The organism is Pseudoalteromonas sp. EB27, assembly GCF_001974875.1.
Lineage (GTDB): Bacteria > Pseudomonadota > Gammaproteobacteria > Enterobacterales > Alteromonadaceae > Pseudoalteromonas.
The window spans coordinates 173,015-230,685 of the sequence record NZ_MTQD01000006.1; the positions used below are offsets into that span (position 1 = coordinate 173,015).

The 57,671-nt window shown below is 39.0% G+C and carries 53 protein-coding genes and 1 pseudogene (2 of these 54 running past the window's edge); 31 read left to right on the top strand and 23 right to left on the bottom strand.

The features are described from left to right. Together BW142_RS08775 and BW142_RS08780 are read left to right on the top strand one after the other, a co-directional pair. Positions 1-144, top strand: the end of a protein-coding gene (locus BW142_RS08775; protein ID WP_076924607.1) for an electron transfer flavoprotein subunit beta/FixA family protein. The gene continues 606 nt to the left of window position 1, outside the view; only the last 144 of its 750 coding nucleotides appear in the window; its start codon lies off the left edge, out of view; the stop codon is at positions 142-144. Further along, positions 145-1,071, top strand: coding sequence for an FAD-binding protein (locus BW142_RS08780; RefSeq protein ID WP_076924608.1), 927 nt, complete (start codon positions 145-147; stop codon positions 1,069-1,071). A 140-nt stretch (positions 1,072-1,211) separates the two neighbouring features. Here the strand turns inward: BW142_RS08780 and asnS are convergent, their stop codons facing one another. After that, a complete protein-coding gene (asnS, locus tag BW142_RS08785) occupies positions 1,212-2,609 on the bottom strand; it encodes an asparagine--tRNA ligase (RefSeq protein WP_007586801.1) in 1,398 nt (465 codons plus the stop codon). Between the two features lie 297 nt (positions 2,610-2,906). On the opposite strand from asnS, the gene BW142_RS08790 reads away from it, so the two are divergent. Continuing rightward, positions 2,907-3,341, top strand: a complete 435-nt coding sequence (locus tag BW142_RS08790) for an ATP-binding protein (protein ID WP_024599550.1) — start codon at positions 2,907-2,909, stop codon at positions 3,339-3,341. A 2-nt stretch (positions 3,342-3,343) separates the two neighbouring features. On the opposite strand, the gene BW142_RS08795 is transcribed toward BW142_RS08790, so the two are convergent. The 11 genes from BW142_RS08795 to BW142_RS08845 form a co-directional block, all read right to left on the bottom strand. Further along, the gene (locus BW142_RS08795) at positions 3,344-3,973 is read right to left on the bottom strand and encodes a Vat family streptogramin A O-acetyltransferase (RefSeq protein ID WP_076924609.1); all 630 of its coding nucleotides are present in this window, start codon (positions 3,971-3,973) and stop codon (positions 3,344-3,346) included. Between the two features lie 29 nt (positions 3,974-4,002). Next, positions 4,003-5,067 carry an HD domain-containing phosphohydrolase gene (locus BW142_RS08800; RefSeq protein WP_024599548.1) on the bottom strand — a complete coding sequence of 355 codons (1,065 nt, stop codon included), beginning with the start codon at positions 5,065-5,067 and terminating at the stop codon, positions 4,003-4,005. A gap of 42 nt (positions 5,068-5,109) precedes the next feature. Further along, on the bottom strand, positions 5,110-5,475 hold the full coding sequence (locus BW142_RS08805) for a response regulator (RefSeq protein ID WP_076924610.1): 366 nt from the start codon (positions 5,473-5,475) through the stop codon (positions 5,110-5,112). Continuing rightward, a complete protein-coding gene (locus BW142_RS08810) occupies positions 5,450-6,640 on the bottom strand; it encodes a PAS domain-containing sensor histidine kinase (RefSeq protein ID WP_076924611.1) in 1,191 nt (396 codons plus the stop codon). The genes BW142_RS08805 and BW142_RS08810 overlap by 26 nt, the downstream gene beginning before the upstream one ends. A 442-nt stretch (positions 6,641-7,082) precedes the next feature. Continuing rightward, a complete protein-coding gene (locus BW142_RS08815) occupies positions 7,083-8,099 on the bottom strand; it encodes an ABC transporter ATP-binding protein (protein WP_076924612.1) in 1,017 nt (338 codons plus the stop codon). A gap of 14 nt (positions 8,100-8,113) precedes the next feature. After that, the gene (locus tag BW142_RS08820) at positions 8,114-9,613 is read right to left on the bottom strand and encodes an iron ABC transporter permease (protein WP_076924613.1); all 1,500 of its coding nucleotides are present in this window, start codon (positions 9,611-9,613) and stop codon (positions 8,114-8,116) included. Beyond that, complete coding sequence (locus BW142_RS08825; RefSeq protein WP_076924614.1) at positions 9,613-10,653, bottom strand: extracellular solute-binding protein; 1,041 nt, start codon at positions 10,651-10,653, stop codon at positions 9,613-9,615. The genes BW142_RS08820 and BW142_RS08825 overlap by 1 nt, the downstream gene beginning before the upstream one ends. Next, positions 10,654-11,466 (bottom strand): hypothetical protein, encoded by an 813-nt coding sequence (locus BW142_RS08830; RefSeq protein WP_076924656.1) that lies wholly within the window; start codon positions 11,464-11,466, stop codon positions 10,654-10,656. A gap of 243 nt (positions 11,467-11,709) precedes the next feature. Continuing rightward, the gene (locus BW142_RS08835; RefSeq protein WP_076924615.1) at positions 11,710-14,172 is read right to left on the bottom strand and encodes a hypothetical protein; all 2,463 of its coding nucleotides are present in this window, start codon (positions 14,170-14,172) and stop codon (positions 11,710-11,712) included. 314 nt (positions 14,173-14,486) lie between these two features. Further along, a complete protein-coding gene (locus BW142_RS08840; RefSeq protein ID WP_076924616.1) occupies positions 14,487-15,707 on the bottom strand; it encodes a Xaa-Pro peptidase family protein in 1,221 nt (406 codons plus the stop codon). Positions 15,708-15,729: 22 nt separating this feature from the next. Then, positions 15,730-17,019, bottom strand: coding sequence for an FAD-dependent oxidoreductase (locus BW142_RS08845; protein WP_024599539.1), 1,290 nt, complete (start codon positions 17,017-17,019; stop codon positions 15,730-15,732). A gap of 253 nt (positions 17,020-17,272) precedes the next feature. On the opposite strand from BW142_RS08845, the gene BW142_RS08850 reads away from it, so the two are divergent. The 4 genes from BW142_RS08850 to BW142_RS08865 all read left to right on the top strand — a co-directional run bounded on the left by BW142_RS08850 (position 17,273) and on the right by BW142_RS08865 (position 20,808). Further along, positions 17,273-17,491 (top strand): hypothetical protein, encoded by a 219-nt coding sequence (locus BW142_RS08850; protein WP_076924617.1) that lies wholly within the window; start codon positions 17,273-17,275, stop codon positions 17,489-17,491. 3 nt (positions 17,492-17,494) lie between these two features. Beyond that, on the top strand, positions 17,495-18,496 hold the full coding sequence (locus tag BW142_RS08855) for a 4-hydroxyproline epimerase (RefSeq protein ID WP_024597910.1): 1,002 nt from the start codon (positions 17,495-17,497) through the stop codon (positions 18,494-18,496). A 13-nt stretch (positions 18,497-18,509) separates the two neighbouring features. Continuing rightward, positions 18,510-20,006: an aldehyde dehydrogenase (NADP(+)) gene (locus tag BW142_RS08860; protein ID WP_076924618.1), complete on the top strand. Its 1,497-nt coding sequence runs from the start codon at positions 18,510-18,512 to the stop codon at positions 20,004-20,006. A 133-nt stretch (positions 20,007-20,139) separates the two neighbouring features. Continuing rightward, on the top strand, positions 20,140-20,808 hold the full coding sequence (locus tag BW142_RS08865) for a GntR family transcriptional regulator (protein WP_024597912.1): 669 nt from the start codon (positions 20,140-20,142) through the stop codon (positions 20,806-20,808). A gap of 330 nt (positions 20,809-21,138) precedes the next feature. Here the strand turns inward: BW142_RS08865 and BW142_RS08870 are convergent, their stop codons facing one another. Then, positions 21,139-22,107, bottom strand: coding sequence for a dihydrodipicolinate synthase family protein (locus tag BW142_RS08870; RefSeq protein ID WP_006793005.1), 969 nt, complete (start codon positions 22,105-22,107; stop codon positions 21,139-21,141). 416 nt (positions 22,108-22,523) lie between these two features. Here BW142_RS08870 and BW142_RS08875 point away from each other — a divergent pair, with 416 nt between their 5' ends. The 3 genes from BW142_RS08875 (at position 22,524) to BW142_RS08885 (ending at position 27,109) form a co-directional block, all read left to right on the top strand. Then, a complete protein-coding gene (locus tag BW142_RS08875) occupies positions 22,524-25,517 on the top strand; it encodes a TonB-dependent receptor (protein WP_076924619.1) in 2,994 nt (997 codons plus the stop codon). Positions 25,518-25,759: 242 nt separating this feature from the next. Then, entirely contained in the window at positions 25,760-26,704 is a 945-nt protein-coding gene (locus BW142_RS08880; protein ID WP_006793003.1) for an ornithine cyclodeaminase family protein, read from the top strand. 6 nt (positions 26,705-26,710) lie between these two features. Beyond that, positions 26,711-27,109, top strand: coding sequence for a hypothetical protein (locus BW142_RS08885; RefSeq protein ID WP_076924620.1), 399 nt, complete (start codon positions 26,711-26,713; stop codon positions 27,107-27,109). Positions 27,110-27,506: 397 nt separating this feature from the next. Here the strand turns inward: BW142_RS08885 and bioA are convergent, their stop codons facing one another. Beyond that, positions 27,507-28,805 carry an adenosylmethionine--8-amino-7-oxononanoate transaminase gene (bioA, locus tag BW142_RS08890; protein WP_076924621.1) on the bottom strand — a complete coding sequence of 433 codons (1,299 nt, stop codon included), beginning with the start codon at positions 28,803-28,805 and terminating at the stop codon, positions 27,507-27,509. Between the two features lie 94 nt (positions 28,806-28,899). Here bioA and bioB point away from each other — a divergent pair, with 94 nt between their 5' ends. The 7 genes from bioB (at position 28,900) to BW142_RS08925 (ending at position 36,206) form a co-directional block, all read left to right on the top strand. Further along, positions 28,900-29,940, top strand: coding sequence for a biotin synthase BioB (gene bioB / locus BW142_RS08895; protein WP_002961242.1), 1,041 nt, complete (start codon positions 28,900-28,902; stop codon positions 29,938-29,940). Positions 29,941-29,952: 12 nt separating this feature from the next. Then, positions 29,953-31,110, top strand: a complete 1,158-nt coding sequence (locus tag BW142_RS08900) for an 8-amino-7-oxononanoate synthase (protein WP_076924622.1) — start codon at positions 29,953-29,955, stop codon at positions 31,108-31,110. After that, positions 31,107-31,994 carry a methyltransferase domain-containing protein gene (locus BW142_RS08905; protein ID WP_076924623.1) on the top strand — a complete coding sequence of 296 codons (888 nt, stop codon included), beginning with the start codon at positions 31,107-31,109 and terminating at the stop codon, positions 31,992-31,994. Before BW142_RS08900 ends, BW142_RS08905 begins: the two co-directional genes overlap by 4 nt. Positions 31,995-32,022: 28 nt before the next feature. Next, positions 32,023-32,706: a dethiobiotin synthase gene (gene bioD / locus BW142_RS08910; protein ID WP_076924624.1), complete on the top strand. Its 684-nt coding sequence runs from the start codon at positions 32,023-32,025 to the stop codon at positions 32,704-32,706. A gap of 123 nt (positions 32,707-32,829) precedes the next feature. Next, positions 32,830-34,377 (top strand): FAD-dependent oxidoreductase, encoded by a 1,548-nt coding sequence (locus BW142_RS08915; protein WP_076924625.1) that lies wholly within the window; start codon positions 32,830-32,832, stop codon positions 34,375-34,377. 213 nt (positions 34,378-34,590) lie between these two features. Continuing rightward, entirely contained in the window at positions 34,591-35,454 is an 864-nt protein-coding gene (gene htpX / locus BW142_RS08920) for a protease HtpX (RefSeq protein WP_076924626.1), read from the top strand. A gap of 242 nt (positions 35,455-35,696) precedes the next feature. Further along, positions 35,697-36,206 carry a hypothetical protein gene (locus BW142_RS08925; RefSeq protein ID WP_253188811.1) on the top strand — a complete coding sequence of 170 codons (510 nt, stop codon included), beginning with the start codon at positions 35,697-35,699 and terminating at the stop codon, positions 36,204-36,206. Positions 36,207-36,270: 64 nt separating this feature from the next. On the opposite strand, the gene gloA is transcribed toward BW142_RS08925, so the two are convergent. Further along, positions 36,271-36,798, bottom strand: coding sequence for a lactoylglutathione lyase (gloA, locus tag BW142_RS08930; RefSeq protein WP_076924627.1), 528 nt, complete (start codon positions 36,796-36,798; stop codon positions 36,271-36,273). A gap of 256 nt (positions 36,799-37,054) precedes the next feature. On the opposite strand from gloA, the gene BW142_RS08935 reads away from it, so the two are divergent. Next, the gene (locus tag BW142_RS08935; RefSeq protein ID WP_076924628.1) at positions 37,055-37,597 is read left to right on the top strand and encodes a hypothetical protein; all 543 of its coding nucleotides are present in this window, start codon (positions 37,055-37,057) and stop codon (positions 37,595-37,597) included. 5 nt (positions 37,598-37,602) lie between these two features. On the opposite strand, the gene BW142_RS08940 is transcribed toward BW142_RS08935, so the two are convergent. After that, positions 37,603-39,192, bottom strand: a complete 1,590-nt coding sequence (locus BW142_RS08940) for an MASE1 domain-containing protein (RefSeq protein WP_076924629.1) — start codon at positions 39,190-39,192, stop codon at positions 37,603-37,605. Then, positions 39,179-39,808, bottom strand: coding sequence for a response regulator transcription factor (locus tag BW142_RS08945; protein WP_024599605.1), 630 nt, complete (start codon positions 39,806-39,808; stop codon positions 39,179-39,181). The genes BW142_RS08940 and BW142_RS08945 overlap by 14 nt, the downstream gene beginning before the upstream one ends. Before the next feature lie 148 nt (positions 39,809-39,956). Between BW142_RS08945 and BW142_RS08950 the strand changes: the two genes are divergently transcribed. Genes BW142_RS08950 through BW142_RS08960 form a run of 3 tightly spaced genes read left to right on the top strand, consistent with a single transcriptional unit; the run spans position 39,957 to position 41,357 of the window. Next, entirely contained in the window at positions 39,957-40,409 is a 453-nt protein-coding gene (locus BW142_RS08950; RefSeq protein ID WP_076924630.1) for a DUF302 domain-containing protein, read from the top strand. Between the two features lie 41 nt (positions 40,410-40,450). Further along, complete coding sequence (locus BW142_RS08955) at positions 40,451-40,807, top strand: hypothetical protein (protein ID WP_253188812.1); 357 nt, start codon at positions 40,451-40,453, stop codon at positions 40,805-40,807. Positions 40,808-40,841: 34 nt separating this feature from the next. After that, complete coding sequence (locus BW142_RS08960) at positions 40,842-41,357, top strand: YetF domain-containing protein (protein WP_076924632.1); 516 nt, start codon at positions 40,842-40,844, stop codon at positions 41,355-41,357. A gap of 83 nt (positions 41,358-41,440) precedes the next feature. On the opposite strand, the gene BW142_RS08965 is transcribed toward BW142_RS08960, so the two are convergent. After that, positions 41,441-42,058 carry a trimeric intracellular cation channel family protein gene (locus BW142_RS08965; protein WP_076924633.1) on the bottom strand — a complete coding sequence of 206 codons (618 nt, stop codon included), beginning with the start codon at positions 42,056-42,058 and terminating at the stop codon, positions 41,441-41,443. Positions 42,059-42,450: 392 nt separating this feature from the next. On the opposite strand from BW142_RS08965, the pseudogene BW142_RS08970 reads away from it, so the two are divergent. From BW142_RS08970 to BW142_RS08995, 6 genes and pseudogenes are all read left to right on the top strand, one after another. Beyond that, positions 42,451-43,039: pseudogene (locus BW142_RS08970) on the top strand (cold shock domain-containing protein). Positions 43,040-43,316: 277 nt separating this feature from the next. After that, positions 43,317-44,294 (top strand): PIN domain-containing protein, encoded by a 978-nt coding sequence (locus tag BW142_RS08975; protein WP_076924634.1) that lies wholly within the window; start codon positions 43,317-43,319, stop codon positions 44,292-44,294. Positions 44,295-44,403: 109 nt separating this feature from the next. After that, positions 44,404-44,886 carry a hypothetical protein gene (locus BW142_RS08980; protein ID WP_143475923.1) on the top strand — a complete coding sequence of 161 codons (483 nt, stop codon included), beginning with the start codon at positions 44,404-44,406 and terminating at the stop codon, positions 44,884-44,886. Between the two features lie 362 nt (positions 44,887-45,248). Beyond that, positions 45,249-46,199 carry a DUF4062 domain-containing protein gene (locus BW142_RS08985; RefSeq protein WP_076924658.1) on the top strand — a complete coding sequence of 317 codons (951 nt, stop codon included), beginning with the start codon at positions 45,249-45,251 and terminating at the stop codon, positions 46,197-46,199. 135 nt (positions 46,200-46,334) lie between these two features. Next, positions 46,335-46,778: a hypothetical protein gene (locus BW142_RS08990; RefSeq protein ID WP_024598369.1), complete on the top strand. Its 444-nt coding sequence runs from the start codon at positions 46,335-46,337 to the stop codon at positions 46,776-46,778. A 100-nt stretch (positions 46,779-46,878) separates the two neighbouring features. Further along, on the top strand, positions 46,879-47,853 hold the full coding sequence (locus BW142_RS08995; RefSeq protein WP_076924636.1) for a transposase: 975 nt from the start codon (positions 46,879-46,881) through the stop codon (positions 47,851-47,853). A gap of 429 nt (positions 47,854-48,282) precedes the next feature. On the opposite strand, the gene BW142_RS09000 is transcribed toward BW142_RS08995, so the two are convergent. From BW142_RS09000 to BW142_RS09020, 5 genes are all read right to left on the bottom strand, one after another. Beyond that, a complete protein-coding gene (locus BW142_RS09000) occupies positions 48,283-48,885 on the bottom strand; it encodes a thiamine biosynthesis protein ThiC (protein WP_076924637.1) in 603 nt (200 codons plus the stop codon). 351 nt (positions 48,886-49,236) lie between these two features. Next, positions 49,237-49,938, bottom strand: coding sequence for a metal-dependent hydrolase (locus BW142_RS09005; RefSeq protein WP_024589399.1), 702 nt, complete (start codon positions 49,936-49,938; stop codon positions 49,237-49,239). Positions 49,939-50,103: 165 nt separating this feature from the next. After that, complete coding sequence (locus tag BW142_RS09010) at positions 50,104-51,732, bottom strand: sensor domain-containing diguanylate cyclase (protein WP_076924638.1); 1,629 nt, start codon at positions 51,730-51,732, stop codon at positions 50,104-50,106. Continuing rightward, the gene (locus BW142_RS09015) at positions 51,719-52,165 is read right to left on the bottom strand and encodes a hypothetical protein (RefSeq protein WP_076924639.1); all 447 of its coding nucleotides are present in this window, start codon (positions 52,163-52,165) and stop codon (positions 51,719-51,721) included. The genes BW142_RS09010 and BW142_RS09015 overlap by 14 nt, the downstream gene beginning before the upstream one ends. A 2-nt stretch (positions 52,166-52,167) precedes the next feature. Further along, on the bottom strand, positions 52,168-53,430 hold the full coding sequence (locus BW142_RS09020; protein ID WP_076924640.1) for a hypothetical protein: 1,263 nt from the start codon (positions 53,428-53,430) through the stop codon (positions 52,168-52,170). 359 nt (positions 53,431-53,789) lie between these two features. Between BW142_RS09020 and BW142_RS09025 the strand changes: the two genes are divergently transcribed. The 4 genes in view from BW142_RS09025 to BW142_RS09040 are tightly spaced (at most 15 nt apart) and all read left to right on the top strand, a layout consistent with a single transcriptional unit that may run on beyond the window. After that, a complete protein-coding gene (locus BW142_RS09025; protein ID WP_171972320.1) occupies positions 53,790-54,602 on the top strand; it encodes an ATP-binding cassette domain-containing protein in 813 nt (270 codons plus the stop codon). Further along, entirely contained in the window at positions 54,602-56,050 is a 1,449-nt protein-coding gene (locus BW142_RS09030; RefSeq protein ID WP_076924641.1) for a DUF3526 domain-containing protein, read from the top strand. Before BW142_RS09025 ends, BW142_RS09030 begins: the two co-directional genes overlap by 1 nt. Continuing rightward, a complete protein-coding gene (locus BW142_RS09035; protein ID WP_076924642.1) occupies positions 56,047-57,369 on the top strand; it encodes a DUF3526 domain-containing protein in 1,323 nt (440 codons plus the stop codon). The genes BW142_RS09030 and BW142_RS09035 overlap by 4 nt, the downstream gene beginning before the upstream one ends. 15 nt (positions 57,370-57,384) lie before the next feature. Then, positions 57,385-57,671: the start of a TonB-dependent siderophore receptor gene (locus tag BW142_RS09040; RefSeq protein WP_076924643.1), read on the top strand. It continues 1,825 nt past the right edge of the window; only the first 287 of its 2,112 coding nucleotides appear in the window; it begins with the start codon at positions 57,385-57,387; the stop codon falls past the right edge of the window.

The window sequence follows — 57,671 nt, forward strand, 5'->3', positions numbered from 1 at the left end:
GCAGCTGATTCGCTTGGTGTTGATTTAACACCGCGAATTCAATTAATAAGCGTAGAAGAGCCAGCTAAACGCACCGCAGGAATTATTGTTGAAGACGTTGCACAGCTTGTAGAAAAATTAAAAACAGAGGCAAAGGTGATTTAAATGAAAACACTCGTAATTGCAGAGCACGACAACGGTGCCTTAAAACCAGAAACCTCAAAAACTATTAACGCTGCAGTAAAAATGGGTTTTCCTGTTGATGTACTTATTGCAGGTAACAACTTAAGTGCAATGAGCTCACACGTTGCTAGCATTGATGGCGTAGATAATGTTTTAGTTGCCGATAATAGCGTTTATGAACATCAGTTAGCTGAGAGCATGGCCGATTTAGTTTTATCGCTTAGCGATGACTACAGCCACATTGTTGCAAGTGCAACGACAACAGGCAAAAACTTTATGCCACGTGTTGCCGCGCTTTTAGATGTTGCGCAAATTTCTGAAATTATCGCAGTAGTGGACGCAGATACATTTAAACGACCTATTTATGCAGGTAATGCAATCGCCACGGTTAAATCACTCGATAGTAAAAAAGTAATTACCGTACGTGCCAGTAGCTTTGATTTACAAGGTGAGCAATCAGCTGTTGCTATAACAAATGTAGATACAGTATCAGATTCGCAATTAAGCAGCTTTGTAAGTGTTGAGCAAACAGAATCAGAACGCCCTGAGCTTACAGCTGCTAGTGTGGTCATATCGGGTGGTCGCGGTATGCAAAACGGCGAAAACTTTGCATTACTTAATGGTATTGCCGATAAACTAGGTGCAGCTATTGGCGCATCGCGTGCAGCAGTTGATGCAGGCTTTGTACCTAACGACATGCAAGTAGGGCAAACAGGTAAAATTGTAGCGCCTAACTTATATATTGCAGTAGGTATCAGCGGTGCTATTCAGCATTTAGCGGGCATGAAAGACTCAAAAGTAATCGTTGCGATTAATAAAGATCCTGACGCACCTATTTTTCAAGTTGCAGATTACGGTCTAGTGGCTGATTTATTTGAAGTGCTACCTCAGCTTGAAGGCGCTTTATAACGCTTAATTAAGCAAAATTTATTCTGGTTGAAAGCCGTGGTGCTCTTAGAGTGCTGCGGCTTTTTTATACGGTAAATTAAAAACACAAAAAAACCAGCCAATTGGCTGGTTTTTAGTATTTATAAACGGCTAACTTAGTATTAGTAAGTTGCGCTGCCTTTAGTACGAGGGAAGGCAATAACATCACGTACGTTGCCCATACCTGTTACATAAGCAACCAAGCGTTCAAAGCCTAAACCAAAGCCTGAATGTGGCACGCTACCGTATTTACGTAAATCGCGGTACCAGCTGTAATCTTCTTTGTTTAAGCCCATTTCTTCTAGGCGTGCATCAAGTACATCAAGGCGCTCTTCACGTTGTGAACCACCAATGATCTCACCAATACCTGGTGCTACTACGTCCATTGCAGCAACGGTTTTTCCGTCTTCGTTTTGGCGCATGTAAAATGCTTTAATATCGCGCGGGTAGTTTTTAATAACTACCGGTGCTTTAAAGTGTTCTTCAGCTAAGTAACGTTCGTGCTCAGACTGTAAATCAACACCCCATTCAACAGCGTACTCAAACTTTTTACCACACGTTTTAAGGATTTCTACAGCGTCTGTGTAATCAACTTGTGCGAAGTCTTTATCTACAAATTCTTCTAAGCGAGTAATTGCGGTTTTTTCTACACGTTGTGCAAAAAATTCCATGTCATCACGGCGCTCTTCAAGTACAGCTTTAAATACATACTTAAGCATGTTTTCAGCAAGTTTTGCGATGTCTTCTAAATCAGCAAACGCAACTTCAGGTTCTACCATCCAAAATTCTGCAAGGTGGCGAGATGTATTTGAATTTTCTGCACGGAATGTTGGGCCAAACGTGTAAATTTTTGACATTGCAGACGCGTAAGTTTCGCCGTTTAATTGGCCAGATACAGTAAGGAATGCTTCTTTACCGAAGAAATCTTCGCTGTAATCAACTTCGCCTTTATCTGTAAGCGGTAAGTTTTGCATATCAAGCGTAGACACACGGAACATTTCGCCAGCACCTTCACAGTCACTTGCCGTAATGATTGGCGTGCTGATCCAGTAAAAGCCTTGCTCGTGGTAAAAACGGTGAATAGCTTGTGCTAAACAGTTACGTACACGTGTTACTGCGCCAATCATGTTTGTACGAGGGCGAAGGTGAGCATGCTCACGTAAGTACTCAATGCTGTGGCGCTTTGCCGACATTGGGTATGAATCTGGATTCTCTACCCAACCTAATACAGTCACAGTGTTAGCTTGAATTTCGTAAGATTGACCTTGGCCAGCAGATTGTACTAAAACACCAGTAACCGACACAGAACAACCGGCTGTTAAGCTAGTAACTTCATCATAATTATTCAGTGAATTAGGAACTACCGCTTGAATAGGATCAAAACACGAACCGTCATGAACGGCTAAAAATGAAATTCCTGCTTTTGAATCGCGGCGAGTACGGATCCAGCCCTTAATTGTTACTTGGCTGTCTACCGCAACATTGCCTTTTAATAGCTCTGAAATCGCTAAATGGCTCATCTTCACTCCAATGATATAAGTTGCCTAACTATTTTATTTTAACTGTGCGCAACACTCGGGCATAAATTGCACATAAACGGCGCTGCACTTGAACCCTGTATCTTACCTAGTAAAGTTGAATAAAAAAACTATTGTGGGCAACTCTTTAAAAGTTTTTATGCATGCGGTTTATTTTTAAACAGTTTTTAGAGTTTAATTGCCACTATTATGATTTGTTGCTCTTAAATTTAATGATTTTGTGGCATTATTAACAAACAAATCAAATTAATATTTATTCACACTTAAAAAATCGATGCTATGAAACAAGTTTTTATTTTACGAGGACTACCAGGAAGCGGTAAGTCTTATTATGCGCAAAGCCTTGCTGACGAATTAGGTGGAGTTGACGAAAGCCAATACCTAATCTGCTCAACTGATGATTACTTTATTAATGAGCAGGGCGAATATCATTTCGATAAATTTAAATTGTCGCAATTTCATAATTTAAATTTAGCGCGTTTTATAAATGCACTTGCTCAAGGTATGCCATTGGTAATTGTAGATAACACCAATATTAAAAAGTGGGAATTTATAGCTTACTCTCAAGCTGCTGTTGCTCTAGGTTATCAAGTAAAAGAAGTGATAGTGGGTGAAGTGAAAGACAAGTCAATGCAGCACTTATATGCTAAGCGTAATTCTCATAATGTCCCGCTTAAAACAATAAGTAAAATGGCTTACATGTTTGAGTGGTAGTGCTAAATTTTAGACAGCACGTCTAAATCATTTTGAGTTATAGCATCTAAATGAGCAGTGATTTTTTCATTGCTCCAATCCCACCAAGCTATATCTAGCAGCGTATTTATTGTTTTATCGTCAAATCTGTTTTTTATCACTTTAGCGGGGTTTCCACCCACAACGCTATAAGCAGGTACATCGCAGGTGACAACTGATTTACTGGCAATAATAGCGCCGCTGCCAATTTTTACCCCGGGCATAATTGTAGCGTTATAACCAATCCAAACATCATGACCAATTTCTGTATTACCTTTAAAGGGTAAATCATTTGATTTTGGTGCAGATTTTTCCCAGCCATTACCAAATATAAAAAAGGGATAGGTAGAAAAGCCAGAAGTTTGATGGTTAGCACCATTCATTATAAAATTAACGTCTTTAGCAATGGCGCAAAATTTCCCGATAATGAGACGGTCACCTATAAAATCGAAATGGTAAAGCACATTTTTTTCAAAGTTCTCAGGCCCATCAGGATCGTCATAATAAGTATAATCGCCTACTTCAATATTGGCGGAAGTAATAAAGTTTTTTAAAAAACCTACTTGAGGAAAACCTTCCATTGGTGAAGGATTATTTGGGTTTGGTCCATTCATGGGGTTTCCTCTAATTAATTATGGACGTGTTATTTTTCAGCATACTTTTGTTTAATCGCTAGAATCTCTTCTTGAACTGCAAAAAAAGCATCCACTACTGCGGGATCAAAGTGATTACCACTACCATCTTTAATAATGGCAAATGTTTTTTCTTGTGAAAATGATTTTTTATAAGGACGCTTTGATGAGAGAGCATCAAATACATCGGCAATAGCAACTACGCGTGCTGAAATTGGAATTTCATTACCTTTTAAGCCATCAGGATAACCTGAGCCGTCCCATTTTTCGTGATGTGAACGGGCAATAATTTCACCTAGTTTAATAACTTCTGAATCAGAACCTGAAAGTATATTAGCGCCTACAACGGTATGCTGTTTCATTATTTCCCATTCTGCAGCATCTAATTGACCGGCTTTTAGCAAGATATGGTCAGGTGTAGATATTTTTCCGAGATCATGCATAGATGCCGAAAATAAAATATTTTCAACTGTTGTCTCATCTAATCCAAAGCTGCGTGCAACGGCTTCCGAATATAAGCTCATGCGTTTAATATGCGCTCCGGTCTCTTCATCTTTATATTCAGCAGCTTTAGTTAGCCTATTAATTGTTTCGAGTGAAGCTTCTTTTAGGCTTAGCATTGCTTGCTTTAATGATTCTGTTCTTTGGGCAACTTCCGCTTCTAGTTGTTTCTGATAATTTGTTCTTAAATCATTATAGTCTTTAATCTTTAGAAGAGACTTAACGCGTGATAACAGCTCATTTTTATCAACAGGCTTTGTAATAAAGTCATCGCAACCAGCATCAATGCCTTTAACTCGCTCTTTTGTCTCTCTTAAAGCGGTAATAAGGACGATAGGCAATAGCTTTAATAAAGCGTCTCCACGTACACGACGTGTTACTTCAAAGCCGTTCATACCCGGCATCATAATATCGAGTAAAATAAGATCAATAGGCTGATTTGCTAAAATGTCTAATGCTTGTTGACCACCAGTAGCTGTTACCGTTTTATATCCTTTTGGTTCTAGATACGCTTGCATGAGTTCTATATTTTGAAGGTTATCATCTACAATCAAAATTACTGGGTGATCTTTCATTAACTTTTCCTTGTGCATTGAAGCTTAAATTTAAAATTATTATTACTTTATATATGAGCTAATTTCTTTTGCGAATGTACGCGTATTTATAGGTTTAGAAATATATGCGCTGTTAGGAATACACAGTAATTGGTCTATATCTGCGGGTAAAACAGAAGCCGTAACAAAAATGATAGGAATATTTGCCGTTTCTATTTCATCTCGCAAAATTTTAGCAATTTCTGTCCCAGACATATCTGGGAGTTGAACATCTAATATAATTACTTCCGGGATTTCACGTCTTATTGTTAAAAGTGCATCCTTTGCATTCATAGCAGTAAACACTTTAAAATTTGCCATGAGTAAGAGATCTTTCTCTAACAATAAATTATTGGCATTATCGTCAACTACAACTATTTTGGTTTTCATTATTCTTTACCATCTGCTTTTGTTTAATAGGCAAAGTGATACGAACCGATGTGCCCTTGTTGACACCTTCAGATTCAATAACAAATTCGCCCCCATGCAACTTAACTAGACTTTTTGCAATAGGCAGTCCTAGCCCTGTACCTTCTGTTAATCTAGAGTAGGGAGTTTCAATGCGAAAAAAACCTTCAAATATTTTTTCCATATTTTCAGCAGCTATACCTATACCCGTATCCCAAATTGTTATCTCTATTTCAGTATCTGTATGTCGTGTTTTGACACCAATTTGACCCTCATCGGGTGTAAACTTCACTGCATTTGAAAGCAAATTATAAAGTATCTGTTTAACCTTAAGGGAGTCTGCTTCAATTGGTGGCAAGTCATCAGCAATTTCAAGGCACATATCCAGTTGCTTCTGATTAGCTGTATCTGCTGTAAGGCCTGTAATTTCGTATAATACTTGGCGTATCGGTAGGTGAGAAATAGTAAGGGTCATTTTACCGGCTTCAATTTTAGCCATGTCCAATATTTCGTTAATAAGTAACAACAAATGTTTGCCGCTCACCAATACATTTTTGACATATTGTTTTTGTTTGTCGTTTAAAGTGCCGAATGTTTCATCGTAAAGCACTTCAGAAAATCCATTAATAGAATTAAGTGGGGTTCTAAGTTCATGCGACATATTAGCTAAAAACTCAGACTTTACTCGTGCAGCACTTTCTAAATCGTTTGTTAATACCTCAAGTTCTTTATTTGCTTTTACTAACCCTTCTTGAATCGCATTACGTTCGGTAATATCTTCGATAGACAATAAAATTATGCGATCTTTTGACTGAGTGCGTTTAATTTGCCTTGCGTTGAGCAGCATTGTACGCCAACCAATTGTTTTAAAATTGTGCTCAACTTTATAATCATCAAAACTCGTTTTTTGAGGCAATATCGTTTCTAGTAATTCACGCAGCTTGGGAATGTTCCATTGATTATTACCAAGGTTGTATATTAACTTTCCAACGGTGTCTTTGTGATTAGCGCGAAAAAACTCATAAAATGAGCGACTCGCTGTTACTACTCTTAAGTGCTGGTCTAAAACAATTAGTGGCTCACGAACTGTATTTACAATACTTTCAGAGTATTCTAATAGTTCTTTCTTGGTACTTATTTTATTCACTATCTAGTTCCTTTGTACCATTAAGGGCTGAACAACTTTATAAACGTTTAAAGGATAATTAAGGTTCAGGAATGCTGTGATTATAGCTTTATTTTTATAATACGTTCGCTAAAAGCAATGCTTAATAATGTGTTTTGATGTGTGTGTGTGGTTTCAACTAATATAAAAGGCGTAACTTGATAAGCGATATCTGAGAGGAACTATTTGAACATTAATCTTTGTTCAGTAAACAGCAACAGCTGATTAATAGCAAGAGGTTCATAAATTAACCTGCATATTATTGTTGTTTATTGACTATGGTGAGTTTTTTAAAGGCAAAAGGTATTAGTTTTAAGCGCAACAGGCTTTTACGGGGAGCGTATTTAAACTGAATTTTGGGTCTAAATAGCAAGTATTGATGTAGGTATTAGTGTTTAAATTAATACCTACATCAATATTTCTATCAGTCTGTAGATTTATAAACCGCTAGTGGGTGGGATGTACTTAGTGATACATGTACTTCATCGCCAGGGTTTACCACAACTTCATGGCTTACTCGACTAGTTACAACAGTAGAGCACGCAAGTTTTACAGCGCACAAGCGGCTGCCACCTTCAAAGCGTACCCAAATAACTTCGCCGTTACTGCCAACACTGCTTTGAACGAGTAATACATCGTCTGGTCGAAGTAGTACATCAACGTCGCCACTTTCACAGTCAACGCCATGAGCGGGAGCATTACCAATTGAAGTAGTGGCTTGTCCTTGGCTAAATTGGCCGCTAATAAAGCTCGCCTCACCTAAAAAACGTGCCACAAAGCGATTGTTTGGGGTACTAAAGCAGCGCTCTGGCGTATCAATTTGTTGAATTTCACCGCCTTTTAAAACGCCAACACGATCGCCAACAGAAAGTGCCTCTTCTTGGTCATGTGTTACCCAAATAGCAGGTACGCCAGCGGCTTTAAGTGCGTTTCTAATATCCCAGCGAAGCATGTCTTTAAGGGCAGCATCTAAGTTAGAAAGCGGCTCATCAAGTAATACAAAGTCAGGCTGGTGGGCAAGGGTGCGTGCAAGTGCGACGCGCTGCTTTTGGCCGCCAGAAAGCGTTGCTGGTTTTTTATCTCTAAAATCGCTCAGTCCAAGTAGGTTTATCCAATACTCAGCAGGGGCTGTATCTTTTAATCTAAAGCAAATGTTTTGCTGTACGGTTAAGTGCGGAAATAACGCAAAATCTTGAAACACCATACCTACACTGCGTTTTTCAGGAGGTATGGTTAATTTAGGTGTAGCACGCCATTTACCCGTGTTTATTTCGCCTTCGCTAATAGGTATAAGGCCCGCAAGGGCTTGTAAAATTGTACTTTTACCACAACCTGTTGGCCCTACAAGCATAAGAATTTCATTTTCACCAAGCGAAAAGTTTAAATCGCTTACTACGCGGTTACTGCCATAATCTATAGACAACTGACTTACAGATAGCATTGTTTTTAAAATCCTTAATGTTCAAACTGGTTGCGTTTTTCGCCAGACATCATAATAGCTAACCCGCAGGCAGATATCACTACTAACAATAATCCAGGAATAGCGGCGCGACCAAAATAGCCCGCTTCGTATACACGCCATAAATAAGTAGAGAGGGTTTCAAACCCTGTTGGGCCAAGTAGGAGCGTGGCTTCTAGTTCGCGCATTGACTCTAAAAACACCAGTGCTGCACCGGCAATAATACCGCGCATAGTTAAAGGCAATGTTATGCGAGTAAATACTTCACGTGGGCTTGCCCCTAATACGCGCGCAGACTTTACTAAGCTCGGATCTAAGTGTTCAGTGCTTGTTCTAACAGAGCCTACAGCAAGTGGTAAAAATCGCAGCATATAAGCAATAATAAGCAATCCCAGTGTTTGATATAAAAACGGTAACTGCAAACCACCGTAAACAAGCGCTGTGCCCATTACTATGCCCGGAATACCAAAACCAAAGTAAGTAACACGCTCCATTATACGACCCGTTTTTCCACTCAGTGCGGCATGTGCAACGGGGATCGCAACGATAACAGCTACAATTGCCGCAATACCCGATGCATACGTAGAGTTCCACGCAATATTAAAATCAAATGAGCTAAAACCATCACGAGCTAACCAAAGCGAAAATATAGCCAAAGGCAAGCCAATAGCAAGCAGTAAAACAGGTGCAAACGTAACAAACATGGCACTTAACTGTAATTTGTTTGGAAATAAAATTAACGGGCGACCATTGCGCTCAGGCGCTGTTTTTATTTGTGATTCAACTAAAAGTAAAAAACCGACAATAACCATCAGTTGAAGTGAAAGCATTGCAGCGCGCCCTAACGCAAAGGCGTTGTATTCAACGTAAATTACGCGGGTAAAGGTATCTAAGCGCATCATTGCGGGCGTGCCAAAGTCTGATAACGTATAAAGCGCGACTAACAAAGAGCCTGCTGCAATACCGTTAACTACGCGCGGTAATATAACTTTAAATATACTTTGCGTCATCGACATTCCAAGCGTACGCGCGGCATTAACCATGCTTGCATCAAGGCTCAGTAAAGATGAGCGAGTTGTCATCATTACAAACGGGAAGGTATAAAGCGTCATTACAATGGCAGCGCCGGTTAGGCCATACATTGATGGGGTTTCTATTCCTGTTAAGGTGTTTATTTCGCCACCGGGGCCAAACGCTGCATAAAGGGTAAATGCGCCAATATAACTGGGGATTGCCAGCGGCGCTGCAAATACAACCAGCCAGAGCTTTTTAAATGGTAAATGCACATACGCGCTAATAAACGCCAGTGGCACACCAATTAAAATAGAGCCAAGTACCGTTAAACCCATTAACGATAACGTGTTGCCTAAAATTTGAAGATTGTGGGTGTCAAACACTGAGCTTGCATCGCTTGCAAGCACTATTAATACATAAACAGGGGTAAGCGCAACAAGCGCTGCAAGCAGCGCCATTGGATAAGAGGCAGGTATTCTCATTACAATACGCCGCTGCTACGCATCAAATCTATAGTAGGGCGTAAATCAGCAAGCTGTGTTAAATCTACTTTAGGTGGAGAAATATTAGCAAGTGATGGTAGACCCTCAGGTTGGGTAATACCATTTACTAACGGAATTTCGTACGCTTCACTGGCTAAGTAACCTTGTACTTCTTTACTTAGTAAGTAACGCATAAAGTTAGTAGCAAGCGGATCGTCGTTAAGGGCTAATACACCCGATGCATTAACTAAACAGCCCGCATCATTTTGTGTAAATGCTAAATCAAGCTTGGCATCAGGCTTGCCTGATTTTAAACGCAATGTGTAATAATGATTAGCAAAACCAATATCAACTTCACCGCGTTCAACGCCCATAACAACACCTAATTCACCAGCGTATGTTTTAGCACGTTTTTTAATCTTTTTAAGCCACTTAGCAGTTTTGTCGTCGCCTTCTAAAATTCGCATTGCGGTTACAAACGATTGAAAAGAAGCGTAGGCGGGCGCCCAGCCAATACTTAAATCGCTGTCGGCAATTTCCATAATACTTGTTGGAATTTGATCTTTGGTCAAACGCGACGTGTTATATGGCAATGTACGAATACGGCCAGTTACAGGTGCCCACTCTTTATATCTAAATTGTGGTTGTAACTGAGCAGATAAATCACCTGGGATAGGTTGTGCAAGACCTGCATCGGTTACCAAACCTATAGCGCCTGAGTCAACCGCCCAAAATAAATCAGCGCGGCGAACACCGGCTTTAGCTTCTGCAACAATGGTATTTGCTAAAGCAGCAGTAGGACCTCGGCGTATACCGAGTTTAAAGTCTGGATTTTTTTTCTGGATTGCCTGTAATACGTTTTCATACAAACCACCTTCGCCTCGACCTAAATAAAGGGTTAACTCACCTTCAAGCTTTGGTAAATCATCAACAGAAACTGGGTTTGCTATATCAGCGGCTAGCGCACGAGAAAGAGGTAGTGGCAATGAGCCAACCACCCCTAACGCAGCTAGGCCTTGAATAAAGGTCCTACGCTTCACTTAAAATACATCCTTACGGGCTTTTTCTGCTTTTTCTATAAGCGTTTTAGCGCGGTCTAATTTTGTTTGCATATCACTGATCACATCGCGTACTTCATCTACGCTTTTGCTGTTTTGAATTGCTAGTGGCAGTGTTACGTTAAAGTCTTTTTCCAGCACTTCAACTAGGTTAGCGTCTTGCTCAATAAGTGTACCTTCAACGCCTTCAAACAGGTGTAGGTAAGTGTCATGAACAATTTCAGTTGCTTCGTCTTGTAAACGCTCAGCAAATTTAGCTACTACACGGTCTAATTTGTGCTTAATTTCATCAATTGTGGCACTTTGTGTCATTTCTTTTGTAGCGGTTGCTTTTACAGTGTCTAACAAGCCTTTTTGCTGGAATTTTGCAGCAAGCTTAACAGCCCCAAGGCCTTGCCACAAGGCTATGTTCATCGCTTTTTGTTGTTTACGAACTTCCTCAGCAGGCTGCTTATTATCAATGGCCATTTTTACGCCATAAAGACCCTGCCAAATAGAAGCGTATACCGGTACAAAGTTAGTTTCTATTGCGCTGTGAAACTTAACTGATTCCCAATATTCAATTAAATCATCAGTTTTTACAGATTTTGCGCCTTTAGTATCGTAGTCGCTTACCATGGTATCAACTTTGCCTACCATCCATTCTACTTCTTCTGCGTAACTTTTAAGGTTAGCTTGAAGATGATTAACATGCTCGCCAATAGGGCCGTTAGCTAATACTGGTTGAGCCATAAACGCCGAGGCTAGTAAAAGGCTTGCACCTAAAGTTTTGGCTGGTTTAAATAGTAATTTCATAGCAAAGAAGTCCAAAAGGTAATTGTAAATGATAGCCATTATCATATCCATAATGATTGCCAAAATCAATATATCTATATTTACTCGTAAAATCCCATTTTTCTCTTTGATTTAAATAACTTAATGTCATGTAAGAAAGCTTACTTTGTAGCGATTATAAATGTTACTACTAAGCAGGTTTATTTTTTCGCAGGTTGGCGAGAATTTTAAGCTGCTTTTGTGAGCAACTTAAAACGCATGATTTTATTTAGTTAAGTTTACGTTTTTTACTAATCTTATTTTTTCACCATCTACATCTAAATATGCTGTAATATTTGCACGAGTGAGCTCACTGTTATTAGCTAATTCAAAGTGATAGGTTCTGCTCTCATAAGGTTCTATTTTCACCTTTTGTTTGAGTTCTTTTATTACTAAAGGTTTTAAATCAGAAATAGCAGAAAGAGTGAGCGTACCATCAGTTTTACCTGAATATGGTCCTGTAAGCGTTACGCTGAAAACACCTATGTTTTTATTGTTTTTGGTGTACTTATATTTCATTCCAACACCATTAAAGGGCATTAGAGATTCACGAAAATGTGATTGATAGCTAAGTGACTGCCATTGTAGTTTTTGGTCAACCTTTAAACTTTTAGCGCCTTGGACTTTCGTTAAATCGAGATTATGAGTGCCGGGTTTTAGCGCATTACTTATTTTTTGTTTTGCAATAACATTCCCTTTAGTATCTAAAAATTGAATGTTAGCTGAAATCTTTAGTTCAAAATCTGTGGGGTTGTAAACTCTTAAAAAAGCATCACTTTTATTAAAGTATATACTTGAATCAATACCAGAAAGCGCTCTAAAACCAATATCACCTAATCGCTTCATGTAATCGTTAAGCTTTAAGTTTAACTCAGAGTTAATAGTTGTATGGTGTTTTTTATCTGTTAGCTTTGCCATTAACTTACTTAATTCAAGCTCACAATTTGTTAGTTTAAAGACATGAATTTGGCACGTTCTGAATAAGCGGCTTAGTAAATTATAATTTTTAAACACCCAGGGATTAGGTATTTGGGCAACAGATGGCTGTGTATTACTAAATGAGTTAGCAGGATATAAATAAGGGGTAAGTAAATGGTTGTTGTTTCTACTTAGTAAGCTGATTTTTTTGGTGTTTAATGTTGTTAGTATATCACGAGCGATAGGCAGAATAATTTGCTGCTCTATTAATTTATTATTTAGTGCAGTTAAGGTGATTTTTATATGTGCCTCCTCTAAAGAAAGCAGGATGGCAATAGATTTATTTTTAATTAAGGCCTCCCTAATTTCAGGTGTTAAGCCTAGCTGTAATGAACTAAATTTATTTATATTTTGCCCATATATATGCAAGCGTTCACCATCAACGATTATAAATTCCAACAACTGATCATCATTTATTTGTTCTTTCCCAATAAAACGCTGCCTATATAGTTGATTATGTTTGCTACGTTTTGCTTGTAAAGCAACACCGACTTCGCTTCGGCGTATCTGTGATTGTTCAAAACCGATTAAAACAGCCACTTGGTTTTTGTTAGAAATATTTATAATCTGATTCGATAATGGCCCAGGAAAATCCATGACAGGGTGGGTCTGTTTTCTCGGTGGGTTAATATCTAAACGAGATAAATCAGTTGAGTCTGTATTTCGTAACCAATAAGAAGCCCCATCTTGCTCCCATGGTCCTGACACTATATGAAAACTTGGCTTAATATTTTGTACAAAATCAGCGAAGCCTTGTTCAATTGCTTGCCAATCTTTAAAAGTGTGTTTAAGTAATGAGTTAGCCGTTGAAAGGGTTGACTCACTATGGGGGTTAGCTAGCCTAAGCTGCTTTAAAAAGTAAGCAAAAAATTGTGCTCGCTCTGGTGAACTTAAAAGATAATGAATGATAAAAAAATTAAGACCGCGTTTAAGTGCAGGATCATCGTTAATTTGTTCAATAGTGGGTTTGTTCTCGCTGTAATACTGTTTTAAGCCCATCTCTATATAGTTCATTGGGGCACGATCAAATACCATTACTGTTAGTTGTTTCAGATTTGGATCATAAACATGATGAGCAACTGAATCAGCTAGACCTTCTGTTATCCAATTGGGTGCCCAAGTAGAATGGCCATTTAATGCCATATGAAATGCATGCATTGTTTCGTGGATCACGATGTAGCGCTGATGATGTTCTCTATGACTAGGGAAGTTGTAACCTGCGCGATTATAATACATGGTTTCACCACCAGCTGTTTTATGAACGCCACGTAAAAAACCATCATCAAGCATAGCTTCACGGACTCTTGAACGACTACTACCATAAACCACAGCAATCCGTTGGCGTTCAATATTAGGTGGCTCCATCCCAAACAACGCAACATAGTGTGGATAAGACATCTCTAATAACTCTAAATATAGCCTTACTTTTTCTTCAGGTAGGTCACTTTTAAGTGCAAAGTGCTTGCTTATCCACCAATTATAACCTCGGCTATTAGCAATTTTACTCTCACTATAAGTGTAGGGAACTTCTTTACCCAAAAACTTAATATCTATGTCCTTTAGTGTACTTGTGTAACCGTTCACTGCTATATCAGCTTTTAATGGTGCTGGTGTTATTGGTTTAATAGGGTTTTTAATATAAGTCGCTGCTTGTGGTTGGCAAGCTACAGTTAAAAATACGAGTAGTAGAAGGATTATACTTTTTATCATTATCGTCACCTTGTATTTATGTATATTGTATACAATAAATGGTATGGTGTTTGGGTTTAAAAGTAAACTAATAATAACGTTTACATACTTAACTTACCCTTTAAAATATGAGTTAAAAACATGCAGAGTTTTAGGTTCATACAGCGATTATTTACTTGTAAAGCAGAGGGTGACGAGGGCTTAGTTGACACAAACCGCAGAGAACTTTAACTTAATTAGTACACGCATAAAGTGGCATAATAACAGCACAGTTTGAGCAACTGTGCTGTTTAATATTATATTATATAGCCGAATTTATTTTTTGTTTATCTGGCTTACTCAGCCAAGCCAAATGGATTATCAATACTGTGTGCGGGTTCTGTAAACCATTTAGGTCCTGATTCAGTCATATAAAAGTGATCTTCTAATCGCACGCCAAATTCATCAGGTACAACTAGCATTGGTTCGTTACTAAAACACATACCTTTAGTAAGAGGGGTTTTATCACCGCCTACTAAATATGGCCATTCATGAATGTCTAAGCCAATGCCGTGGCCAGTGCGATGCGGGCAGCCAGGAGTTTGGTATTCAGGACCCAACCCTTGTTCTGTTAAATAATTACGAGCTCCAGCATCTACGGCTTCACATGTTTGGCCTATTTTTGCTTCATTAAATGCAGCAATTTGTGCCGCTTTTTCATAGTTCCAAAATTGGCGCTGGCGATCGCTCGCTTCACCAAATACGTAGGTGCGGGTGATATCTGATAAGTAATCATGCACTTTACAACCAGTATCAATTAATACCATGTCACCTTTTTTTAATATTTGCGCGTCTTTTACACCATGGGGGAAAGAAGTTGCAACACCAAATAATACAATGCAAAAGTAATTGCCTGGTGCGCCTACTTTTTGGTGTGCTTGCTTTATAAACGCTTCTACTTCAGTGGTACTGATGCCTTCATGTAGCATACTGGCAGTTGCTTTATGTACCGCCAGCGTCATATCCATAGCACATTGCATTAATGCAAGTTCATTGGCTGATTTATGCATGCGACAATGTGCAGTAACAGGCTGTGCATTAACTAACTTTAAGCCATTTTGGGCTTTATTAATGCCATCAAAAATAAAGAACTGTGCGCTTTCGTCAATACCAACTGTGCCATTAGCAGCAATACCCATTTCAGATAATATATTGACAAATAATGCGTATGGACTTTCATGCTCTTGCCAACCGTGAATTGGACCATCAATCACTTTAAAGCCATTTAATGAACCAATTTCAAAATACGGAGCAATATATTGCACACTACCATTAGCAGGTAAAATTGCTCCCACCAGACGCTCACTTGCATACCAACGCATTCCCGTAAAGTAAGTAAGGTTTGTGCCTGCATTTAAATATATGGCATCAATACCATTGGCCTGCATGTATTGCTGAGCTTTTTTAATTCGTTCTAGGTGCTCTTGTGGTTGAATCGGGGTTAAATCTTCAGTGACATCATTCAAACTAGCAAGTGCTTGTTCTTTGGTTTGAATGCCAATACCTTTGGTTATCATTATACTCTCCTAGTTAATGTGCTTATTGCGCAAATGGTATGTGTGAATTACTTGCCGCTTGGGTGTTAAATCGGCATATACTATAAGGTGTTAGATCAATCTCTGCGTCTTGTCTTAAACATAAACTAGTGATTAATTCTCCTGTGACGGCACCTTGTGTTAAACCGAGATGCTGGTGGCCAAAGGCAAAAAATAAATTAGGGTGGTAAGGTGCTTCACTTATTACGGGTAATGAGTCTGGCAGAGATGGTCTACAACCCATCCATATGCTACTCGGTTCTGATGGAATAGAAGAATTACTTAGCATTGCTTTTGCGTGCGGTACTAATGCAAAAGCACGTTTTTCGTTCATTTCTCGCTCAGTGCCAGCAAATTCAACAGTGCCTGCAATACGGAGTCCTTGGATCATAGGGGTCATAATAAAATTTCGTTCTGCAGACGCAACAGGCCTAGATAAGCCATAATTACTTGCTAGCATGCAGTGGTAACCACGTTCAGTATCTAATGGCACCTTATAACCTAAAGGCTCTATTAGCGATTTACTCCATGCTCCTGCTGCAACAACAACTTTATCAACGAAAAATGTTTGTTGATTATTACTGAGTATATACCCGCCGTCAGACTGCTTAATTTTAGATATTTTTTGTTGGCAAAACTTCCCCCCTAGTGCACTAAATTGTTCAGCTAAATTAATGCAAAAAAAATAAGGATCTACGCTGTGGGCTACATCTTTAAATAATAAAGCATGTGTTATTACTGCCGATAGGGTTGGCTCTAATAATTTAACCTCTTCAGCGCTGAGTAGTTCAACAGCAATACCTTGAGCTATAAAGCTATTATAAATTTTTTTTATATGTGTGAGCGATGTTGTTTCAAAAGTTAACAAACTTCCTTTTTTTGTGAGTAAGTGGGCTAAATTAAACTCATTGAGCAAGTGCTCGTATGCAGTAATAGCTCTGTTATTTAATGCTTTAAGCGCTTCTATATTTGCACTGTAGGTTTTACTTCTCATATTTTTTGTAAACAGCCAAAACCATGGCAGCGCTTTAAAAATATAGCGCCAATCTATGCGTAGTGGACCCAATGGGTTGAATAACATACCCGGTAACTTTTTCAATAATGATGGGTGTGCAAGTGGAAAGATTTGTTCGGTAGCAAAATGCCCCGCATTACCTTTTGAACAGCCTTGAGCCAATCCATTTTCGTCATACAAAGTGACGGAAAAGCCAGCTCGTTGTAGGTTAAGTGCACAACAAATGCCAATAATTCCAGCACCAACCACAGCTATTTGTTGTTTTTTTTGCTCTGCCAAAATGTGTTACTCCACTTAATACTATTTGCGTTGTTAGCCTGTAATAAACGGGCTGTGTTGTTTTGTGTACCATTAATAATCAACGCTGGAACAACTTTAATTATTAATTATTTACTTACAGTGCCTTAGCATAACTTTCTTTTTTGGTTTAGAACCATGCACCTATAAATTTGTAAAATGCCACATTGGCATATTGATTATTGTATACAATATACCTATCATATCAAGTCTAAACATAAATTAGGTAATAAAAATGGCAGTAAATTGGCAAGGAGTCTATTCAGTAATAACGACTCAGTTCAATGCAAATAACGCCGTTAATTTTGCATCAACAGTAAATGATGAACTAAATAACGAAGGCGTTCACGGCATTATTGAACTGGTTACGGCAGACAACAAAGTAGCTGTCACCTCGCTTTACAATGAAGCGTCGGCAAGCCACTTTGATTTAACAAAATTTAATTTGGAATAAGTTATGCTCAAAGGGACCTTTTTTTGTATTGACGGCCATACCTGCGGTAACCCAGTAAGGCTAATAACCAGTGGTCACCCGCAATTAAGCGGGTTGAGCATGAGTGAGAAGCGCCAGGATTTTTTGCAAAATCACGATTGGATACGCCAAGCGCTCATGTTTGAGCCTAGGGGTCACGATATGATGTCGGGCGGGTTTTTATATCCACCCACCACGGAAGATGGTGATGCAGCTATATTATTCGTGGAAACATCAGGATGTTTACCTATGTGTGGTCACGGTACGATGGGTATTGTTACCTTCGCTTTGGAGCATGGCTTATTACATGCAAAAGTGCCAGGTACTTTGCTGTTAGACACACCAGCTGGGCGTATTCATATTAACTATGAAATGACTGATGGCAAAGTACAGTGGGTAAAAATTTATAATGTACCCGCATATTTAGCACACCGCTCGATAGTTATTGAGATACCTGAGCTAGGTGAGCTTAAAGTAGATATTGCCTATGGAGGTAATTTCTACATTATTGTTGAGCCGCAGACGAATTATAAAGGCATTGAACATTTAACTGCAGGGCAAATTTTAAAGTACAGCCCTAGAGTCCGAGAAGCAATAAACGCGAAAGTTCAATGTACGCACCCGCTAGATAAAACCGTTCAAGGTGCTAGCCATGTTTTATGGACAGGCACACCTAAAAATCCCAATTCGGATGCAGCAAATGCTGTTTTTTATGGCGACAAAGCTATTGACCGTTCGCCATGTGGAACAGGTACCAGCGCACGTATGGCACAGCTTTTTGCCAAAGGACAGTTGGCTCAAGGGCAGAATTTTATTCACGAAAGTTATATTGGGAGCCAGTTTATTGGTTGTATTGAGCAAGTAACAGAAATAGCAGGCATACCAGCCATATTACCAAGTATACAAGGCTGGTCTAGAGTGACGGGCACAAGCGCGATCACCGTGGATGACGATGACCCATATGCATTTGGGTTTCAAGTAATTTAATGAGGAGCAAAGCATGACATTAACAGGACAAAGTTTAGTAGCAGGGCAGTGGATCGGTGATTCAGCGAATGGTGAATTTCACGCATTTTCCCCTGCGCGCAATGAAGCATTACCAACGCGCTTTTTTAATCTTAGTACGGCTGAATTAAACGGTGCGATAGAGGCCGCACAATCGGCGTTTTATCAGTACCGTAAAACCAGTTTCGCGCAACGTGCAGATTTTTTAACGTGCATCGCAGAGCAAATTTTAGTACTTGGCGATGAGCTAATTGAACAAACACAGCAAGAAACTAACCTACCACTTGCGCGTTTACAGGGGGAGCGCATGCGCACCGTAAATCAACTTAAAGCATTTGCTAGTGCATTACGTGAAAACCCTGAGTCACCTCTGGGTTTGAAAGTAGTGGATGAAGCAGATGTCACAAGAGCACCTTTGCCAAAGCCACATACTGAGCTTAACTATTTACCGTTAGGGCCCGTTGCTGTATTTGGAGCATCTAATTTTCCTTATGCCTTTTCAACACTGGGTGGAGATACTGCAGCAGCGCTTGCTGCAGGTTGCCCAGTGATTGTAAAAAATCACACAGCGCACCCTGGTACGGGTGAGTTAATGGCACGAGCGGCGCTTGCAGCCATTAAAGAATGTGCGATGCCTTTAGGGGTGTTTGCTATGGTGCAAAGCAAGACGTATGACATATCGCATCAATTAGTTGCTGCTCCGGGAATTAAAGCGGTTGGCTTTACCGGATCATTTAATGTGGCCAGTAAACTGCAAGAAACGATTGCCAAGCGTGAAGAACCCATCCCATTTTATGGCGAGCTGGGAAGTATTAATCCACAAGTTATTTTACCTAATAAAGCCATAGAACAGAGTAAAGAGATGGCACAGTCACTTTGCCAGTCAATGCTGATGGGCAACGGGCAATTTTGTACCAGTCCTGGGCTTTGGTTAGTGCCAACGGGGTGTGATGAACTTGAAGCACACATTACTGCGTGTATTAATGATGCGCCATCAGACACCTTGCTCACCCCTGGGATTGTTAAAACGTTTAAACAACAAGTCGAAGAGCGCAGCCAATTTGCTCAACTAAGCGTGTTGGGCAAAGGTAAGCTTGAGCAAGCGTTTCATGCTAATGCGCATGTCTTCGCGTGTAATGCCGATGATTATTTAACAACCCCAACTTTGCATGAAGAAGTGTTTGGCCCTGCGGCATTAGTTGTGCGCTACGACAGTGAGCAACAGCTCATGATATTGATAAATAAACTCCAAGGTCAGCTTACTGCCAGTGTTCATGGTACTGAGGCTGATTTAAATAAAGCTGATAGTGTTATTGAAGCACTGCAATATAAAGTAGGCCGTTTGATTAAAAATCAAATGCCAACAGGTGTAGAAGTGTGTGGTTCAATGAACCATGGTGGACCATTCCCAAGCTCAACGGATGTGCGCAGCACTTCTGTTGGTACAAATGCAATGTTGCGATTTATGCGACCAATTTGTTATCAAGCATAAGATTATTGGGCGGGATATACAAATTGTATATTCCCGCTTTTCCTTATTTTTAAGGACGCTTAGGCAGATTCTAACTTGGCATATAAGTGAACTTGGGTATAATGTATGCTAAATGCAATATAAAAGGATCACCATGGCTATCGAGCACAAAACCCGCACCCAACTAGTCGCAGAAGCAATTCGTGAAAAAATATTAACCGGTGAGATAAAAGCTGGTGATCCGCTGCGTCAAGCTGCACTTGCTGCTGAACTTAATGTGAGTCGAATACCTGTTCGTGAGGCACTACTTCAGCTTGAAGCTGAAGGGCTTGTTAATTTTGAAGCGCATAAAGGAGCCACGGCCACAGAGCTTTCAGCATCACAAATTGATGAAATTTTTGATTTGAGGGCATTACTTGAAGCTGAGCTGCTAAGTCACTCAATAGAGGGATTAACAGATCAAGATTTAACCGATGCCGAGCTTATCTTAACTGAGCTTGAAAGCGCCATGGAAGCAGGTGATACTCACTTGGCAACGGGCGATTTAAACAGCCGTTTTCATGGTAAGTTGTATTCACGCGCACAACGGCCACAAACTCGGGAGCTAGTTGATATGTATAGTAAAAATTCAGAGCGTTATGTACGGATGCATATTTTACTGGCAGGTGGCTTAACTACTGCGCCCGAAGAGCATCGCACTTTATTACAGTTTTGCCGCGTAAAAGATACCAAAAAAGCCTGTGTTTTTTTGAAAAAGCATATCTTGAGCGCAAAAAACGACATTAAAAAACTATTACTTAAAATAGAAGATGAAAAAAGGTAGTTTTTAATAAATCTTTGCTAGCACATTCTTATAATGTGCTCAGCTGGCTACCATTCAAGGTTCAACCAGCTTATCTGCATTTTTAAAGTGAATATTTAAAAAATAATTTAGGTAGGTAGAGCAAAAAGCTTAGAAGTGTAAAGCTTAACCTTACCTAATATTCGCATAAACGATACACCTGAACTTTCTACCTTAAATTTCTATTTTTCTTTAATGCTCAATAAGTAAGATTATTTAATAGGGTGAGATGCAACCATCGCAAGAACAGTTAAGCGGTAGGTACTAAAAACTCCGTAAAAATGGAGTTTTTGTTTGTTAACTTTTAAATAATTAGTCTATTAAACCTAGAATCTCAAGTCTCTCTTTTGCCTTGATATACCGTGTTTGAACATCATCAATCTGCTGTTGAGTTAGTTTTTTCCCAAGGGTACGAAGCCCACCCGTTACATCATTGTGATGAATGCCAAAAGCAAGCTTAAGGTATTCTAAAAGTAACGGTTGTGCATCAAGGTAAGATATAGAATTCATCGCTTGAGAAATTTTATTTGCTTCAGCCCATTCGCCTTTATTCACATGTTCCTGCATAGTGACACTTGCTTTTGGGAATATACAACCAACGCCTGTAATTCCACCGCACGCACCAGCGAGTCCTGCATGTACGGTTACGGTGTCTACACCAGCTAGTACTTTTAAGTCTTTGTTCATTAGCATCATTGTTTCAATAACTGACACGTCTATCGTTGAAATTTTAAGCGCGGTAACTTCAGGTAAAGCAGCAAGCTTCGTTAGAAGATCAGTTGAGAGCGCATGGTAGCCGGCTGCATCAGGATTGTTATAGGGCATTATTGTTATGCCTACCTCTTTTGCAGCTTTTGCAGAAAGGGCATAGTATGCATACATTTCTTCATCAGAAGGTGTGTATGTGGTTTTTGGTGGCATTACCATCACGGTATCAACGCCAACAGTCGCAAGTTCTGTAACAATTTTGGCAAGCTGTTCTTTAGTTTCAGCTGCTGCTCCACTGATTAATGGAACATTATGTTGTTTAGCTACAACCGAAAGAGCCTTTAGTAAAGAAAGGCGCTGCTCGTCACTTAAATAGGTATTCTCACCCAGTGTGCCAGAGCCAACAAGCCCTCCCATTTTAGTACCTCCTTTACCTTTAACGCTTAAAATATCATTTGCATATTTTTGCGTTGCATCAAAATCAATTTCAAGGGCGCCGGACTGCGACTCTTTAAGCCAAGTAAATACAGCTGGCATAACAGTATATCGCCAGTCTTTGCTATTTGTTTTCATTATGCTTCCTCTTATATTCACTTATTTTCGTATATTGTATACAGTGTGCAGTTTATTGTAGCAGCAAAATTTACTTCGGCAATACCTAGGTCAAAATTAATTAAGTATCTAGTTTAAAAATATTAAGGAGCCTATTACACCAAATAACATAGATTACATAAGCTCGCCTCAAGCAGTTAATCATCGTTATAAATATTTATTTTTAATATTTCAGTTTTATGTATTAAATCTCAGAACTCCAAGTCTCTGTTTTTAGGTACAAATTGAAAAGGTTTTAGGTTCTGTATAATTTGTAATTTAAATTTAACTAAAAATATACACATATTACATATTGTATACAATATGTAATATGTGTATATTTTTCATGTCGAGGCTAGTCTCACAATAAAAAATCAACAGGACCAAGGAACTCTTACATGTTTACAAATAACAAAAAACAAACTCGGGGCGTGGGTGCTAAAACCCTGCTAGCAACTGCGGTAACAGCAGCATTATTAATCGTGCCAGCTGCACACGCTGTTGATGGCAGCAGTATTGTTAAAGGTCATATTGTTGCCCAATCGGGGAATGATTTAACCGGCGCAACTATTACACTTAAGCATAAAAGTAAGGGATTGGTTTACACCATTACCAGTAACGCCGAGGGTGATTACTTATTAAGAAACGTACCTGTAGGTACATACGATGTAACTATTGTAAAAGATGGTTATCAAACAATGACTGAAGAAAATGTTGCTGTAACTATTGGCCAATCAATAATACTTGATGTACAGCTTTATAAAGCTGGAACGGATATTGAACGTATTGCTGTTACTGGTTCAGCCATTCGTCGTGTTGATATGGCATCTTCCACCTCTGGCTTAACGTTCAGCAGTTCAGAGCTCAAAGCAATGCCGGTAAATACAGGTTTTGAAAGTATTGCTTTGTTGGCTCCGGGCACTGCTGCACCAGGTGGTTCTAATTTTAAAGGCGCATCAAGCTTTGGTGGATCGTCAGCAGCTGAAAACGGTTACTACTTTAATGGCTTGAATGTAACAAGTATTCGTACTGGGCTAGGTTCGATTCGATTACCATGGGAGGCTATTTCGCAAACTCAAGTTAAAACGGGTGGAGTAAGCCCTGAGTTTGGTGGGGCTCTAGGTGGTATTGTAAACGCTGTATCTAAATCGGGTGATAATGATTTTAAATTTGGTGCAGAGGTACGCTGGGATCCTGATAGTCTTCGTAGTCAGCATGATTCAATATTCCAAGATAGCGGCACCATCAGTACCAATACGCAACAGAGCAGTTACGATTTTAAAGAAGTACAGTTATGGGCGAGCGGTGCACTTATTGAAGATACGCTTTTCTTCTATGGTCTATTTGCTCCACGAAGAGAAGAGTCGAACAGCGCTGGGCAAAGCACATTTTCTGATTTTGAGCGTGATGAAGACCGCTGGTTTACAAAAGTTGATTGGTTTATTAATGAAAACCACTCAGTAGGTTTTTCAGCAATGAACAATAAACGTACTTGGACTGATAAAACGTTTGCTTACGCGTGGGAAGAAAACGTCGTTGGTGAGCAACAAGGTGTTGATGCACCGGGTGAAGATGGCGGTAATGTTTATAGCATTAACTACAATGGCTATCTGACTGATACTTTTTCAGTGTCAGCCGTTGTTGGTCGTGTTACTGAAAATGTTGAAAACGTGGTAGCGTCTCCAAACCCAGGTGTATGGGATGAAAGAAATGGCTTTGTTACGTTAAGTCAGCATACAAATTCCGGTGTAACAGAAGAAGAGTACATCCGAGACCAAGCTCGCATTGATTTTAACTGGGACTTAGATGAGCATTCAATCCAATTTGGTGTGGATTACACAAATGTGAAAGTTGATTTCTTTGAAGGCCAAAATGGCATTGGGGATGCTAAAGGCTGGTGGACAGTAAAAACTGCTGGCGAAAACGACGTTTCGAGCGCTGCACTAGGTAGTGACTTTATCGAAAGAAGGATACGTAGCCGTGAGGTCGATTCGGATACCACTTCATTAGCTTTTTATATAAATGATTCATGGCAAGCAACTGATAATTTAGTGCTTAATATGGGTTTACGCTATAGCCAGTTCGAAAACACTGTTTCAGATGGTCGCGCTTTTGTTGATATAGATAATCAAATCGCGCCACGTTTACAAGCAATTTATGATGTTAGTGGCGATGGTAGTGCAAAAGTATTTGCAACCTTTGGGCGTTATTTTCAACCTGTTTCTGCGAACATGAATATCACCCAGGGTTCTGCATCTATTGAATGGTTTGAGTATTTCGAATTAGATCAATTAGAAGGCAATGGATCACCTTCTTTATTGGCTGATGGCTCACCTAGCAGAGGTGACATGTTACGTGATAGACGCTGGCGCCAGCGTGGTATTACTGAACCAGGGTTAATTGCCTCAGCTTCTTTAAAACCAATGTACAGTGATGAATTTACAATTGGTTATCAGCAAGAAGTGTTTGACACTATGTCTGCGGGTGTACGTGCTATTTACCGTGATTTAGGTCGCAGTGTAGAAGATACCGATGTAGGTCCTGTGCTTGCTAAAAAGCTTGCTGAAATGGGTATCACCGATAACGTAGGGCAAGGTTCATATTATGTGCTTAATAACCCTGGTGAAGCAATTCAAATGTCGTATGACTTTGATGGAGATGGCCAAGTAGATAACGTTAATTTGAGCGCCGAAGAACTGGCACTACCAGAAGCTAAACGAAAATACCTCGCGCTTGAATTTACTCTAGATGGCAACTTAACTGATGATTTACGAATCAATACATCATATACGTGGTCACATAGTTATGGTAATACCGAAGGATTAGTTAAAACGGATAACAACCAAGCAGATCCAGGTTGGACAACATCTTATGACTACGGCGATTTAATGGATCATGGCTACGGTAATTTACCAAACGATCATCGCCATTCAATAAAGGTAAGTGGTGCTTATAATATTACCGATGCGTTAACCGTTGGCATTGTTGCAAGCGCTACGTCTGGCCGACCTAAGAGTTATTTCTCTGTTCACCCTGAAGGCGTTGATAGCTGTGAGCAAGGCAGCCCGTGGGATGCATGTATTAGTAAATACTACGATCAAGCATCTCACTACGATGAAAATGGCAACCCTGCGCCACGAGGCAGTAAGGGTAATCTGCCTTGGTCAACAAACGTAGACATGTCACTTACTTATTACACAGATTTTTTTGGTTCAGACATGACCTTAAAAGGTACTGTATATAATTTATTTAACAGCGATAGTGCGATAAATATTAACGAAGAGCGTGCTCAGTATGGCGATAACGGCCTAGAGTTAAACCCTGACTATGGTTTAGTGACTAGCCGCCAAGGTGCTCGCTATATGTCGTTGGTTGCACGTATTGAATTTTAGTTTTCCCCTAGAAGGTTGTTACTTGATTTAATAACTTTGCTTAAGACTACATAAGGCAAAGAATCGCTATCAATGAAGCAATACAACCTTAATGCTGAACAGGAGACTGTTCGGCATTTTTTATGGGTAACCTATTTTTATTGAGTTAATTACTAATAATACTACAGGCCATAGTGCTGTGCTAATGAGCCATTAAATATAAAGCTCAGTTAACATAAGCACTATTAAGGTTGGAGTAAAAAATGAAAATAATAAATGCAGAAAAAATTGATTACGCTCTTAATTTTGAATCTTTAATAAAAGCACTCCAAAAGGGTTTTGCATCTGCTTTTTGTATGCCTAAACGTAATGTGTACGAACTTAATACGGACAAGTCAAATCATGATGCTTTTGCGATATTACCCGCATGGAATGAACATGTTATTGGCGTTAAGGCGTTTACTTACTTTCCTACAAACACAGAAACAGAATATCAATCGCTCTATTCTAAAATAATGCTATTTTCTCGCAATCATGGTGAACCATTAGCATTAGTCGATGGCACGCGTATTACGCTTTGGCGAACTGCAGCTGTGTCTGCATTAGCAAGCCAGTATTTATCCAGAAAAAACAGTAAACACTTAGTATTTTTTGGTAGCGGAAATTTAGCTTTATATATGATTAAAGCACATATATCGGTGCGTAATTTTGAGAAAGTAACACTTATTGCACGAAATGCTCAAAAAGTGGCGGCGTTAAAACATACCCTAGAGCAGGCATTTCCTAATATGGAGTTCGTCATTGGTAAAAGCACGAAGGAAGTTGTTTACAGTGCTGATGTGATTAGCTGTGCAACGGGATCGCCAACACCTTTATTTAAAGGGTCTTGGTTAAACCAAGGCACTCATATTGATTTAATTGGTAATCACCATAGTGAACAACGTGAATGTGACTCAACCACAATTATTCGCAGCAATGTATATGTTGATAGTAAAGTAAACGTACTTGCTGAGGCTGGCGAATTACTCTTGCCAATTAAAGAGGGTGTGTTTTGCGCACACGAAATTTGCGCAGAATTATCCGAATTGGCAATCCAGAACAAGAATGCCCGTTTAAATAATAAAGATATGACGCTATTTAAATCGGTCGGTACTGGACTTAGCGACTTAATTGCAGCGCATAGTGCTTATCAATTATTAGAAGGTTAATATGTAATGAGTAATATACTTGTAATCTTAGGGATGTGTTTTATAGCTGCCGGTTTATTACCATTTTTCAGATGGATGAAATGTAAGATAAACAAACATCATTGGCGAGTATGTGCAATTAGTAACATCACCTCCGTAATAAACACACGTGTATTACCATTAGAATGCGCGCAACAACAATCAATGTTGGTAAGCTTTAATTACAATGGCGATATTCACAGTGTTGTAGTTGACTTAGATGAATCGTTATTTAAATTATATAAACAAGGAGAGCCTTGCTCCTTATTAGTTGATAAAGACAACCCTCACAGAGTGTATAAAAACGCGCTAATATGGCAAAAATTTGGCCATATCTGGCTTTGCGCTGGCTTATCCTTACTTGTACTGAGTATTTTTACTAATTAGGCATATTATCTTTCGTGGTTGAATTTGCAGTAGTATGTTTGGTATTTAAAGCAGGGCCTATGGAATATGTTTATTCCGCATAAGTAGGCGATAACGTAGAATAAATGCGCAAAAATGCGCGCCCGTTGGGTATATTATAGTGACGATATGCTCTTTGTTACTCCACGGATGTTGGTAAGGGGCGTGAGCAGGGTGCGAAAGTTTTGCTCGGTTTTTACTTACTCTTATATGGACGTAAGCCATTAGAATAATGCAGGAGCAGTTTCCGAGCCCACTAGGTTAATACCCCCGCCGCAATTCAATCGCCTCAGATTAGACAAATTTCAATCCATAAAGGTCTCCACACCCTAGCCTAAATCCTAATGAAGAATATGAGTAAGTAAATTAACAACAAGTATTAGTAATGCTTATTGTTAATTGCATTATAAATCGCATCACACAATGTTTTTATACTGGTGTCATCACTTATATACGGTGGCATAAGGTAAATTAGTTTACCGAATGGGCGTATCCATACACCTTGCTCTACAAAATAGGCCTGAATTTTTGCAACATCAACATTGCCCGCAGCCTCGTTTAGTTCAACAACACCTATTGCACCTAAGGTACGCACATTGGCAACTGCATTAAGTTCGCTGCATTTATGAAGTTGTTGTAGTTGGGTGTTAATTTGCTTTATTCGTTGTTGCCAGTTTTGCTTAAGTAATAAATCAATACTTGCGCAGGCCGCTGCACAGGCAAGTGGGTTACCCATAAACGTAGGGCCGTGCATTAAAACACCTGCTTCACCTTCGCTTATGCCAATCGCTATTTTATCGCTAGTTATAGTGGCCGATAACGTCATTGAGCCGCCAGTTAATGCTTTACCAATACACATTATATCGGGCTCTATATTGGCGTGCTCTACAGCAAATAATTTACCTGTACGGCCAAAGCCTGTGGCAATTTCGTCGCAAATTAGTAGTACGTTATAGTGGGTGCATAATTTACGGACGCAGGCTAAATAATCAGGATGATAAAAGTTCATGCCACCTGCGTTTTGTACAATAGGCTCAATGATAAAGGCGGCTACTTGGCTGTGGTTTGCTTTAAAGTACGCTTCAAGCTCTTGGGCTTCTGCCTGGTTAAATTCGCTGCCAAACTTACTCACCGGTGCAGGTACAAAAACATGCTCAGGTAAAAAGCCGCTATACAAACTATGCATTGAGTTAACGGGGTCACATACGCTCATGGCTGCAAACGTGTCGCCATGGTAGCCCTTGTAAGGCGTCATTAATTTTTGTTTTGTTGTAATGCCTTGGCTTAACCAATATTGCAGGGCCATTTTTATTGCCACTTCAACACTTACCGAGCCGCTGTCGGCTAAAAATACTTTAGTTAAACTAGGCGGCGTTATATTTACTATTTTTTTGCAAAGCTCTACCGCGCTGTTATGTGTAATACCGCCAAACATAATATGGCTCATATTATTAATTTGCTCAATCATGGCGTTATTTATAACAGGGTGGTTATAGCCATGTATTGCGCTCCACCACGAGGCCATGCCATCGATTAATTGCTCGCCAGTTTCGAGGTAAATAATGTTGTGATTTGCATGTGTAACGGGGTATACCGGAATTGACTTAGTCATAGATGTATATGGATGCCAAATGTGCTCACGATCAAAATCAAGGTCAATCGTATTCTTTTTAATCATATGTAAACTTTAACTTGATGGGCTTCGTTGACAATGGTACTTCAACTCGTAGACTAAGCCAATATCACCGCTGAGAAAAAAATAAGAGAGTATTATGGAACTTGCACCTGTTCGTCACGATTGGACCCACGCTGAAGTTAAAGCATTATTTGAAATGCCATTTAACGATTTACTTTTTAAAGCCGCATCGGTTCACCGTGCTAACTTCAACCCTAATGAAGTGCAAATTTCTACGTTGTTATCCATTAAAACAGGCGCTTGCCCAGAAGATTGTAAGTATTGCCCGCAGTCGGGGCATTACCGAACCGATTTAGAACGCGAACGCTTAATAGAAGTAGAAAAAGTAGTAGAGCAAGCACGCCTTGCAAAACAAAAAGGCGCGACCCGTTTTTGTATGGGGGCTGCATGGTCAGATCCAAAAGATAGAGACATGCCATACATTTCGCAAATGGTTAAAGAAGTAAAAGAGCTAGGGTTAGAAACCTGTATGACGCTAGGCAAACTCACTAACGAAAAAGCCCATGAACTTAGAGACGCAGGGCTTGATTACTACAATCACAACCTTGACACGTCACCTGAGTATTACGAGCAAATTATATCAACCCGTACTTTTCAAGATAGATTAAATACCATTGACCACGTACGCGATGCCGGTATGAAAGTATGCTCGGGCGGAATAGTCGGCATGGGCGAGCAAGCAAGCGACCGCTTTGGACTACTTATGCAACTAGCTAATTTGCCACAACAGCCAGAAAGCGTGCCTATTAATATGCTGGTTAAAGTTAAAGGCACACCGCTTGAAAACGTAGACGATTTAGATCACTTTGAATTTATACGTACCATAGCAACAGCGCGTATTATGATGCCACACAGTTATGTACGTTTATCGGCAGGGCGTAACGCCATGAACGAGCAAATGCAATCAATGTGCTTTTTTGCAGGTGCAAACTCAATATTTTATGGTGATAAACTACTTACCACCGAAAACCCAGACGCTGATGCTGATATGAACCTAATTAAAAAACTAGGCATGAACCCAGAAAAACGTCATGACTATTCAGACGAAGCCGTAGAAGCCTCGCTTTCATCGCAAGTAGCCGACAAAGCAACGTCTGAATTGTTTTACGAAGCGTAGGCTTTTATATCTATGCCTTTTGATTTTATAAATACGCATCTTGAGGCTCGCCAGCAAGATGCGCTGCTTCGTAAACGCAATGTAGTAGAGCACTCTACAGCGCGCACCATAACGGTTAATAATAAAACCTATCTTAATTTTGCGAGTAACGACTACTTAGGTTTTGGGGATGAGGCTGTAAACCTTAATGACTCCTACGCATTAGGCAGCCACAGCTCAGCATTGGTTACAGGTTATCAGGCGCAGCAAAAAGCGCTTGAGCAATACTTATGTGAGCAATTTGGTTATGGCGCAGGAATGTTATTTAATTCAGGGTTTAGCGCTAATAGCAGCGTAATTAAAGCGTTGTTTCAAGATAAAGCCGCTGCACAAAACAGTGCTATTTTTCAAGATAAGTTAAATCATGCAAGCTTGATTGACGGTGCTTTGCACTCTAACGCGGCTTTAGTGCGTTTTAATCACAACGACATGAATCATTTACGCTCACGGCTCGAAAAATCAAAAGCGCAAAACAAGCTAATTATAAGCGAAGGCGTGTTTTCGATGGATGGCGATACCGCACCTCTTAAAGAATTACTCGTCTTAGCAAAACAGCACAACGCATGGCTAATGATTGACGACGCACACGGCTTTGGTGCATTAGGTAAAACCGGTTTAGGCAGTTGCGAAGCATTGCTAGATGAGGGGATAGTACTACCCGAGGTACTGGTTATTACCTTTGGCAAAGCCGTTGCGAGTAGTGGCGCGTGTGTATTAGGCAACCAGCAGTTTATTGATTACATGCTGCAGTTTAATCGCGATTACACATATTCAACTGCCATGTCGCCGCTAATGGCAAGCCACACACTTGCGCGTATTAAATGCATAAAAACAGCCGATGATAAACGCGATAAGCTTAATGCCAATATTGCATTGTTTAAGCAACTCGCTAAAAGCCATAATATTGCTGTGATGGAATCAAACACAGCCATACAGCCCATTGTATTAGGCTGCGCTGAGCAAACGTTGCAAGCGGCAGATAAACTTAAGCAAGAGGGTATTTGGCTCACTGCAATTAGACCGCCGACGGTTGCACATAACACCTCGCGTTTACGCATTACTTTAACCGCAGCACATACCGAGCAAGACATAACGCACTTAGTGAAGCATTTAGTAGGTGCAATAGCATGACTGCTCAGCCAGTATTAAAAACAGATTTAATGCAAACACGTAAAGTAAAACCGTGCCTGGTGAGTAGCGAGTTAAATAGAGAGTTAAATGAAGAGTTAAATAAAGAATTGAATAAAGAGCTAAGCAAGGAGCTTAAAAAGTCCACCCAAAGTAAGTTTTCAAAAGCAGCTGAGCATTATAACACCCATGCAAATGTACAAAAACACGCAGCGACCGATCTATTTAAACTTATAAAACCAGGCTTTAATAAAAATAAGGTATGTGTTGATTTAGGCGCAGGTCCGCTTGTTAATACACATACATTACAAAGCATGTTTTCAAGCGTTGTGGCAATCGATTTAAGTTTAAATATGCTGCAAAGTAGTGATTTAACCACAACTAAAATATGTGCCGATATGGATAACTTACCGCTGCAAGCAAACAGTGTTGATGTTATTTACAGTAACTTTGCAGTGCAATGGTCTGCTAATTTTTCGACTTTAATGCAATCACTTTACAGCATATTAAAACCAGGCGGGCAGGCGTACATAAGCACTGTGGTAGAGGGCTCACTTAACGAAATAAAAACAGCCTTTGCCGCGCTTGATTCAAACAGCCACATAAATACCTTTAATAGTGAATTGCATATAAACCAATCAGTCCAAAATACAGGGTTTATTATTAACAGTGCAAAAAAATGTATTTATACCGATGAATACACAACACCTTTAAAAGCGATTGCTTCAATTAAAGCTATAGGGGCAACTACGCAAAATCATACCAATACGCGCCAAGGGTTACTTACCAAATCTGCGCTACAAAAAGTGTGCAGTGCGTATCCGCTTATAAATAACAAAGCATGTGTGTCTTATCATGTGGTGCTGTTATCATTACAAAAACACTAAATAAGCCCAAAGACATTAAAGGCAACGCATGAAAGAATTTTTTATAACAGGCACCGACACCGATGCCGGAAAAACCCACGTTACCAGTTTGCTATTAAAGTTACTTGCCCAACATAAAAAACAAGCCATTGGCTTTAAGCCCCTTGCTGCTGGCTGCGAAATGGCGTTTGATCAGCTAGTAAATGCTGATGCCCTCATACTGATGGAAAGCGCAACAGTAAGCGCTAAATACGACGTAGTAAATCCGTTTGCGTTTGCACCCCCTATTGCACCACACATAGCTGCTGATCAAGTTGGGGTGAGTATTACTGTCGATAAACTAAGTGATGCTTATAAAAACGTAAAACAACAAGGCGCTAATTATATACTTACCGAAGGTGCGGGTGGATGGGCACTACCAATTAATAATACCGACTATTTATACGATTGGGTAAAGGCTGAGCAGCTACCAGTCATACTCGTTGTAGGTATGAAGCTAGGTTGTTTAAATCATGCATTACTAACCGCTGCGCATATGCAAAGCATGGGTATAAACTGCGTTGGTTGGATTGCAAACCAAGTCGATAAAAATATGGACGAGTACCAAGCAAACCTAGATTCACTCAAAGCTCGTTTACCGTTTCCAATACTTGCCATAAGCCCATACAGCGAGCAAACGCCTAAGTTACAAATATACAAAAGCTTGCTTAGTGCGTTATCTATAAACACTTAAGCGGTTTTAGAAAGATTTACTTTTTTTAGGTAAATATTGAAATAGTCAGCCTTAGTACACATATAAACATTTATAAATACAAAGCTTGCTCAAAAACAATGTTACTAAGGACATAACGACTATATGACGCACCCATTTATTGAAAGCTACGCCCCAAATTCGCACGTAAGTGCAGAGCCAAAAGCACTAAACAATGGTTTACCTAAAAAACGCGTAGGCATAATAGGTGGGGGCACAGCGGGTGCTACTATAGCCATCAGGCTTGCTGCGTTAGGGTTAGAAACTTACGTATTTGAAAAGAAAAAGTCGTTAATTGATGGTCCGCCAATGTGCCATTTGCACTCAGGTGGTAACTTATATCGCGAAATACCCGACGAAGACTGCATAGATTTACTCAAGCAATGTATAGATATAGCGCGCCTTTATCCTCACACCGTCGATGTTCGTCCTACAGTATTTGCCGTGCCCAAGCGCGACGACGACTCACCGGAGGATTTATTTCCGCGTTTAGATAAATTAGTAAAAGCCTATAGCGAGCTTGTTGAGCAAGACACCGCCAACAAAGTGTTAGGTGAGGCAGAGCATTATTATCAGTTATATAGCCGCGAGCAAATGCTAAAGCTTGCTAAGCAAAAACAAGTAGCCAAGCCTACGTTGTTAGATGAGTGGATGATACCTGTGGCTAAGCATTTAGATTTAGATAAGCTAAAGTTTCCGCTAATTGTTGCACAAGAATATGGTTGGAATATATTTCGTTTATCGGCCAGTGCTCAACTCGCGCTTGCCGAGTATGAACATGCTCATGTTTTAACAAATACATGCGTTAAAAGTGTATCGCCTGTTACCAATAATAAGATTGATAAACAAATAACCAAGTGGAACATTGAATACCAAACACAAGCAAGTTTAGAAGCTAAAAACGTTGAAGTAGATTACCTAATTAATGCGTGTGGTTTTCAAACCGGTATTATTGATGACTTGGTTGGGGTAGATGTAAAACGCATGGTCGAATTTAAAGCCTCTTATATAACTCATTGGCAAGGTGCTGGTGGGCAAATACCCGAAATTATTATTTACGGTAACCGTGGCACACCAGAGGGCATGGCGCAGCTAACGCCTTACCCAAATGGATATTTTCAAATACACGGCATGACCAACGACATTACGCTATTTAATGATGGCTTAGCTGATGCAACACCAATGAGTGCTCAACCTAAACTCCCCGATAAATACCTGCACTATATTAAAGATGGATGGGACAAAACAGCATTGCAAGCACGTAACCAAACAGCAATAGATTATGTAGCCGAGTTTGTACCCGCGTTTAAAAGTGCTAACACACAAAATAATGCCTTGTTTGGCGGGCAACAAATCCCAGGGGATGACGACACTTTGCGCGTAGCCGATGTAAGTTTATATTCTCATATTAGTTATGCGCGGGCCGAAAATGTTAAAGCATCGTCAACGTTAATCGCTGCCGATCAAATAGTGTCTGAGTTTATAAAATTAGGAATAATAAGCAGCGATCCTGCTGTAAACCATCACCGCAGTAGCCATCAATGGTCGTATCTTAAACATAATAGCTGCGAAAATATTGGCGAAGTTGCGCGCATATTGGCAGGTGAACGTGGTTTTCCAATTGATATGGCAGAGCTAAATAACAGCTTGTAATAAACTGATTTATAAAGAAACTTTAGTCTTAGATTTGCTATAAAACGCCTCTCAAAAAAATTATCAATAAACACATAAATAACACTTGTGTTATGACATAGTTTGTCACAGAATAGCGCTAACGTTATGACATAGTGTGTCATAGCGTAGTGATTGCTTTAACCTAATTTATTTTAAGCGTTCGGTGATCAATATTAATTTTGTGAGGACAATATGAAACGTGTATTTTTGTTTTTATTAACTAACCTAGCGGTTATGTTGGTATTAGGTGTAGTGCTTTCAATAATAATGAGTGCGCTGGGTTTAAGCCATCGTAGCCTTGGCGGAATTTTACTTATAGCCACGGTGTTTGGTTTTGGTGGATCGTTTATTTCGTTATTTATGTCGAAATGGATCGCTAAAAAATCAACCGGCGCGCATGTAATTACACAGCCCCGAAACGAAACCGAACGCTGGCTTGTACAAACGGTATCTGCGCAAGCAAAAAAAGCAGGTATTAAAATGCCAGAAGTGGCTATTTACGACAGCCCAGAAATGAACGCATTTGCAACCGGCCCAAGTAAAAACAACTCGTTAGTGGCAGTAAGCACAGGCTTAATGCACAACATGACCAAAGATCAAGCCGAAGCCGTACTTGCCCACGAAGTATCGCACGTGGCTAACGGCGACATGGTAACGCTTACCCTAATACAAGGCGTGGTAAACACCTTTGTAATATTTGCTGCAAAAGTACTGGCAGGCATAGTAGATAACTTTATTAATAGCGATGAAGAAGAGGGTGGTAGTAGCTGGACATACTTCTTATTCGATATGTTATTCCAAGTATTATTTGGTGTGCTAGCAAGTATAGTAGTGGCAAGTTACAGCCGTAAACGTGAATTTGCAGCCGACAGCGGCGCAGCAAAACTAGTTGGTGCCGATAAAATGCGATCAGCCCTCGAGCGTTTAAAGCAAAACCATCCTTCGCAATTAGAAGGCTCAATGATGGCCTTTGGTATTGCAAGTGGGAAAGGTGTTGCTGAGTTGTTTTCGTCGCACCCACCGCTTGATGCTCGAATCGACGCACTACGTAAGTAATTATGTAAATTAGTTATATACTAAGCCAGCTTAATCGCTGGCTTTTTTATGTTTACGTTAAAATACCAAAATCGCATGCACTGTGTTTATATACAGTGCCCTGTGTCGCTTTATAAAATCGTTACTTTTTTAAGCTATATGTGTTTACGAAGTTATTGTGTATAAGTAAACTAAAATAACTTAAAAGCCAGCAATGCTGCTGGTTTTAATACTTAACAAGGATGCTTATTGTAGTGGAAAAGATGCAGCAAACTAAAGAATGCATTATGTGTTTTAGCGCCATAGATTCACGGGCTAAAAAATGCCCGCAATGCACCTCACTTCAAGCTAAATATTCTAACTTAGAAAACAATCCCATTATTATTGGTGCATTGGCCTTAATTATTGTTGGTATTTTTGGGTTTATTTTTTATCAAAATATATATGTAGCAGGGCTTGAAGAACAAGCACAAAAAAACCTAACTGCTAATGTAAACCAAATTAGCACTAAAAATGAAACCGATGGTTTGTATGTTGCCTGTATAGGGCAAATAAAAAATGAATCAGATTTTTCGTTTAAAAATATAAAGTTTAAGGTCGATTTTTTAACAGATCAAAACACTCTAGTCGATACGCTATCAATAACCGACGAAGACCTAATTCTACAGCCTAATGACTCAACAAACTTTAGAGTAAGAGGGATAGCCCAAAAGTCTGCTAATAGTTATAACAACTGCCAAGTAACAATAACCGATGCTTGGGCCTATAAATAAAAATGAATTTTTACGATTAAAAAAACCAGCTAAAAAGCTGGTTTTTAATATAAATAAATCGTTATTACTGAGAAAGAATAATTTCAGTAATTCCCTCAGCAGAGAGTATTTCAATCCAGTAGCCGTCAGGATCTTTAATAAAGGCTAGGCCTTTCATTGAGCCATCATCTGGTTTTTTTACAAACTCTACATCGTATTTTGCAAAGCGCTCACAGGCCTCGTAAACATCCGGCACGCTAATACCAATATGGCCAAAGCCTTTAGGCTCTTGGTTGCCACTGTGGTAGCCCTCAAAACTGTCATCGTTTTCAGTGCCCCAATTATGGGTTAACTCAATTAACGCAGGGCGACGAAACACCCATTCAGCTTTTTCCTTATCATCGCCTTCTGGCAACTCTTGTTCGTAGCCTAAAAAGTAAAGCGTAAACTTCATACCAGGAAAGTCATACTTACCTAAAAGCTTCATACCCAATACATTTTCATAAAATTCTAAAGACGGCTTTGGATCTTTAATACGCAACATAGTTTGCTGCATCACATAGCCTTGCGTGGCTTGTTCAATTTGCTCTGGAGATTCGTTATAGCTAGACATGGTGATCCTTACTGAAAATAATAAAGCGAAAGCATAGATATAGTACTTAATTTATCATAATCAACCGTATGATAAATTTAAACCACTGCTTTACTTTTTAACCATTAATAGTGGAATTAACTGTCAAAAACGGAGCTTTATAAATAGCACGTGTTATTTTCTAAGCCATTTTCCTAGGTTGATTAGGAATATGGATGATTTTTTACTTTCATAATTGCTAATAAACTATTGAAAACTGGGACGTTAAGATACAAATATGACTTTATTAGATGAAAGTACAAAAGAATTTGGCAGCATGAGCGTATTACTTCACAACACCAATACAGCAAGTTACTGTATTGAGTGGTTTAGTAAAATGACCGGAGCGTCGATTACCTTAGCAAGAGTGGAAGCTGGCAAGTATTTAGTTACCCGAAAGTGGGCAGAAGGGCGCGAACTAGATGATGTAACCAGTGACTTTAACCGCGCTAACCAAGCCATTATTCATTTTTTGAATAATGTTGATATAGCTAAGATGAACGAGCAAAGAGTCGCCGCAGCTAAACTTTACTGTATAAATTTATTTGTAAAAGCAGAAGGTTTGAGGCCTGTTACTAACCCTAATTTACCAAAACCAAGGCTGCAAGACGCTATAGGCAAAAAGGTGATAGTAAAGTCAACCTTAGGGAATTGCCAAATAGCTACCGGACTATTGCTACAGCTGGTGGGTAACCAAGTTGAAATTCAGGTAAACCCAGATAGCGCATTTGATGATCAACCAAGGCAAAAGTTTTACACTAAGCAAGTATCAATTTGTTAAAGTGTTTAACGGCCAATATTTATAGGCAGTTTTACCTTAATGGTAAAGCCGCCTTGATTAGTAACCTTAAAGCTACCACCCAGCGCAATAGCTCGCTCTTGTATAAAAGCTAAACCATAGTGACCTGAGTTTTCTGTTGGCTTTACTTCGCTTCCGTTATCACTAATTTCTAATTTTATAAACTGACTATCCGTTTTAATATTTATAATAAGTTTGGTCGCGTTACTATGCTTAATACAATTGGTAACAGCTTCTTGGCAAATCCTGTAAACGGCAATTTCATGCGCTTTAGTGAGCGTATCATCTACGTTAAAATTAACCTCATAGCTTATATTTGCTTTTGTAAGTAAACTTTTTAATCGCCCTTGAGTCATCGCATTTTCTAGCCCTAACTCGTCTAATTCACGAGGGCGAAGGTAGTGCATTAATTGGTAAACAGAATCGTACATAGAGTTTGCATTGTTTTTTAACGTAGCCACAAACGATTGTGTTTTTTCATCACAAAGGTGCGATAAAATAGCCAAGTCGGTTTTTAAAGCCGTTAAGTTTTGCCCAAGTTCGTCGTGTAACTCTTGTGAAAGGTGCTTACGCTCGTTTTCTTGCACGCTCACCATTTTAGCCCCAAGAAGGGTATTTTGATTAAGCTGCTTAGTTAGTGCGCGGTTAATCTTTTTTAATTCAGCATTTTTACGTTTAAGCTCTGTAATTGCGGCGCCTAACACCATGCTGGTAATCGCATTAGCCAAAATAAACAACTGGCTAATATAGGTATTGCTAGGCTCATGGGTCATGCTTGCTTCAACTATTATGAGTGCATTTATAAGTGTCGCACTACTTACTGCGCCTAATACGCCAAAGCGATACGAAAACCAAATAATAGGTAATAACGATGCAAGGCGTAGTAATGGGTAAGTATCGGGCCGTATAAGGTATACAAGCATCGCAACAAGTAAAACAGTAGCTAACGTAACCGTTAAATTAGTTACTTTAAGTAATGCCGGGCGCTTTAACGAAAGGTTCAAAGAGTGAAGCAGCATAATAAACGGCGCAACTAATAACGAGCCTGTTATATCGCCAAGGCACATATTTAACTGATACTGTAATAGCTCTTTAGCAACCAATATGTTTGTAAATTCAAACGCACTAGAAAACAAAAACCACTTTATTGAGGTACTCGCAACACACAATAAAATCAACGAAAGTATACCTAAACTATTATTAATACTTGGTGGCCAGCGGCTATGTTTAAACACATACACAAGGGCAAAAAAGCAAAGCTCCTGCCAAAAACCATGCAGTAAATTAAACTCCCAAACCCCGGTCATTGTATAACCTAAGTGAGCAGCCAAAGCACGAGACGATATCCACAACGTAATCCAATACTGAGTTGGCGAAAGCAAATAAAAAGCAATTTTTATCCCTGCAGGAATAAATATAGCGCTACTTTCAGGGACAGTTTCTAAATTAGCCCCAACCCAAAAAGCAGCAATACAGGCAATAAAATAAATTACGCCAACTACAAACTGCTTTGTAATTTCTTTAGCGGTTGCTGCAATAGAAAAATTAAAAGCAGGTAATGTACTAGGTAAGTTCATCTAGCTGAATTACTCCCGCATCAATCGCTATTTTTAGCAGTTCAAACGATGTTGTTACATTAAGCTTGCTGTAAATATTTGCTTTATGCACATGCGCTGTTTTAGGCATTATTTCTAATTTTTGTGCTATTTGCTTTGCATTAAAGCCCTTTGCTAACAGTGGTAAAGCTTCGAGCTCTCGGTTAGTTAAAATAGTTAACGCTGAGTTTGGCGTATTTAAAGCAAAATTCACATCTTCACTTATATAGCGTTTACCTAATGCAACCGATTTAACTGCATCAATTAACTCCTCCGACGCAGATCGTTTAGACACGTAACCAAGTGCGCCTAATCGTAGCGCATTACTTACATAAGGTTCGTAATCGTGCATGGAGGCAACAATGGTTTTAATTTCAGGGAAATTTTCGTTAAGGTAGGTTAAAAATGTAAGGCCGGTTTCTGATTCATTAAGTGATATATCAACAATAAATATATCGGGTTGTTCAAGCTCAACAGCCAGTTTTGCTTGGCTAACATTGCAGGCTTCTATTATTACTTCCCAGTCTGCTTGTAGCTCTAGTAGTTTTTTAAAACTGTCGCGTACTAATTGATGATCTTCAATTATTCCAATGTGCATGTATTTCTCCCTTTAAATTTATTATACATTGAAACAGATAACCATCAGCCAAAAAATTTATTAAATTTAATTACCTAGCAAAAAATGTACATTGTAAAAATTAAAGGAGCAATAACGCTCAGTATTTTTATATTTAAACGGAGACACTATGAAAACACTAAATATTATTTTTGGACTCGCATTACTCTTTGCTATTACAAATGCTAACGCAGTAGAGGGGCTAATTTCAGTAAAAAGCCCATTAAGTGCAAAAGCCACTATGGATAAGTTTGAGAATTTGGCAAAACAAAAAGGGCTAAATATATTTGCACGAATAGATCACGCTGCTGGTGCTAAAAAAGTAGAACAGCAACTACGCCCAACAGAGGTTCTTATATTTGGTAACCCCAAAGGCGGCACACCTCTTATGCAGTGCGCACAAACAATAGGTATTGATTTACCGCTAAAAGCACTGGTATGGGAAGACGCACAATCGCAAGTGTGGTTAAGCTATAACGATCCTACTTATATAGCTGCGCGCCATAACGCAGTAAATTGCCCAGCGGCTAAAAAAATAGGTAAAGTATTAGCAGCACTGGCAGAAAAAACTGTTGGACCATAAAACTAAATTTAAACAATGCATTAGCTAAATTAAGGATGATTTTGAAACAATCTTCAATCGTATTTTTAGCCGTAGTAAGCCTGTTTTTACAGGCTTTTTTGCTAATTTCGCTAATTAGTTTTTTTATAGGTATTTATAATGCTTATGCAGCATTTGCTGGTGGCGATCCTAAATTAATAGCAGGGCATATTTCATCAGGTATTGTAATTTCGTTAATACAAATTGCACCAGCAATACTTGGCTATTTTATAAGTTACATGTTGATTAAAAATAAACGCGTAAATGACTTTGCATTGCTTAAATCTGCTTTAAAGTTTTATGCGTATCTATGGCTTTTATTTATCCCCATTGGTACGATTTTAGGTGCAAAGTTATTAACTCAATTAAAGAAGGGTTAAATTTAATAGCGGCTTTAAAAATAAAGGAGTAACCATGTTTTTTGATGATGTTCAGGGTTTAGTGCGCGTACTTATTATTGGCGTATTGGGTTATGTAGCGCTGGTGTTTTGGTTGCGTGTATCGGGCAAGCGAACACTATCTAAATGGAACGTGTTCGACTTTGTAGTCACCATTGCGCTGGGCTCTATATTAGCGTCTGTTATTATTTCAAAAAGTGTCGCGCTGCTTGAAGGCATATTGGCCTTTGTTGTTTTAATAGGGCTGCAATATTTAATTACCTGGCTCAGTGTTCGCTCATCTAAATTTGCAGCTTTAGTAAAAGCTGAGCCCACGTTGTTACTGAGTAATGGTGAATATTGCACTGCTGCACTTAAATCGCAGCGCGTAACAAAATCAGAAATTCGCGCTGCTATTCGTGGTGCGGGCATATTAGCCATAGAAGATGTAGCCGCCGTAGTGCTAGAGACCGATGGCAGTTTTAGCGTAATGCCGCACAATAGCAGCGGGTTAAAAACCGCGTTAAGCGATGTAGTGAGTGTTAAAGAGTGATAGAGAGCATTAAAGAGTAATAAAAGAGGAGACAGGTATGATTGCCTAGCAGATTTAAGCCTGTCTCATTTAATTTATTTAAGTTACTTAGCAGGTTCTAATAAACTAAATGTAGGTAAGCGCCACTTAAAGCGTATTGATGCCATACGTATTAAGTACCCCGCAACCAAGCTCACAATAATGCTTATGTTGTCGTCAATATTGTAATGGTGTAATGCTAAGTATAAGCACGCTACAATTAACGATACGCTGGCATATAGCTCATTGTGTAATACTAACGGTGCTTGGCGACATATTAAATCGCGCAGTAACCCACCAAATACGCCAGTAACAACTGCGGCCACTACACAAATACCGTAATGTAATCCCATATTAAGCCCCACTTGGCAGCCAATAATACTAAAGGCAGCTAAACCAAGGGCATCCAAGCGCATAAATATACCTTTAAATTTAACCACCCATTTAGCCAGCCACGTAGTGACAATGCCGGCAATACAGGTAATTAATAAATACTCTGGGTGTTGTACCCACGTAAGCGGGTAATTGCCTAGTAATATATCTCGAACGCTACCACCACCAATTGCGGTCGCACTAGCTACTAGCACCACGCCAAACCAGTCCATTTTCATTCGCCCTGCGCTAAGTGCGCCAGTCATGGCTTCTGCGGTAATACCAATAATATAAACAACGGTTAGTAACATGAGATAATCACTTGAAATTTGTGCGTAAAAATAAGGTGTGGATTGTATAGATAAATTAAGTAAATAACGAATGAAAAATCATACTAAAAAAGCATCATTCAGATAGAAATAACTAATAACAAAAACCAGTGTAAACAAGCTGTTAAGTTCATAAGTGGGTGCGCAATGATTCATGTGAATTAAAGGACATATGACCGCAAAGTATAAATAAAACAGGTTGGATTTAGTTGTTTTTAGCGCGTTTATTTTTCAGCTAACTTTAATAGCGAAAGCGTGAAAATTAACGCAATATGAATAATTGGTTGCATGGTTTTAATTTAGGAACGTATAATAACAAGTGTTAACTAAATGGAATTTGCGTAAAACGCAGCTTAAGCATAATAGGCGGATACATGCACAAAGGATTGTTAAAGACGTGGAAAACAGACAAAGGTTTTGGTTTTATTAAATCAGACACCTTAGAACACGACACGTTTATACACATATCAGCGCTCAAACACATGAGCCGCAAGCCTAAAGTTGGCGACACCATTTACTTTGAAGTAGCAACACAGCCCGACGGTAAAACCAAAGCAATTAACTGCCGTATAGAAGGCGTTGCAGAGCTTAAAGCACCTTATCAAAAACACAATAACCAGCCGCACCGCATTGCTAAATCTAATTTTGCCAGTAGCTTTTTAGGTAAAGTTGCCTCAATTGCGCTTATTGCTGTACTTTGTTTATATGCATTTAATAGATACAACGCTCACTCAAGCAGCCAAACTCCCATTATTAGCAATGCCGATTTAGCCACCTTTGATGTTAAACACCCAAAAATCGTGAACCCTGAGAACACACAAAATTTTACGTGTGATGGCAGGCAGTACTGTACTCAAATGAGTTCGCGAGCCGAAGCCGTATTTTTTATTAATAACTTGCCCGGATACAAAAATGGATGGGGATAGAGATGGAAAACCTTGCGAGAGTGATTCACGATTTTAAAGGGTCGGGTTATAAAGCTTTCAGCTTTAAATAAAAATAGATTTAATTAATGGCTGTGTACAAATACAGTTATTTGCAATTTTCCCCAGAACATTATTAAAAGTCGTTTCGGGGTTAAATAATAAAGGCCATTGAATAACTCTTTTATTTAATTGTTATTAATAGAGTTATTTAGTGTAAATATCGAACAACATAATATACGCCGTTTTGGGGAGTTATAAACCCCAAAAGCGGGGTTCAATAAGCTGTTAAGCATCTAATCGAACTAGGAGTTAGCGTGAACTTATTTATAGACACAAATGTATTCTTATCTTTTTATCACCTATCAAATGATGATCTGGAAGAAATTCATAAATTAACAGTCCTTATTGAAAAAAGAGAGGTGACTTTATGGCTTACAGAACAAGTTAAAGATGAATTCAAACGTAATCGCGAAAATAAAATATCAGAGGCAATGAAAAAACTTAAAGAACAAAAAACTAAGCCTCAGTTCCCTCAAATTTGTAAAGATTATGAAGAATATCCTGAAATAAGAGAACTACAAAAACAATACTCTCAAAAACTATCATCATTAACAAAAAAAGTTACTGATGATGTTACTGGAAGTACCCTGAAAGCAGATCAAAAGATAAAAGAATTGTTTGCTAAATCGAAAGTAATTGAGACAACGAATGAGCTTGTTGCAAAAGCGAGATTTAGAATGGATGTTCGAAACCCACCAGGAAAAGATGGATCTCTTGGTGATGCAATAAACTGGGAGGGTCTACTTGAGTCGGTTGAAGATAATCAAAAATTGTATTTAATTGCGGATGACAAAGACTACTATTCAGTTTTGGATGAGTATAAATTAAAAGAATTTCTTTCTGATGAGTGGAAAGACAAAAAATCAGAAGAAGTTGTCTTTTATCGACGATTATCCCAATTCTTTAAAGACCACTATCCTGATATCAAGTTAGCAACTGAACTTGAGAAAGAATTAGCTATCCGCAATTTAGTCAATAGTGGAAATTTTGCTAATACACATAGTGCAATTTCTAAGCTCAGTAAATATGCAGAATTTAATAAATCACAAGTTAATGAACTAGTCCAAATATGTTTCACGAACGATCAAGTTGGCTGGATAATTGGTGATGATGATGTTGAAGAGTTTTATAAATCACTTTTGGATAATCACGGTGATGTAATTGAAGATGAACTTAAGCTCAAATTGGAAGAAGCATTAAAACCAGCTGGTTCTGATGATGACGATGCTTAACAAGCTAATAAACAAGGACAAAATACGGCTGGCTATCTCGCTTCGCTCGTATTTTAGCCCGCCAAATTTTGCCTGTTATTAGGGCGTTATGTTTTATAGGAGAGTTAATGTGAAAAAAGTGTGTAACCATCTCATCGAAGAGATCACTAGTAAGCAAGGCTACACTGCTTTATTTAAAGCTTTTGTAGTTATCACAACCGTATATTTAGTTTCAATAATTCAAGTTACAAACATTATTTTACCAATCGAAGCTGACGCATATAAATTAAAATTTACAGTTGAGAAAGAACTTAAAAAAAGCATTGAATTTGATAGCCTTGTTTGTAAAATTGAGACGAAATCTTACGCGGATTGTAAACTAGCTAAGTACAAATATGAATTATCGAACTCTTCTATAGGAGCCTTAGATGTATTTCAAGAACTCCTGTATCTTCTAGCATACGTTACTGGATTACTCTCTGTGGTTGGATTTATTTGTTATCCGTATACTACTAAAAGTACTAAATCCGAGGAAGCGGGCAATAACTCTGAGGATGCGAAACACGAAGAAGTGGAAAATAATCCCGAAGATGCGAAATCAAATAACATATAATTAACATTGACATATATGGACGCTCCCTTGAAGTCAAGACGAGCTAATGTATAAACATCAAAATTGATGCCTTTATTTTATTATCATGTATCCCATTTCACAGTCATGATGCGTCACAAGCTTGCTGAAAAGCAAAGGAAATTAACAAGAAAAGGAAATTAACAAGACACCCACTCTAAATTTTGTTAGACGATGATGATGTTCATTTTATAGGTTAAGCGCCTAGCAAGTTGCTCGAGCAGGAAAATTATAGTTGGCTGCAGCTCGTACCTCACGAATTTTAGCCAACCATAATTTTCTTCTTAGCAAAGCGTTAAGTGCTCGTGTTGTTATCTGGCTTCTGTGTTCAAAAAGAGAAATTAATGAAAAAAAGATTACAAGTATTCGTATCATCAACATATTTAGATTTAGTTCCTGAAAGACAAGCTGCCGTTTCCGCGATATTGAAATCAGGGCATATACCTGCTGGAATGGAGTTATTTACAGCTGGAGATCAAAGTCAATGGAGTATTATTAAGCGTTGGATTGATGAATCAGATGTATATATGCTAATTTTAGGGGGGCGATATGGAAGTGTTGAACCAGACAGTGGTTTAAGTTATACCGAGTTAGAATATAATTATGCCCTAGATATAGGGAAACCACTATTCGCAGTTGTTATAAACGATAAGGCATTAGATGCAAAAATAAAAAAAATTGGCGCTTCTGTTTTAGAAAAAGATCATCCGGTTGAACTGAGTGCATTTAAACAAAAAGTATTATCGAATATGTCATCATTTTACGACGATGAAAAAGATATTCGGTTATGTGTTCTAGAAAGCTTACCAGAGATCGCCGCAACTAGAGAATTAGATGGTTGGATATCAGGTGCAGAAGTACCAGATACGAAAAGCTTGGTTGATGAAATAACACGATTAACCAAAGAAAATAGAGATCTGACAAATGAGATGAGCTCACTTCAAGACAAGCTTAAAAAAGCACCATCCTCTAAGGAAAATTCGTCAAATGAGGAGTTGGCTATCATATTAAAATCAATTGAAATTGACTTTCCGAAAGCCATGGAACAGCCTAAAATGAATTTATACGCAGCGCTGATGTGGTTAAAAGATCCTCTTGTGACGGGGATTACAAATGGGCATGGATCTGATGATTTAACCATGTTTGTTTATCAAAATATACTTCCTAAGTTACAAATACATAATCTTGTAATAAATGAAAAAGTTGCATCTGTAAAATATCGACGTTTTTCTTTAACCAAGCATGGGCAAGAGTTTTTAGCTTATATTGAAAAGAAAGAAATATTAAATAAATAGCACTTAACAAAAGACTATGGCGTCATGAATTAGAATTAAAAAATTAACCAGACACCCATATGGAAATAAACAAGACACCCATCTTAAATTTCAGCTTAGTCAGCAGTGCAGAGCAAGTTTTCGGAGTATTAAAAAATGGACTTTGTTATATGCTTAATTTTATTTTTATTGTTCTATATTTTAGTCAATTATATCCAAAGCATTATTGGGTATTACCCTAAACTAGCTAGAGAATATAAAACGGATTTAATTATTTCTGATTCCTCACTTTTAAAATCAAGCAGTATGTACTTGACGAATGTGGCAGATATTTCTCGTGAGAAAAACAGTGAATATCGGACTTGGCTAAATATCAAATCATTTCAGCAAGGTATATTTATAAGCCAAAAACGGATGTTGATTTTACTATTTCCCAGGAGTTTTTTAATACCATGGGAGCAAATTAGTTTAATAAAAGAAAAAACTAATTTTCTTAAAAATCAATATCTTTATAAAGTCGAATGTAAAAAAGAACCTGTTTATATCATTACGAAATTCGATTTATTAAAAAGCGTAAGTAACAAGAATTTACGAGAATAAATGAAGTCAGGAATATTAACAGTGACACCCATCCTAAATTTTGCTCTTTTCAAAATTTAGGACTACGTTTGGTTAGTGCAAAAAACGAGCGGGGTGTCTTATGGCAATTGCAAGAAAGCGTCAAGTAAGTTTGGTTGATACAAAATACTACCATTGTATTTCACGTTGCGTGCGTCGTGCATTTTTATGTGGCGAAGACCGCTTTACAGGCAAATCTTACGAGCACCGCAGAGGCTGGGTTGAAGATAAACTGCTTGAATTAGCTAAGGTATTTTGTATTGATGTATGTGCTTATGCTGTTATGAGTAACCATACTCACTTAGTCCTGTATGTGGATGATAATCAAGCAAACAGGCTTAATGATAAAGCGATTGTTATTCGTTGGCATAAACTCTGTAAAGGCACAGTGTTAACACAGAAATATGTACGAGGTGAAAAGTTAAGTAAAGTTGAGCTCATATTTTTCAATCAAACGGTTAAACAATATCGCGAACGCTTATCAAGTATCAGCTGGTTTATGCGGGTGTTAAATGAAGACATTGCGCGCAGGGCAAATAAAGAAGATAACTGTACTGGCAGGTTTTGGGAGGGACGATTTAGTTCACAAGCATTATTAGATGAAGCCGCATTGGCGGCCTGCATGGCGTATGTAGACTTAAACCCCATCAGAGCCAAAATGGCTAATACCCCAGAAGAATCAGAGCATACTAGCATCAAACAACGCATAACATATGCAAAGGAAGGCAAGCAACCAAAACAACTCCAGCGCTTTGCAGGCATGCCACGTCAGATTATTCCGAAAGGGCTGCCGTTTAAGCTTAAATCGTACCTTGAACTTGTTGAGCTAACAGAGCGAATAATACGAGAGGATAAACGCGGGCATATTGATAATATGAACCTTCCTTTGTTAGAAAGGCTTAATATATCCCCAGAAAACTGGTTAAAACTCACTACGCAATTTACGCGCGTATTCCATGGTGCGGTAGGAAGACCCAATTCACAAGCAAGTTACTGTGAAAATTTAAAGCGTAAACGGCGATCAAATATTAGTAATTGCGAAAAGTTACTCGCATAAAACTTAAGCTATTCAGTAATAAATCATAACTGCATTATGCAGTTATTTCATGTGTGTAATTTAGGTTTAATAGGGTTAATGACTTATTTAACGGATGAAATAAAAGTGACCCAGCAATAAAAGATAAATTCTTAACCTGAAGAGCGAATTTTTTGGCATAGTTCTGCTTGTTCAATTAAGGTGGCTGACTGGTTTGGTATGGTTTTTTAAGCCATTTATAGCCTCTAAAAGCGAAGCGCCTCATAACCTCTTTGTGAATTAGTCTTTAGAGATTACGAAGAGGGCATTAACTTGGGATACGGTAGACGAACGCTTTAAGTTGAAAGTGGGCGTCACTTTAAACGTAAAACATCGGCGAATTAGCACTCTAATACACGCCGATGTTTATAACTCATTTAAATAAGCACATTACTTGTAAGGTATTTGGCCTTAGTCTGCTTTACGGTAAAGGCTTATTAAGCATATCGCTAAAAGTAACGTTGCAATCATACCCGAAGCGCCAGCAACAGCTGATGGAAGAAATCCATCACGGCCAAAGGTTATTAAAATACCATTGGCTAACATTGCAACTCCGCCTGCTAGGGCTGTAAGGCCTCCAATGGCTTTGCCACCTTTAGCTAGAAAAGACAGGCCAAAAACAAGAGCTGCTAATCCTAATAATAATTTAGCTGCGTAGTAAATCATGAATGACAGAGAAACCACGCCACCTATTAAAGGTTGTGCGCCTTCTACAGTGCCCGCTACTTTTCCAAATGTTGAAAACAAAGTAAGGCCAATACTCACCTGTACTATGTTAAGTACCGCACTAAACGCGATTGCCGACCAGCCTAGTTGAGCGTTTTTTGCTTGCACCATAGATGTGCCTGCAAAGGCAACAAGTAAAGTAAATACCAGTGCTTCTAGCCCCCAAGCCACCTGCCTTGAAAAACTAATTTCTGCACTGTAAAGAACAGAATAAATACCCTGTGATATAGCCAATACCAATAATAACGATGCTGTAATTAGCATGGTGCGTTTATTCGTAAATTCCATTATTTACCTCTTATAATTTTATATTTAATGCTTTAAAAAGATTCGACAGGTTTGAATACGTCAAACAGGGAGCTTTTTAGCTAATTAGCTTTTACACTTAGCCTATAAGACAGGTAAAGCTATTTAATTATTTCACCTAAACCTATAAAAGTATTAATTAATAATAAATAGGCTAAAGCTTTGGCTTTTTAAATCAAAACTTAAATTGTAAAACTGTTTTGATTCAAGCCATTTATGCCCTCTAAATGCGCAGCGACTAATTCCCTCTCAGTAAATCAACGTTTAACTATCTTAATTATCAAGAGGGCATTAATTTCGAGTATGTGCTTAAACGGCTTAATACTTACGACGTTAAGATAAAAACGTAAAATGAGACCAGTCACTTAACGCTGTAATAGTTTGCTTTGTAGGGGGCGCAACATAGATCAAACCTGCAATGGCAATAATTGACGCTAGCGTAATTAGTTTATTATCGAAGTCAGCTATTTTTAAAGCGGTTCCGAAAGAGCGTTTAATCGTGACATTACTTAAATCTACACTGTAAATTTCATCTAGCAATAAATGAATTAACCCGCCAAGTAAAATAAACCCACCCGTTAACCAGGCAAAAACGGCTGCTTGTGTTGTTGATTGGTCATTTAGTTTCCATACTACTTGAGTTGTTAATAGCGCGCATAACAGTATAAATAGTAAAGAGTGGCAACTACCTCTGTGTACTGTGATCCATTCAAAAATAGGTCTAATAATGTATTTCATAAATCCGTAAACCAATAACGGCACTACGATTAACTCGATAAAGCTAATTTCAATAATGAGCTCGGTGGTTATGTAATGCAGTACCAGTAATACAGCGCTGAGTGCGAATAAGTTAAAAATAGTATCGAGTGATGTTGAGTTATCTGAATCTATGTCGGGTAATAAGCCGCCGATTGAGCCTAAAAACCATAACCAGAGCGCGCCCTTTAATTCAATATGTCCTGCAGATAATAAGGTGGCTGAGGCTAAGCCTGTGATGATTACGGCAGTATTAAGATGAGTATTGAAGTTTGCCATTGTATCTCTTGATAGGAAAATAGGGGGGCATTCTAACAATTGAAAAGTTTATTGTTCAATATTCTTTAAAGATTAAACTGTAAATAACCTGGGCTCTGGTTAATAAGTCACTCTTTGGCAGCTATTTTTGGTGCTAACTGTGTTTAAAGTGCTCAATTAACCCTCTTACTTTTTAAACTCGTCATAAAATGCAATTTGCCCTCGGCCAGTTTCTTTTACGTGGTAGAGCATTTTGTCACCGTTGATCATTAATTCGAGTAGCTCTTCACCATCATTAGGGCCTACTGCAATACCAATGCTTGCACCCACGGCGCATGTTTTATTTTGTGAAATATAAATGTCTTGTTGTAACTCGTTTAGCAAAGCGATGGATTGCTCACGCGTTGTTGCTTTGCTGTAGGTATTAACTTGCCTTGCAACAATAAATTCGTCACCGCCTAGTCGGATACATATGTCGGTTTCTTGATTAAAACGCTTTTTAAATCGGTGCGCTATTTCAATAAGTACTTTATCTCCGGCTTCGTGGCCGTAGGTGTCATTTATTGGTTTAAACTTATCTAAATCAATCATCATTAGTACAAGGTGCTGATTATGTTTAACACACTCACGAAGCGCTTTTTTGAGGCGTTTTTCACCCGCGCGGCGGTTAAGTAGGTCAGTAAGTGGGTCGTGATCGGCTTCAAAACGGGTTTGAAATTCGCGTTCGGCGCGTTCAGTTACATCATGTAAAATGACTTCAACTAAGTGTTCTTGATGAGCGTTTCGCTTTGTTTCACGTTGCTCTGTTAATCTTACAAATAAGCAGTGCAACCAAATGGTTTTATGGCCCACTTTACACTCTATATCTAGGGTCGCTTGTGGCGGGTTTTTATCACAACGAATATCTGCAAGCAGGCTTTGTAACTCATCTACGTTATTTAATAGAGCAGGAAAGTGCAAGGTTGATAATTCTTCTTCGCCGGGTACGGTAAAGTAATGTTTAAACGCGGGGTTAAAGGTGGTGATAATATTATTGTCATCTAATAAACAAATACCGGCGCTGGCTTGTTCAAAAATAAGTCTAAATTTAGCTTCTAGTTCTTGAGTTTTTTTACGAAGGGATTGCTCATTACTAATGGTTAACTTTAACTCATGCATTAGAGCGTTTATACCATGCGTTAGCCTGCTTATTTCGTCTCGCTTACCTTGTTTAAATTCTAGCATTGTCATGGTTTCGGGATTAGTGGGGTCAATTGTCGCAAAGCTGTCTGTTAGGTTTTGAATAGGCTGAGTAAGCCATTTGCGTACAACTAACGACACAAAAAAAGCGATGACGATTGATTGAATCAGCATTAAAAGAAATTCTTTTATAAGTGATGACTGTGCTTGCTGTTCAATAAATTTATCGTCGGGGTATATGGCAAGTACACCTATAAAGGAGCCTTCTATAAAGGGGTGAATTAATTTAATTAAAACAGCTTCATTTTTTTTGTTAGTAGAACCACTTGCAATAAATAACTCCATTTCGCCTTTTGCGTTTGCTTCTCCTTCTAGGCTTGCGCCTTGCACTAAATCGTTACTTAGTAAGCCATTAATAATTTCTTGGCTTAATTCACGATCGTTTAAGTAGGCTGCTATTGCTGCTGTTTTTCCCATTGTTTGTGCTAACTGCTGCACGAGTAGGTAATTGGTGTTTTTCTTTTCTTTAAAACCCGAGTAATAAGAAAGTGTTGACGATACTAACGTAACTACAATAGCGACAATGGCGATTGATAGGGCAACGCGTACGTAAAGTGCTTGGCTAATTTTTATCAAATGTGTATACCACTTTTACTGCGTCTGTAACCTGCGATTGAGGAATATAGCCAATTGCAAATTGTGATGCCGCTATTTTGTTTAACGCGTCTTTAACGGATGTTGACGGTGTTGGGGGCTTTGCGCGCCCTGAAAACAATAACCTAGCCCAATAAGCATTAATTTTTTGCTCATCTTTGTTGACCAGTTGTAGGTAAAAGTCATTTTTTAATGCTGATTGCGCCGGCAAATCGAGTGGTTTAGAGGTTTCACCATCAGGGAACGTTAAATAACGGCCCATGTAAATATCAATAACTTCGCGCTTAGACAAGGCGTTAATTGTATTGCTTTTATTTACCACCACTACAAATTCTGTAGATTTTGCATTAACACTAACAAGGAGCAGGCATAGCGGCTGCAACAGATAAAGGAGTACGTTACGATAGCTCATCATTGTTAAAACACCATACTAGCGTTCAAACTTAGCATATGTACTTTGTGGCCTTCGTCTACATCAGCCGGATTACTAAGGCTCCATAACCCCGCGCCTACGGGCTTTATATCAAAGCGGTCTAGTTGGGCTTTTAGCACTAAGCGCTCCGATAGCTGCCATTTTACACCTATGTTAATTGAATGCTGATGAACATAAGGCACTTTAATAGCAGCTTGTGTTGCAAGTGCTAGCTGTTGTATTGGTTCTGAAATTTGCTCGGGTGTGCCTGGTGAAAAAACAGGAGCGTTTACTTGTATAACATCATGACGATTTTTTGCTGCTGAAAAGCTCGTGTAAAATATTGCATTGTTTACCCTATACCCAGCGCTAATATAAGTGCTGAAAACTGAGGGGGCAATTATCCAATCGGATTCTGAAATACCTACTTCAGATTGAATAAGCCAATTATCATGGTCGTAGGTAAGTCCAAACGCGGCATATTCTATACTGTGGCCTTTGGTATTAAATTTGTTAGATATAGTGTCTGCTTGTGGCCATATACTTTGTGGGACAGCGTCTAGTAAAGCTAAAAACTCATCTAGTGAGTCCAGCTTATAGTCACCAAAATCAGACTTTGAAAGTGAAAAGCGCACTGTCCAAGAATCCAGTGAATAGGTAGCACTTAAGGTTGTTAAATTATCAAAATCTATAAAAAAGTCTTTGTTGTATGCTTGCAGCTTTGCTGTAGAGCTACCATAGGCGAGCTTTAAGCGTAAAAACCCTTCATTAATGGCTTTACTGTATTCAATATCCACGCCGTCGTAATTTCCTGCAATGTTTGCAAAAGAGTAGTATTCGTGAGGAGGGCGTATCCATAAGTAGGCGTATCCTACATAAGGATATTCAGAGAGTAAGTAAAGATCGCTATTTAGCCGACCAGCACGGATAGCCCAATGGCGTGAGGGGCGGTAACGTACAAAGGCGAGCTCTAAAAAATTATCAAGACTTTTAAAGGTATGATCTTGTAAAACGACTTGTACCACGGAGTCCCAGTTTTTTGAGAGTGAGATATTAGCTTGCCCACCTAAAATTGAATCACGCGTTGCTGAAAAGCCTGTATCGTTTTCGTTTAAATAATTAGATGCAAAGGCGATATCTGAATCGTCAGTGTAACTGAGTGTTAAGGATGCAAAACCGCTAAATTGCACGTCTATTTCATTTGCATAGCTTTTATTAGCAGCAGAAATTACCAATATAGCTATGGCAATTGTACCTCGGAACAACATGTTAGCGCTTATTTTTATGATATAGATAATAAAAAGATAGCACATTTTTTTAAATTACCAACTTTACTAACATACGTTTTTACCACAGGCATTGGGATGGCGTGGACAGGCAGCTTACATTCTTTAGTGTTGGTTTTTAATTTAACTTAAATTGTAAATTTAAAACATAACACTATTCTAAGTTTTCATAAAAGGGGCTTTTTTAAGCTGCTTTAATTTTTACCTCTCAAAGTAATATTATATTAACTACGTAACGTTATTTATCTTATTTGTTAATTTACAATGTTATACTGTTGCAATAAGTATTTGATATAGTATAACATTCACTCCTATGTAATTTCCCTAAATAGAGTTTTAGTGTGACAACACCTACCGCGATTAATAAAACACCACCAATTGAACAAAAAACGTTTGATAAACACGTTAGCAACACAGGCGCCGCTTTAAACGATACGATGATTGAAGTGAGCTCTTTAAATTTTAGTATTAAAAATAACGCTATTTTAAAAAACTTAAGCTTTAGTGTGGCTGCAGGCGAGGTGTATGCGCTACTCGGTGGTAATGGTGCAGGTAAATCAACTACATTAAAAACGTTACTCGGATTTAATAAACCAACTCAAGGCTCTGTAAAAGTAGCCGGTAAAGAGGTTACACAAGCGCTTGATTTTGTACGTGGCAAAACCGCGTATTTGCCAGAGTCGGCAACACTTTACCCGCATTTAACTGCTCGCGAAAATGTTGAATATTTTTTATCACTTGCTGATATTAAAAAATCAGATGAACAAATTAACGCGGCTTTTAATCGTGTTGCATTACAGCGCGATGCGTGGGACCGCCACATGCAAACTTATTCAAAAGGCATGAGGCAAAAAACAGCAATTGCACTTGCGATACTGCGTGAAGCTCCGATATTTTTACTAGATGAGCCTACATCGGGCCTAGACCCTGTTGCCATTGATGAATTTAATCAACTTGTACGTGAGCTTGCATTAACTGGTGCGACTATTTTAATGGTTACGCACGATGTGTATGGCGCGTGCCAAGTGGCAAATCGTATTGGTTTACTTAAAAACGGTGAGCTGGTGGGAGAGTATGATGCGCCCCAAAGTGGGCGTATTGATACCGAGCAAGTACACGCTGCATTTGGGCATCACGCTAATAGAGGTGCTTAATGAGTATAAATAACTTTTCAAAGGTGGTGATTGTTGCCAAAGATGAGTGGCGTTATTGGCTTCGCTCAAAATTAGCAATGACCGTGCTTGCTATTGGTTTGGTGCTCACGGTTGCTTCGGTGATTGTAACGGCTATTACCATGATGGAGCTAAGCCACACACGGCATGAGTTACAGGCAACTAGCGATAAAAGCTTTGTTGATCAACCCGACCGTCATCCACACAGAATGGTGCATTATGGGCATTATGCATTTAGAACGCCTTCACCACTTAGTACGCTTGACCCTGGTATTGATGCCTACACAGGCAACTCAATATTTTTAGAAGGGCACAGACAAAATAGCGCAATGTTTGCAGATAGCCGCCAAGGTACTGCATTAACTAAATTAGGTAGTTTAACGCCTGCATTTATTGTACAAACACTCGCACCTTTATTACTGATATTAATTGGCTACAGCGGTATTAGCCGCGAGCGTGAGTCACAAACACTCTCGTATTTGTTATCGCAAGGTACATCGGGCGCAACGCTTATTGCAGGTAAAGGGTTGGCGCTACTTTCTGTTGTGGCTTTAATTTTAACTCCGCTGACGATATCGGCTTTATTTACACTTGGCTCAGGCGAAGGCTTACTTGCGGTTGCAAGCTTTGTGCTTGGCTACGCTTTATATTTAATTGTGTGGGTGCTGCTTATTTTACTGGCATCGAGTGTGTTTAGTAAAAACAGCGGCAGCTTTACAGCACTTGCCTTTGTTTGGATTTTACTGTGTATTGTAATGCCACGTGTAGCAAGTACAACAGCCTCCACGGCAGTGTCATCAGCAGGCAAAATAGAAACCGACTTTGCTGTAAAAGCAGAGCTTAGAAAACTAGGTGACGGGCACAACACAAACGACCCCGCATTTAAGCAATTTAAACAATCGCTCCTTAATAAATACAACGTTAGCAGTATTGATGAGTTACCCGTTAATTTTAGAGGGCTAGTGGCAAGCGAGTCTGAGGCTAAACTCACAAGCGTACTCAATAAGTTTGCTGAGCAGCGTATGCAAGCTGAGCTTAAACAAACACAGGTATCGCGTTATTTTGGTTGGGTTTCACCTATGGTGGCTATTCGGTCGTTATCGATGATTGTGGTAGGCACGAGTATTGAAACCCATCATCGCTTTTTACGCGAAACCGAGCAGTTGCGTTTTGATTTTGTGCAAGGGCTTAACAAAGTTCATGTAGAAAAGCTTAGCTACCAAGACGACATGAACCGCAATGCCGATACTGCTGCAACCCAAAAGGCACGTGTAAGTGCTCAAAATTGGCAAATACTGCAGGACTTTACTTTTAATGTAGACAGCTCAAAAGCGAGAGCGCAGCGAAGCATACCTGCTTTTTTACAGTTATTACTTTGGATTGCGGTGCTGTTAGGCGGTATTAAATTTGTAGGGAGGCGTTTGTTATGAGTTACCTATTAAAACAGCTTGCGCGTGAATGGCGCTTTTTACTTCGCCAAAAATACTTAGTGGTATTACTGGTGTGTACCTTTGTAATGTCGGGGTTTGCAGTTTTCAGCGGGCTTAGTGAAGTAACACAGCAAAAGCAAACTATTGAGCGCTTAAAAGCCGCCGATTTAACAGACTTAACTAACGTTCAACATAAATACGAAGACCCAGGCTCGCTTGCCTATTACAGTTTTCACTTAACGTATTCATCGCCTTCAAATTTAGCGTTTGCTGCTTTAGGCGAGCGCGATATTTATCCGTGGAAACACCGCTTAAACCTACTTGCGCTAGAGGGACAAATTTACGAAAGCGATGCGCAAAACGCAGAGCTAGCGCAGGCGGGTAAAATTGATTTTGTATTTGTAGTAAGTGCATTAGCACCGCTGATAGTTATTTTACTATTTCATGATTTATTTGCTAATGAGCGAACAAGCGGTAGGCATGATTTATTAGTAACTACTGCTAAGTCGTACTTTGCATTATGGGGGGCGCGAATAGCAGTGAGGTTGATTGCAGTAATAGTGTGTTTAATGCTGCCATTTTATATAGGTACATTGCTTAGTCATTCGGCCCTTGCTGATGTGGGGTTTGTTACTTTTATTTGTGTAATTTACATTGCGTTTTGGACTGCGCTCAGTGTGTGGTGGGGTAAAAACGCCAGCAGTGCGCCGCGTGTTGCTTCAACGTTAATTGGTTTTTGGGTGTTAGTTGCTTTTATTATTCCTATTTTAGGCGATTTAGTTATAAACAAAACGGTGCACTCACCAAAGGGCGGCGACATTGTGCTTACTCAAAGAGAGGCCGTTAACGATGCATGGGACTTACCAAAGAAAACCACAATGGATGCTTTTGTTGCATCAAATCCACAGTGGAAAGATCACGTTGATATGCAAAGCGAGTTTGAGTGGAAATGGTATTACGCATTTCAGCAAGTTGGAGACGAAAAAGCAGGTGAACTTTCACATGCGTATCGTGATGCAGCGCATACAAGGTATCAATTAGCGGGAATTGTATCGTGGTTTTCACCGCCATTGCTGTTACAACGCACTTTTACACGACTGGCGAGCACTGATGCTTTAGCTGCATTTAGATACGAATACCGTATGCGAGGATTTCATAAAAGTTTAAGGGAGTTTTACTACCCTTGGCTCTTTATAAAGGGTAACCCACCAAAAGCGGCGCTTAAGAATATGCCTAGCTTTAAAAAAACAATGCTTAATGAAATGGATGAGCCTGAAGTTACAGGCGTTAAGCTAAAAGAAAATTTATCAGTTAACTAATTAACAAGGTTTATAATGAATACCAATAATAAAGGGCTAAAGCTCACCTATTTAAGCGCATGCTTAGTCAGTTTATTTAGCAGCCATGCTATGGCAGTTGAGCAAAACCAAAAAGATGACAGCGTTAATAATAGCCCTATTGAAAGATTGGCTGTAATTGGTTCGCGTCAAGCGTATCAAGGTAAATTTAGTGCGTTAGAAACACCGCAATCAGAACTGAAAATAGATTTAGAAGCCCTTGAAAACGCAGGTGCGATAGATTTAAACCAAGCACTTGATTTATCGGCTTCGGTTGCTCGTCA

Coding starts and splice junctions, on each gene's coding strand:
- BW142_RS08780 (WP_076924608.1), top strand. CDS start 145: ATGAAAACACTCGTAATTGCAGAGCACGACAACGGTGCCTTAAAACCA.
- asnS (WP_007586801.1), bottom strand. CDS start 2,609: ATGAGCCATTTAGCGATTTCAGAGCTATTAAAAGGCAATGTTGCGGTA.
- BW142_RS08790 (WP_024599550.1), top strand. CDS start 2,907: ATGAAACAAGTTTTTATTTTACGAGGACTACCAGGAAGCGGTAAGTCT.
- BW142_RS08795 (WP_076924609.1), bottom strand. CDS start 3,973: ATGAATGGACCAAACCCAAATAATCCTTCACCAATGGAAGGTTTTCCT.
- BW142_RS08800 (WP_024599548.1), bottom strand. CDS start 5,067: ATGAAAGATCACCCAGTAATTTTGATTGTAGATGATAACCTTCAAAAT.
- BW142_RS08805 (WP_076924610.1), bottom strand. CDS start 5,475: ATGAAAACCAAAATAGTTGTAGTTGACGATAATGCCAATAATTTATTG.
- BW142_RS08815 (WP_076924612.1), bottom strand. CDS start 8,099: ATGCTATCTGTAAGTCAGTTGTCTATAGATTATGGCAGTAACCGCGTA.
- BW142_RS08820 (WP_076924613.1), bottom strand. CDS start 9,613: ATGAGAATACCTGCCTCTTATCCAATGGCGCTGCTTGCAGCGCTTGTT.
- BW142_RS08830 (WP_076924656.1), bottom strand. CDS start 11,466: ATGAAATTACTATTTAAACCAGCCAAAACTTTAGGTGCAAGCCTTTTA.
- BW142_RS08835 (WP_076924615.1), bottom strand. CDS start 14,172: ATGATAAAAAGTATAATCCTTCTACTACTCGTATTTTTAACTGTAGCT.
- BW142_RS08840 (WP_076924616.1), bottom strand. CDS start 15,707: ATGATAACCAAAGGTATTGGCATTCAAACCAAAGAACAAGCACTTGCT.
- BW142_RS08850 (WP_076924617.1), top strand. CDS start 17,273: ATGGCAGTAAATTGGCAAGGAGTCTATTCAGTAATAACGACTCAGTTC.
- BW142_RS08855 (WP_024597910.1), top strand. CDS start 17,495: ATGCTCAAAGGGACCTTTTTTTGTATTGACGGCCATACCTGCGGTAAC.
- BW142_RS08860 (WP_076924618.1), top strand. CDS start 18,510: ATGACATTAACAGGACAAAGTTTAGTAGCAGGGCAGTGGATCGGTGAT.
- BW142_RS08865 (WP_024597912.1), top strand. CDS start 20,140: ATGGCTATCGAGCACAAAACCCGCACCCAACTAGTCGCAGAAGCAATT.
- BW142_RS08870 (WP_006793005.1), bottom strand. CDS start 22,107: ATGAAAACAAATAGCAAAGACTGGCGATATACTGTTATGCCAGCTGTA.
- BW142_RS08875 (WP_076924619.1), top strand. CDS start 22,524: ATGTTTACAAATAACAAAAAACAAACTCGGGGCGTGGGTGCTAAAACC.
- BW142_RS08880 (WP_006793003.1), top strand. CDS start 25,760: ATGAAAATAATAAATGCAGAAAAAATTGATTACGCTCTTAATTTTGAA.
- BW142_RS08885 (WP_076924620.1), top strand. CDS start 26,711: ATGAGTAATATACTTGTAATCTTAGGGATGTGTTTTATAGCTGCCGGT.
- bioA (WP_076924621.1), bottom strand. CDS start 28,805: ATGATTAAAAAGAATACGATTGACCTTGATTTTGATCGTGAGCACATT.
- bioB (WP_002961242.1), top strand. CDS start 28,900: ATGGAACTTGCACCTGTTCGTCACGATTGGACCCACGCTGAAGTTAAA.
- BW142_RS08900 (WP_076924622.1), top strand. CDS start 29,953: ATGCCTTTTGATTTTATAAATACGCATCTTGAGGCTCGCCAGCAAGAT.
- BW142_RS08905 (WP_076924623.1), top strand. CDS start 31,107: ATGACTGCTCAGCCAGTATTAAAAACAGATTTAATGCAAACACGTAAA.
- bioD (WP_076924624.1), top strand. CDS start 32,023: ATGAAAGAATTTTTTATAACAGGCACCGACACCGATGCCGGAAAAACC.
- BW142_RS08915 (WP_076924625.1), top strand. CDS start 32,830: ATGACGCACCCATTTATTGAAAGCTACGCCCCAAATTCGCACGTAAGT.
- htpX (WP_076924626.1), top strand. CDS start 34,591: ATGAAACGTGTATTTTTGTTTTTATTAACTAACCTAGCGGTTATGTTG.
- BW142_RS08925 (WP_253188811.1), top strand. CDS start 35,697: ATGCAGCAAACTAAAGAATGCATTATGTGTTTTAGCGCCATAGATTCA.
- gloA (WP_076924627.1), bottom strand. CDS start 36,798: ATGTCTAGCTATAACGAATCTCCAGAGCAAATTGAACAAGCCACGCAA.
- BW142_RS08935 (WP_076924628.1), top strand. CDS start 37,055: ATGACTTTATTAGATGAAAGTACAAAAGAATTTGGCAGCATGAGCGTA.
- BW142_RS08940 (WP_076924629.1), bottom strand. CDS start 39,192: ATGAACTTACCTAGTACATTACCTGCTTTTAATTTTTCTATTGCAGCA.
- BW142_RS08945 (WP_024599605.1), bottom strand. CDS start 39,808: ATGCACATTGGAATAATTGAAGATCATCAATTAGTACGCGACAGTTTT.
- BW142_RS08950 (WP_076924630.1), top strand. CDS start 39,957: ATGAAAACACTAAATATTATTTTTGGACTCGCATTACTCTTTGCTATT.
- BW142_RS08960 (WP_076924632.1), top strand. CDS start 40,842: ATGTTTTTTGATGATGTTCAGGGTTTAGTGCGCGTACTTATTATTGGC.
- BW142_RS08965 (WP_076924633.1), bottom strand. CDS start 42,058: ATGTTACTAACCGTTGTTTATATTATTGGTATTACCGCAGAAGCCATG.
- BW142_RS08985 (WP_076924658.1), top strand. CDS start 45,249: ATGAAAAAAAGATTACAAGTATTCGTATCATCAACATATTTAGATTTA.
- BW142_RS08990 (WP_024598369.1), top strand. CDS start 46,335: ATGGACTTTGTTATATGCTTAATTTTATTTTTATTGTTCTATATTTTA.
- BW142_RS08995 (WP_076924636.1), top strand. CDS start 46,879: ATGGCAATTGCAAGAAAGCGTCAAGTAAGTTTGGTTGATACAAAATAC.
- BW142_RS09000 (WP_076924637.1), bottom strand. CDS start 48,885: ATGGAATTTACGAATAAACGCACCATGCTAATTACAGCATCGTTATTA.
- BW142_RS09005 (WP_024589399.1), bottom strand. CDS start 49,938: ATGGCAAACTTCAATACTCATCTTAATACTGCCGTAATCATCACAGGC.
- BW142_RS09015 (WP_076924639.1), bottom strand. CDS start 52,165: ATGATGAGCTATCGTAACGTACTCCTTTATCTGTTGCAGCCGCTATGC.
- BW142_RS09020 (WP_076924640.1), bottom strand. CDS start 53,430: ATGTTGTTCCGAGGTACAATTGCCATAGCTATATTGGTAATTTCTGCT.
- BW142_RS09030 (WP_076924641.1), top strand. CDS start 54,602: ATGAGTATAAATAACTTTTCAAAGGTGGTGATTGTTGCCAAAGATGAG.
- BW142_RS09035 (WP_076924642.1), top strand. CDS start 56,047: ATGAGTTACCTATTAAAACAGCTTGCGCGTGAATGGCGCTTTTTACTT.